The following is a 54,625-nucleotide window of genomic DNA, read 5'->3' as shown; positions in this document are numbered from 1 at the left end:
CGAACCGATCCGCGCCCTCACCGCTCCCCCGTCCCGGGCTCCTCGCGCCGCCGCACCGCCAGCACCCGGACGGCCGGGCGGCCCAGCAGCAGCCGGCGCAGCAGCGCGTCCGAGTGTGCGGCCGGGACAGCCAGCCGCACCGCCGTCCCGGCCAGCGCGGTGACCTCCGGCGCCCCCGGCAGCAGCGGCGGCAGCGGGGCGCCGTCCTCGACGTCCACCTCGACCTCCATCACCGGGCCCTCCCGCCCCTGCTCCCCCGCCCCGTCCTCGACGGGCCGCAGCGCGCCGTCCGTGCCGACCCGGTACGCGGCGCTGGTCAGCCCGGCCAGCCGGGCCGGGTCGTGGTCGACGAACAGCACCGTGCCGCCCGCCGCCGCCCGCTCGGCGGCGGCCTCGTCCAGCACCGCCCTGGCCTGAGGGTCCAGCCCGGTCCAGGCCTCGTCCAGCAGCAGCACCCGCGCCTCGGGCAGCAGCGCCTGGGCGACCGCGACCTTCTGGCAGGTGCCCTTCGACAGCCGGCTCAGCGGCGTGCCCGCCCGGTCCGCGACACCGAAGCGGTCCAGCCACTCCTGCGCCCGCCGCCGCGCCCGCTCCGCCGACAGCCCGTGCACCCGGCCGACCCGCAGCAGGTAGGAGACGGCGTCGAAGGGCAGCGCCGGCGGGAAGCGCTCGGGCACGTAGGCCGTCGGCCCCGGCCGCACCACCCGCCCCGTGCTCGGCCGCTCGATCCCGGCGACCAGCCGCAGCAGCGTCGACTTGCCGCTCCCGTTCCGCCCGGCGATCCGCACCAACTCGCCCGGCCCGACCGCCAGATCGACCCCGCGCAGGATCCACCGCTCCCGTCGCCCGTACCGCTTGCCAACCGCCGTCAGCTCCATCATGCCCCCGTCCCGGCCCGTTGTGTACGGAAGGCTATCCATCGGCGGTAAAGCCGGCGTGAGCTAATTCCCCATCCGTGCGCCGGAGTTCACGCTGCGGCTGGTCGAGGCACGATCGGGACTCGTTTCGCCATGACGAACTGATGATCCCTAGTATCGGCCGGGTGACTACCGGACGACGACCACAGACCAGGCTCGGCAGCCTACTGGCGGCCCTGGCGATAACGGGCGCCTCGCTGCTCCTCGGCCTGCCCGCCCACGCCGACGAACCATCAGCCGGGGCCGCTCCCAAGACCAAGGAGGCCCCCCGGGTCGACCTCGTCCTGGACGTCAGCGGCTCCATGCGGGAAGCGGACATCCAGGGCAAGAGCCGCATCGCGGTGGCCCAGCAGTCGCTGAACGAGGTGATCGACGCGCTGCCCGCGGAGACCGAGTTCGGCATCCGCACCCTGGGCGCGACCTACCCCGGCAACGACAAGGCCCTGGGCTGCCAGGACACCAAGCAGCTCTACCCGGTCGGCAAGACCGACAAGGTCGAGGCCAAGACCGCCGTCGCCACCCTGCGGCCCACCGGGTTCACCCCGATCGGGCTGGCCCTGCGCGGCGCCGCCCAGGACCTCGGCAAGGGCGAGACCACCCGCCGCGTGGTGCTGATCACCGACGGCGAGGACACCTGCACCCCGCCCGACCCCTGTGACGTCGCCCGCGAGCTCGCCTCCCAGGGCATCCACCTGGTGGTCGACACCCTGGGCCTCGCCCACGACGACAAGACCCGCCAGCAGCTGCTCTGCATCGCCAACGCGACCGGCGGCACCTACACCGACGTCCGCACCCAGGAGCAGCTCACCGACAAGGTGAAGCAGCTGGTCGACCGCTCCAACGACACCTACACCGTGACCCCGGTCAAGACCACCGGCACCGACAAGTGCGAGAACGCCCCGGTCCTCGCCCCGGGCGTCTACACCGACCGCGAGAAGTTCTCCGAGCACCGCGTCTACAAGGTCCCGGTCAAGTCCGGCCAGGAGCTGCGCGCCTCGGTCAGCGTCGCCTTGGACCGCCCGGTGGCCCGCGACTACGGGGTGCTGCTCCAGGCCACCAGCGCGACCGGCCAGGAGCTGGTCCGCGGCACCGACGCCGGCAGCTCCCGCACCGACGTGGTCTCCACCGGCCTGCGCTGGTCCACCGCCGACTCCAAGGGGTACGTCACCGCGAGCCCCACCGCCTCCAAGGACGCCAAGGACAAGCCGGAGACCACGGTCTGCCTGGTCGTGAGCAACTCGCTGGCCCCGCAGGCCGGCGTCCAGGCCGACCCGGGCATGCCGCTGGAGCTGACCGTCGACCTGGCCTCCGCCTCGCCCGCTCCCGAGGGCGCCGCGATGGGCCTCGGCCGCGGCTGGATCCTGCTGCTCACCCTCACCCTGGCCGGCCTGGCCTTCGGCCTGGTCTTCGGCTGGATCGCGCGCTGGCGGATCTCCGTCTGGAGGGAGAACTGACCATGCGTACGACGATCCGCGGCGCCCTCGCCGCCCTCGCCCTGCTGCCCGCCCTGGCCCTGAGCGCCCTGGGTGCACCGACCGCCTCGGCCGCCTCGCCGTCCCCCTCGGCCAGTGCGAGCGGCACCCCGGCCCCGGCCACCAAGGCCGGCACCTCCTTCCTGACCGCGGTCAACCTCTCCCCCGGCCAGGACGCCAACGTCGCCGTCTCCACCGGTGACTACCTGTACTGGGCGTTCGGCGCCTCCGAGGGCCAGACCCCGACGATCAGCCTGGCCGTCACCCTGGCCCCCACGGCCGACCGGCACGGCCCGCAGACCTGGTCCGTCGAGGTCTTCGACGGGCTGCGCCGCCGCCAGGCGTGCACCGCCGGCACCCAGAACGCCACCGCCGAGCAGGGCGCCGCCTCCCTGGCGCTGGACTGCACCCTGCGCGAGGTCCGCACCTGGGCCGAGCCGTGGTCCGGCGACCCGCTGCCCGGCACCTACTACGTGCGGCTGTCGGTCAGCGACGTCCCGCAGCCCGACCTCGGCCTGGCCTCCGCGGTCAAGCTGCACGTCGCGGCCGAGGGCGACGCCGACAACGCCCAGCCGGAGGGCGGCGAGCTGAAGGCCCCGCTGGTCCCGCCGGCGGGCGGCGGCGCCAGTACGGCCAAGGCGGCCGCCCCGGTGGCACAGGAGGAGCACTGGTACACCGGCTGGTTCTCCGGCTGGAACAGCCGCTGGTACTGGACGATCGGCGGCGGCTTCCTGGCCGCGCTGGCCGGCGTCCTCGGCTACAACCTGACCCGGCACCCGCACGGCCACCGGCCCGGCCGCTACGGCTCCGTCCCGGCCCAGGGCTCCCACCCGAGCGGCAGCTACACCGGCTCCGACCGCCCCTGAGGGGCACCCCGAGAGCCCGCGGAGGGCCGGCCGGACGTCGTTCCGGCCGGCCCTCCGGCGCGTTCGCGGGCATCGGTCAGCCGCGGAACAGGTTGTGCCCCACGTCGGACGGGACCTCGTCCTGGACCGGCTTGCTGTCCGGCCCCGGCACGTGCTCGCCGGGGATCGGCTCGTCGCCCTCCCGGTGCAGAAGCACGACCCCGTCCTCGGCCCACACCTGCCGGTAGCCGTGCGCCAGCAGCAGCCGGATCCGCTCGGCCTGCTCCTTGTCCGTCTTGAACGGGAAGGACCGCTTGTCGCCCCGGGTGAGCACGTACTCGCGCCCGCGCGGTGTGCCGTCGACCAGCACCACGTCCGTCCGGGCGGTCAGCCGCGGCGCGATCTGGTTGTCCGCCTCGACGAACGCCCCGTCCGGGATCAGCGCCGCCGCCCGCACCAGCGCCGCCTCGCTCGTCTTGGGCTCCCAGGAGGACGGTAGGGCCAGCGGCAGCAGCCCCATCGGCACCGCGGCCAGCAGGGCGATGCCGGCCGCGCCGAGGCCCAGCCGGCGGGCCCGCCGCACGCTCCGTTCCGGCCGCCCGACGGCGCTCAGCCGGCCCAGCACCTCGATCGCGGCGGTGAGCAGGACCGGCCACAGCAGCGAGTCGTAGTGCCGGGCGATCGACCAGTGGTTGGGGTTGCTGGACAGGATCCGCTCGGCCAGCAGCGGCAGCGCGCACAGCACGGTGGCCGAGCGCAGCGGCAGCAGCAGCGTGGTGCCGAACAGCCAGAGCAGCAGCAGCGGCTTGAGCGGCTGGTCGAAGGCGGCCTGCACCAGCAGGAACGGGTCGTGCAGCAGGTTGCGCAGCGCGTCGCCGCCATCCGTGCCGAGCGAGCCGTAGTTCCAGTAGTAGCCCGGCTCCCCGCCCATCGCCGGGATCAGCCAGGTGATGGCGACCACCGAGGCGACCGGCCCGCCCAGCAGCAGCCCGAGACCGGTGAGGCGGCCCGCCCGGTCGCCGGTGCGGCGGGTGCGCAGCAGCAGCACCAGGCCGTACGCCCCGGCCATCAGGCCGAGGTCCTCCTTGGTGCAGCACAGCAGCAGGGCGGCGAGCACCACGGTGCCGTACCGGCGGGCCAGGCCGCGCTCCAGCATCAGCAGGGTCAGCGGCACCGCGAAGGCGACCTCGTGGAAGCCCACCCGGGCAGCCACCAGCAGCGGCCAGCCGAGCGCGTAGACCAGGCCGGCCAGGTCGGCGGCCCGACGGGCGGTGCGCGGCTCGGCGGCGGCGAAGGCGTGCCCGGCGATCCGCCGGACCAGCGGCACCCCGGCCGCGAACAGCAGCGACTGCCCGATGATCAGCGAGCGCGGGTCGTCCCAGATCCAGTACAGCGGCGCGAGCAGCGCCAGCACCGGCGAGAAGTGGTCGCCCAGCAGCGAGAAGCCCGGCGGGAACTCGTGGTGGAAGCTCTTCAGCGTCGAGACGGGCAGCCCGAAGTGGGCGTAGCCGCGCACGCCCTGGTCGAAGATGCCGAGGTCGAAGCCGCCGAGCGACACGGACGTCCAGCCCTGCAGGCCGATGGCGCAGGTCACCGCGAAGCAGAGCGCGGTGAGCAGCGCGGTGCGCCGGGCCGGGCCGAGCAGGACGGCCTCGGCCAGTCGGCGGGCGGCCGGTCCGGCGGCGGCCGGCGGCGGGGGTGCGGTCTGGGTGGTCACGTCGGGTCCGATCCGTCCGGTCTGGGTCCGTGGGTCCGGTCCGTCAGGTCCGGTTCGTCAGGGCGGCTTCGCGGTCCGGCCTGGTGGCGAGTGGGGTCCCGGCGCCGTCCGCGGCCTGCCGCCGGGCGCGGTACAGCCGCACGCCCAGGGTGACCAGGACGGCGATCGCGATCGGCGGGTAGATCGCCCCGGGCAGCTGCCAGTACCAGGCGACGCCGCGGCCCCACCGATGCGGCACCGTCCACATCACGTGGGAGAGGAACACCAGCAGGGTCAGGCCGAACAGCACCTGCCGGCCCCTGGTCCTGGCCTCCACCGCCAGCAGGGCTAGCAGCGGGACGCACCAGACCCAGTGGTGGGTCCAGCTGATCGGCGAGACCAGCAGCGCGGTGAGCGCGGCACAGACCGCGCCCCAGGCGTCGGCCCGGCGCAGCATCCGCGTCGAGCGTCCGGCCAGCACCGCCACCCCGAGCCCGAGGGCGGCGACCAGCGCCGAGGCGACGAGCCCGACCGGGCCCGGGTCGTTGACGTCGAGCAGCCGGCAGACGGCGCCGCGCAGCGACTGGTTGTCCACCAGGACGGTCACGCCGACCCGGCTCGGGTCCCAGAGGTAGGTGGTCCAGAACCCCCGCGAGGCGTCCGGCAGCGCTGCCCAGCCGATCAGGCCCGCCGCCAGGAAGGTGCCGGCCGAGACCAGGGCGGCCCGGACCCTGCCGGTCAGGAACAGGTAGACGGCGAACAGGCCCGGGGTGATCTTGATGGCGGTGGCCAGGCCGATGCCCACGCCCTTGAGGCGGTGGCCGTCCGGGCGGGTTAGGTCCCACAGGACCAGGCAGAGGATGCCGAGGTTGACCTGGCCGTACTGGAAGGTCGTGAAGACCGGCTCCAGCCAGATGCCGAGGCCGGTCGCCAGGATCACCACGGCCGCGCGGTGCTGCTTCGGCCAGCCGGCCAGCTTGAGCGACAGGTGGACGGCCGCGGCGAGCAGCGCGTAGTTGAGGAGCATCACCAGGATGCGCAGGGTGCTCACGTCGAACCAGGTGCTCGGCACGAACAGCATCGCCGCGAACGGGGGGTAGGTGGCCGGCAGGTCCCAGCCGGGCAGCCGCATCGCGTACAGGTCCTCGCCGCGGACGACGGCCTCGCCCTCGGCCCGGTAGACCAGCATGTCGACCATGGTGGCCCCGTGGGTGTGCCGGAACCAGGCGAACACCGCCAGTGACACCGCCGCCACGCAGGCCGCCGGGAGGGTCCAGGAATTCGATCTTCCGGTTTCCGCTGCGCCGCCGGCCCGTTCCGGGCCCGTCTGCCGCCCCCACCGTTTCAGACCGAACTCGCGCACCGCGATGGCACCCCGTCGAGATAGACCAGATCGTTCCCTCGTCAGCGTCTGGGCCCACCCACCATAACCGACCCCTCCGAGCCCCAAACCGCGTCAGAAACGGGCCCGGAAGGGTGATGTGATCTCGCCCACAGCCACCCCGGAACCGGCCCCGGCCGCGGGCCCGAAGCCCAAAACGCGAAATCCCGCCGGGAGTTGCCTCCCGGCGGGATTTCGTCGACCGACCGGAGTCGATCTGCTGGGTGGAGCTGAGGGGATTCGAACCCCTGACCCCCTCGATGCGAACGAGGTGCGCTACCGGACTGCGCCACAGCCCCAACGAGAAGAAACTCTAGCACCTTTCGGAGGGGGTCCGTGACCACCCCCCGGGTCGCGGCGCCGACGGGGGGTGGCCCTGGTCATTCGTTGGCCGCGCGCGGGCGCGACTCGGGGGCCTGCGGCTCGGCGTACTGGTCGAACAGCGGGGTCTTGCGGGGCTCCGCGGGGCGGCCCGCCGTCCAGGTGCCGGGGGACGACAGGTCGAGGCCGCGGGAGACCCTGGGGGCGACCGGGGCGGTCACGTAGGTCGGCAGCGGGACGGGCACCGGCTCCCAGGAGTCCGGGCCGGCCGCACCGCGCTCGCGCATGCCGTCGACCCACTCCTCGTGCTCCGTCGCCTCGGCCACCGCGGAGGCGGAGGACACCGAGACGGTGGGCTGCTCCGGGTCCGCCGCCAGCCGCAGGTGCGCACGGCGCGCGGCCCGCTCCCCGACGGGCGGGGCCGGGGCCGGCTCCGCGGCGTCGGGGGCCTCGGCCGGGGCGTCGCCGGGCGCCGGGGCCGCGGCGCGCTGCTGCTCGCGCTTGCGCAGCCGCTCGGCCGCCTGGGCGGCCCGGACCCGGTCGAGCTTCACCTCGTACCGCTGGCGCTCCAGCTTGCGCAGGTGGCCGATGTACAGGGTGAGGAGGACCGCCGGGACGGCCGGGACCCAGAGGAAGGCCAGTCCGGCCACCGCGGCGACCACCGCGCCGAGCGCGAAGGAGAGGAAGAGGGCGGTGACCATCCGCCGCCGGCGGGCCAGCAGCCGCGCCCGGCGCTCGGTCCCGGCCATCGGCCCGGGCGCCGGCCGTTCGGCCGGGCGCTGCGCCGGGGGTTCCGGCTCCCGCGCGGGGTCGCCGGAGGCGGTCGCGTCCCGTTCGGGAGGACCGTCGTTGCTCTGCTCGTCGTCACGCGGTTCGTCGCCCAGGGCCCGGGCTGCCCGCCGCTCCAGCGCCGAACGCCCGGCCAGCAGGCGGATGGCGGTGCTGAAGCGTTCCGTCGGGCGCGCCTCGTTGAGTTCGTCCTGCCTGCGGAGCCACATCGGCACCAGATAGGCGGCCCAGGCCCCTACGATGACGGCGTAGATAAGGCCGCTACTGCTCACGATTCACACCGTACGGGCGCCGGGAAGGCCTGGCAGCAATTTGGCACGGCGTGTCGTGTGATCAAGCTGATTCTCCGACTATTTTGCCGCTATTTGTGGGGGTCCGGTGCCCCTCCGATGCCATATCGATATTTGTTTCGAACATATATTCAATTACCTGAGTCGCGCCCTGAACTGAGCGCCCGCCAGCGCTCCAGCATCCCCTCCGGGACCTCCTCGTCGGTCAACGCGTAGACGAGGTGGTCGCGCCAGTCGCCGTCGATGTGGAGATAGCGCGGACGGATTCCCTCCGAGCGGAAGCCGAGCTTTTCCACCACCCGTCGGCTCGGGGTGTTCTCCGGACGGATGCAGACCTCGATCCGGTGCAGCCCGAGCGTGCGGAAGCAGTGGTCCACCGAAAGCGCCACGGCGGTCGGGATGATGCCGCGGCCGGCCACCGCCTCGTCCACCCAGTACCCGATGTTGGCCGAGCACATCGACCCCCAGGTGATCCCGCCGACGGTCAACTGGCCGACCAGCTGGCCCTTGTAGACCACGACGAAGGGCAGCATCCGGCCGGCCGAGGCCTCGCCGCGCAGGAAGCGGACCATCTGCCGGTACGTCGGCCGGGGGCCGGCCGCCCGACCCGCCGGGCCTGGCGGCACGGTGGCCTCCCAGCGGCGCAGCCAGTCCCGGTTGCGGCGGCTGACCTCCTGCCACTCGCGCTGGTCGCGGGCCCGGATCGGGCGCAGCACGACCTCCCCCTCCCGGAGTTCTACCGGCCAACCGCCGTTCAGTGCGCTCTCCCGGGTGCTGGGGCGTCGGTCCGGGGGTGGTCCCCGCCGCCGAGCTGGTCGACGGCGTGGGCGAGCAGCGGCTCCAGGACGGCCAGGCCGTCCCTGACGCCGCCGGTCGAGCCCGGCAGGTTGACGATCAGGGTACGTCCGGCGAGCCCGGCGAGCCCGCGGGAGAGCGCCGAGGTCGGCACCTTCTCCCGGCCGTACGCGCGGACCGCCTCGGCGATGCCGGGGACCTGACGGTCGATCACCCGGGCGGTCATCTCGGGGGTGAGGTCCATCGGCGAGATGCCGGTGCCGCCGGTGGTCAGCACCACGTCGTAGCCGGCCGCGACGGCCTCGCGCAGCACGGCCTCCACCGGCTCGCCGTCCGGGACGACCCGGGGGCCGTCGGCGGTGAAGCCCATCGCGGTCAGGCCGGCCACCAGCAGCGGGCCGCCCCGGTCCTCGTAGACCCCGGCAGCGGCCCGGTTCGAAACGGTGACGGCCAGCGCCCTCCCGGCCGGGGCCGTCATGCGTCCACCTCCGGGGCGAACCAGTCGCCGCTCTTGCCGCCGGTCTTGCTCAGCACCCGGACGGACTCGATCGTGGCCGCCTTGTCCACCGCCTTGACCATGTCGACGACGGTCAGCCCGGCCACCGCGACGGCGGTCAGCGCCTCCATCTCGACGCCGGTGCGGTCGGCGGTCTTCACGGTGGCGGTGATCTCGACGGCGTCGTCCGCGACGGCGAGGTCGACCTTGACGCCGGAGACCGCGATCGGGTGGCAGAGCGGGATCAGGTCAGGGGTCTTCTTGGCGCCCATGATCCCGGCGATCCTGGCCACCGCGAGGGCGTCGCCCTTGGGCACGCCCTCGCCGCGCAGCAGCTCGACCACCTGCGGGGAGACCCGCACCCGGCCGGCCGCCACGGCGGTGCGCGCGGTGGTGGCCTTCTCGGAGACGTCGACCATCCGGGCCGCGCCCTGGTCGTCGACGTGGGTGAGGCGGTCGCCGGGGGGAGGTGTCGTCACGGGGAACTCCAGGGGCGCGCAGGTCGAATACCGCGCTACCGTACCGTTCCCGGGTCCTGGTGGCCGATCAGGAGTCCAGCAACACCACGTCGACCTCGCTGCCGGCGGGCAGTTCGGTGGTCTCCTCGGGGACGGTGATCAGGCAGTTCGCCCGGGCCAGCGCGCCGACCAGGTGCGATCCGGCGCCGCCCACCGACTCGACCGTGCCGTCCGCCGCCGAGTGACGGCCGCGCAGGAACTGCCGGCGGCCGGCCGGGGAGCGCAGCGCCGTCGGACACACCGCGCGGACGACCGGGCGGTGCACGTCGGCGGCGCCGAGCATGGTGCGGATGACCGGGCGGACGAAGAGCTCGAAGGAGATGTAGGCGCTCACCGGGTTGCCGGGCAGGGCGAGCAGCGGCACCCCGGCCGCGCCGCCGATCCGGCCGAAGCCCTGCGGCTTGCCCGGCTGCATCCGCAGCCGCCGGAAGTCGACGCCGCCGTAGGACTCGAAGACCTCCTTGACCACGTCGTACGCGCCGACGCTGACCCCGCCGCTGGTGACGATCAGGTCGGCCCGGCCGAGCTGGTCCTCCAGGACGGCGCGCAGCCGGTCGGCGTCGTCCGGGACGGCGCCGACCCGGTAGGCGATGGCGCCGGCCTCCTGGGCGGCCGCGGTGAGCGTGAAGCTGTTGGAGTCGGCGATCTGCCCGGGGCCGACCGGCTCGCCGGGCTGGACCAGCTCGCTGCCGGTGGACAGCACCACGACCCGGGGACGCGGGCGGACCTTCACGGTGGGCCGGCCGATCGCGGCGAGCAGGCCGAGCTGGGCGGGGCCGAGCCTGGTGCCGCCCTCCAGCACCCGGGTGCCGGCCGCGACGTCGCCGCCGCGGCGGCGGATGTGCGCGCCCGCGGCGACCGGGCGCAGCACCCGGACCTCCTCGTCGGGGACGGGCGCGGTCATCGCGGCGGCGGCGACCCCGGTGCCGGTGCCGCCGTCGGTCCACTCGACCGGGGCGACGGCCTGGGCGCCGGGCGGCAGCGGGGCGCCGGTCATGATCCGGGCGGCCTGACCGGGGCCGACCTTCGGCAGCTCGGCGGCGCCGGCGGCGATGTCGCCGACCACCGAGAGCACCGACGGGTAGGCGTCGGTGGCGCCCTCGGTGTCGGCGGTGCGGACCGCGTAGCCGTCCATCGAGCTGTTGTCGAAGGGCGGCAGGTCGCCGTCGGCGACCACGTCCTCGTCGAGCCGGCAGCCCTGGGCGTCGAGCAGTCGGAGCTCGATCGCGGGCAGCGGGCCGACCGCGGCCAGCACGTCGGCGAGGTGCTCGTCCACCGTCCAGAGCCGCGGGGCCGCCGGGGCCGGGTCCGTTCCGGTGTCGCAGCAGGCGCTGGGCATGGTGCTGTGCTCGGTGGACCCGGTCATCGGCGGCTCGCTCTCGGTCGTGGTCGTTCCTGCGTCAGTCCTGCATCTCGGTGTCGACGAACTCCCGCAGCCAGGAGCGGAACTCCGGGCCCAGGTCCTCGCGTTCGGCGGCCAGACGGACGATAGCGCGCAGGTAGTCGGCGCGGTCGCCGGTGTCGTAGCGGCGGCCCTTGAAGAGCACGCCGTGCACCTGGCCGCCGTCCGCGGCCTCGCGGTTGGTCAGCTCGCGCAGGGCGTCGGTCAGCTGGATCTCGCCGCCGCGGCCGGGCGGGGTCTCCCGCAGCACCTCGAAGACCAGCGGGTCGAGGACGTAGCGGCCGATCACGGCGTAGGCCGACGGGGCCTCGCCGGGCTCGGGCTTCTCGACCAGGTCGGTCACCTGGAAGACGTCCTCGCCGAAGCCGTTCGCCTTGACGGCGGCGCAGCCGTAGAGGTGGATCTGGGAGGGGTCGACCTCCATCAGCGCGACGACGGAGCCGCCGAGCTGCTGCTGGACCTCGATCATCCGGGAGAGCAGCGGGTCGCGCGGGTCGATCAGGTCGTCGCCGAGCAGGACGGCGAAGGGCTGGCCGGCGACGTGCTGCTCGGCGACGGAGACGGCGTGGCCCAGGCCCTTCGGGTCGCCCTGGCGGACGTAGTGCATGTTGGCCAGCTCGACGGACTCCCGGACCCTGGCCAGGCGCTGCTCGTCGCCCTTGCGGACCAGCAGCTCCTCCAGCTCGTAGGCGCGGTCGAAGTGGTCCTCCAGCGCGCGCTTGTTGCGGCCGGTGACCATCAGTATGTCGGACAGGCCTGCGGCGGAGGCCTCCTCGACGACGTACTGGATCGCCGGCTTGTCGACGACCGGGAGCATCTCCTTCGGGGTGGCCTTGGTCGCCGGGAGGAAGCGGGTGCCCAGTCCGGCCGCGGGAACCACGGCCTTGGTTACCGGCACTCGGGAGTTGGTCGTCGTCATGCGTTTACCTTACTCAGGCACGTTTTCGCCCGGCCGAGCGCAGTCGGACGGCTGGGACAGCGCGTCGCGGGGCCCGGCCACGGTGGTTGGTGTATGGGTCACGACCGGCTGGGAGAGCAGGTCCCCGCCGACACAGGCCGACAGACTACCCGCCTTTTCCGAACGGTCACCTTCACCCTCCGCTCCGTGACCGGGCGGGCAAGTGGCCTGCTCGGGGCGGTCGCCGCCGGGCCTGCCGGGTTCCTCTGGCGGCCGGGTCGACAGCCGCCAGCAGTCGCCGCCGGCCGCCTTGGCCGCGGCGAGCGCGGCGTCGGCGGCGCGCAGCAGGACGGCCGCGTGGGTGCCGTCCTCGGGCAGTACGGCGATGCCGGCGGCGGCGGTCAGGCCGTTGCCGGCGGCGGGGCGGGCCTCGCGCGGGCCGGAGGACCAGTCCAGCAGCAGGTGCCGGCGCACCGACCAGACCAGCCGCTCGGCGACCTGCGCGGCGCCCTCGGCGCCGGTGTCCGGCAGCACCACCAGGAACTCCTCGCCGCCGTAGCGGCCGAGGGTGTCGGCCCGGCGGATCTCCATCGCGAGCCGCTGGGCGAGGTCGCGCAGCACCGCGCCCGCCCGGCCCCGGCCGTGCTCGGCGACGACCGCGTCGAAGCCGGTGATGGCCAGCATCAGCACGGCGAGCGGGCGCGGCCCTTCGGCCTGCTCGGTGTGCTCGGCCCGGCGGGCCCGTTCGATCTCGCGGTCCAGGGTGAGCTGGAGGTGGCGGTAGTTCCACACACCGGTGAGCGGGTCGCAGGAGGCGGTGCGCTCCAGTTCGGCGCAGCGCTCCTCCAGTTCGGCGATCCGCGCGCGCAGCCGCTGCGCCCCGGCGGCGGCCCCGGCCCGTTCCCGCCGCCCGCGCAGTCCGAGGGCGGTGGCGCCGGCCAGTGCGGGGACGCTCAGTGCGGCCAGGGCCTGGACCAGCAGCGGGGTGGTCAATGGGGGCGCCCCTTCGCGTGTCAGGCTCTGCGCGTCGACGGTGCGCAGGCCAGGAGGATCGGATGAACGAGGATCGGATGCCCAACGAGAAGAGCGGCCTGAGGACACGGCTGTTGGCGCGGCGGCGTGAACTGGCCGCCCGGGAACGCTCGGCGGCGGCCGACGCGCTGGCCCGGCACGCCGGTGAGCTGGCCGCCGCGGGCGACACGGTGGCCGCCTACGTCTCGGTGGGCTCCGAACCCGGGACGGGGCCGCTGCTGGACGCGCTGCGGGCGCGCGGGGTGCGGGTGCTGCTGCCGGTGCTACTGGCCGACAACGACCTGGACTGGGCCGAGTACGCGGGCCCCGACGCGCTGGCCCCGGCCGGGCGCGGGCTGCTGGAGCCGGTCGGCCCGCGGCTCGGCCCGCAGGCGGTGACGGAGGCCGCGGTGGTGCTGCTGCCGGGCCTGGCGGTGGACCGCTCCGGGCTGCGGCTGGGCCGGGGCGGCGGCAGTTACGACCGGGTGCTGGCCCGGCTGGAGCGGGCCGGGGCGCGGCCGGTGCTGGCGGTGCTGCTGTACGAGCACGAGCTGCTGGAGCGGGTGCCGGCCGAGCCGCACGACCGGCCGGTGGACCTGGCGGTGCTGCCCTCGGGGGTGCGCGGGCTCGGCTGAGGCCGACGGCCGCGGGCGGGAACGGCGGCGGCCCCGCTCCCTCGGGGGGAGCGGGGCCGCCGGTGGCCGGGCCGTACGGGCTGTACCGGCCGTACGGGCTCCACGGCCGTCAGCCGGTGGTCAGCACCAGCTTGTGCTTGGTGGCCTTCTCGACCGCGTCCGGCGAGGAGGCCCAGGTCAGCAGCTTGCCCTTGAGCCAGAGGTCGGTCTGGTCGTTGTAGTTGTCGTGGAAGGCGTGGCCGGAGGCGCCGCCGACGTTGATCCAGCGCGAGGCGTCCAGGTCGTTCAGGTCGACCACCATGCGCATCGACGGGATCCAGTCCACCTGGTAGCCGGCCGCCGCGTTCCAGCCGGCCGCGTCGACCGCCGCCGAGCCGCCGGAGAGCCGGTACGGGCCGCGGTTGAGCAGCTTGTGCACCGCGCCGGAGGCGATCGAGGAGTCGTCGGTGCCGAGGGTCTGCTCGCGCAGCTCCAGCTTGTGCAGGCGGCCCCAGCTCCAGGTGGAGACGTCCTTGCTGAGCAGCGAGGTCAGCTCCTGGCGGGCGTTCTTCATCGCCTCCTGGAGCAGGTTGTCCAGGCCCTTCTGCTCCTTGTGCTGGTCGTCGATGTACGTCCACCACGAGCTGTCGGGCTTCTCCAGCTGCTGGCGCACGACCTCGGTCCAGCGGTCGCCGCCGTCCGGCTGGGCCTTGCCCGGCTCGCGGGTGCCGCACTCGGTGACGATCTTGGTGGAGCTGTCCGGCTTGGTGGGGTCGTCCTGCTGGCGGACCAGCAGGCAGTTGTCCTTGGCACGCAGGTCGGCCGGGAACTTCTGCCCGAAGGCCAGGATCAGCAGCTGGCGCCAGACGCCGTTGTAGTAGGCGGCGGCCGCCGAGTCGGCGTCCTGGTGGAAGTTCCAGTCCTTCAGCAGGTCCTGGGCCTCGCGCACGTACGGGTCGCTGACCGGCTGCTTGAGCAGCAGCGGGACCAGCGTCTTGGCCATCACGCTGGTGTTGTCCAGTTGGAGGGTCTGCATGTCGTCCGGCGAGATCTTGCCGTTGTTCTTGAGCAGGCCCTCGATCTGGTCGGTGATCTCCTTGGCGCGGGTGCCGTACTCCCAGTCCTTGGTCAGGTTGTACTTGTAGCTCGGGTCCACCACGGCCTGGTTGGCGGTGACGATGTAGCCGGCCGAGGGGTTGAGGCTCCAGGGCAGCGCGGTGAAGGGGATCGGGTCCTTCCACTGGTACGTGGAGTCCCAGCCCGGCGCGGGGTAGGTGCCGTCACCCTTGCCGCGGACCGGGATGGTGCCCGGGGCCTGGTAGCCGATGTTCTTGGCGTCGGCGTAGATCAGGTTCTGCGCGGGGACGGTGAAGTCCTTGGCGGCGGCGCGGAACTCGTCCCAGTTCTTCGCCTTGTCCAGCTCGAAGACGGCGTCCATGGTCTTGCCGGGGCTGAGCGCCGTCCACTGCAGGGCGACGCCGTAGCCGCCGGTGCCGCGGTCGGGGGCGGACGGGCCGTTGGGGGCGTACTTGCCGACGTTCTGCTGCTCGCTGCTCTGGTCGGAGATCAGCGGGGCGCCGGTCTGGGTGGTGCGGACGGTGATGGTGCGGTCCTCCCCGCCGGCGACCTTGATGGTCTCCTTGCGGAGGTCGAACTTCACGTCCTTGCCGTCCACCTGGTACGTCTCCGGACCGGTGACCTTCTCCAGGTAGAGGTCGGTGACGTCGGCGCCGAGGTTGGTGAAGCCCCAGGCGATGTCCTTGTTGTGGCCGATCACCACGCCGGGCATGCCCGCGAAGGTGAAGCCGGAGACGTCGAACTGGCAGGCCGGGGAACTGGTCCGGCAGTGCAGGCCCATCTGGTACCAGACCGAGGGCAGGCCGGGGCCGAGGTGCGGGTCGTTGGCCAGCAGCGGCTTGCCGGTGGTGGTGTGCGAGCCGGCGACCACCCAGGAGTTGGAGCCGATGCCCTGGCCGGGGCGGCCGAGCAGCTGCGGCATCGCGTCGATCCGGTCGGTCAGGCCCTGCAGCAGCGCCTTGGTGGTGGCCGCGCCCTGGGCGGTGGCGGTGCCGGGGGCCGCGCCGGACTGCGGGGAGCCGTCGGCGGGGCGGTAGTTGTCGCCGGTCACCGTGCCGGTCTTCACGATCGTGCCGTTGCGGGCGTACGGGTAGTCCGGGTACAGCTCGGCGATCTTGTCCGGGCCGAAGTCCTGGGCCAGCAGCGAGCGGTCGATCTCCTCCTGGAGGTTCCCGGAGAGGTTCCAGGCCATCGCCTTGAGCCAGGCCACCGAGTCGACCGGGGTCCACTGCTCGGGCTGGTAGCCGCTGTTGACGACGCCGAGCAGGCTGTACTCCAGCGAGGCCTTCGCGCCGCCGGGGTGCTCCGCGAGCCAGGCGTTCACGCCGTCCGAGTAGGCCTGGAGGTACTTCTTGGTCTCCGGCGACAGCTTGGTGTCGAACTCCTTCTGCGCCACCTGCCGCCAGCCCATGGTGCGGATGAAGGCGTCGGTGTCGACCTGGCCGTCCCCGAACATCTCGGAGAGCCGGCCGGCCGTGACGTGCCGACGGACGTCCATCTCCCAGAAACGGTCCTGCGCCTGGACGTAGCCCTGGGCGCGGAACAGGTCCTCGTTGGTGTCGGCGTACAGCTGCGGGATGCCGTTGGCGTCCCGCTTGACGTCGACGGGCGCGCTCAGGCCGGCCACCTTGACGCTGCCGTCGACCTCCGGGAAGGAGGCGCGGACCGCGGAGACCCCGCGGTAGCCGCCGTAGCCGGCGCCGGCCACCAGCAGCACGACCAGCACGATCACGATCAGACGGGCGCGCCGGAACTTCTTCGAGCGGGGCATCTGGGTCCTTGCGGTCCTGACTTCGGGGCGGGCGGGCGTGTCCAGGGCCTGCGGCCGTGACAGGGCACCACATTAGGCCGAGAGGGCCGGGCACCGTGAACGGGGGACCAAGCTAAAGATATGGCAAAATGTTAGACTGCGTAACGATCCACAAGGGGAGTATTGACGACTTCTTAACGCGTCGACCCCACAGCACCGCCAGACACCCCGTCCGCCCCTGCCTGCCCGAGGTGCCCCTGCGTGAACGTCTCCCACCTGAACCAGCTCCTGCTTGAGTCCTCCGTGATCCTGCTGTTCGCGGTGGGCGCCGTACGCCTCTCGACCCGATCAGGGCTGCCCAGCCTGCTGATCTACCTGGGGATCGGTGTGGCGCTGGGCCAGAACGGGATCGGTGTCACCTTCAACAACGCCGAGCTCACCCAGGTGCTCGGCTACGCGGCACTCGTGGTGATCCTCGCCGAGGGCGGCCTCAAGACCAGCTGGCGCGAGATCAAGCCGGTGATGCCGGCCGCGACCGTGCTCGCCACCGTCGGCGTCGGCGTCAGCGTCTTCGCCACCGCGGCCGGCGCCCACTGGCTGGTCGGCCTGGACTGGCGGACCTCGCTGCTGCTGGGCGCCATCGTCTCCTCGACCGACGCGGCCGCCGTCTTCTCGGTGCTGCGGATGGTCCCGCTGCCGCACCGGCTCACCGGCCTGCTGGAGGCCGAGTCCGGCTTCAACGACGCGCCCGTGGTCATCCTGGTCGTCGCCTTCGCCACCACCGGGGAGCTGGACCCCTGGTACGTCCTGATCGGCACGATCATCGCCGAGCTGGCGATCGGCGCCGCGATAGGCCTCGCCGTCGGCAAGTTGGGCGCCTACGGGCTCAAGCACGTCGCGCTGCCCTCCTCGGGCCTCTACCCGATCGCCGTGATGGCGCTCACCGTGCTGGCGTACGCCGGCGGCGCGCTGCTGCACGGCTCCGGCTTCCTCGCCGTCTACGTCAGCGCGGTGATCCTCGGGAACTCCAAGCTGCCGCACGGCCCGGCCGTCCGGGGCTTCGCCGACGGACTGGCCTGGATCGGGCAGATCGGCATGTTCGTGCTGCTCGGCCTGCTCGTCACGCCCGAGTCCATGGGCGACGCGGTGGTGCCCGCGCTGGTGATCGGCGCCGTGCTGGTCTTCCTGGCCCGGCCGCTGTCGGTGATGCTCTCGCTGACCCCCTTCAAGGTGCCGGCCCGCGAGCAGGCGCTGCTCAGCTGGGCCGGACTGCGCGGGGCGGTGCCCATCGTGCTCGCCACCATCCCGGTGGTGTCCGGCGCGCACCAGGCCGAGGACGTCTTCAACATCGTCTTCATCCTGGTCGTCGTCTTCACCCTGCTCCAGGGGCCGACCCTGCCGTGGGTGGCCAAGCGGCTGCGGATCGGCGAGGGCGCCATGGGCCAGGACCTGGGCATCGAATCCGCGCCGCTGGAGAAGCTGCACGGGCACCTGCTGTCGGTCGCGCTCTCCCCCGCCTCGAAGATGTCGGGCGTGGAGATCAGCGAGCTGCGGCTGCCCAAGGGGGCGGCGGTCACCCTGGTCGTGCGGGAGGGGAACTCCTTCGTGCCGGACAAGGCGACGGTGCTGCGCGGTGGGGACGAGCTGCTGGTGGTCACCACGGACGAGGTCGGCGAGGCGGCGGAGCGGCGACTGCGGGCCGTGGACAAGGGCGGCAAGCTCGCGGGGTGGCTGAGCGGGCGGTGAGCCCCGGCCGCCCCCGGCTCCCGGGCCCCGCCCCCGGCTTCCGGGCCTTACGCCCAGGAGCCGGGGGGCGGGGGCGGGGTGGGTGGCGGTGTCTACGCGCGTAACTGTATGCTGGCCCGACCAGCCGTATAACCATCGTTAGACCACCCCCAGCATCTGCCTGACGCAGAGTTGGCGCGACCGCTCGGCGGCCGCGGTCCGGTCCCCGGCCACCAGGCCGGCCCGACCCGGTATCTACCCCGGTCGACGCGCGAGAGGACGACTCTCGGCGCCGTCGGGGCTCCACCATGCCCTGCCGCGCTACCAGGCAGCAGGAAGGACCGACCGTGACGGCGCGCCGAACGGTCGACACCGCCGCGGACCACGCGGCCACCACCCCCGCAGCTCCGGCCCCCGCCCGTGTCGGGTACGGCGAGCTGCTGCGCACCCCCGGGGCCTGGACGTTCCTGTTCCCCGCCCTCGTCGCGCGGCTGCCGTACGCGATGCTCAGCATGGGCATCCTGCTGCTCGTCACCCGGACCCACGGTTCGTACGGCACCGCCGGTACGGTCACCGCGGTCGCCGCCGTCGCCCAGGCCCTGATCGGGCCGCAGACCGGGCGGCTCGCGGACCGCTACGGCCAGGCCGCGGTGCTCGTGCCGACCGTCCTGGTGCACGCGGTCTCGGTCGGCGTGCTGATCGCGCTGGCGCTCGGCCACGCGCCCGCCTGGAGCCTGTTCCTGGCCGCCGTCCCGGCCGGTGCGAGCGTGCCGCAGGTCGGCGCGATGGTCCGGGCCCGCTGGGTCGCCAGGTTCACCGCGGACGGCGCCTCCGAGTCCTCCGCGGCCCGGGTGAGCACCGCGTTCGCGTTCGAGTCCGTGACGGACGAGTTCACCTTCGTGATCGGCCCGATCCTGGCCTCCGGCATCGCCGCCCTCGCCAACCCGGCCACCGCCCTGGTCGCCGAAGCCGGGCTGACCCTCGTCGGCGGCCTGGCCTTCGCCGCCCAGCGGCGTACCGCCCCGGCCCGGATCGTGCCCCAGCCCGGCACCAAGCACGCCTCGGCGCTCGCCTCCCCCGGCGTCCGGCTGCTGGCCGGGTCGATCCTCGGGGTCGGCGCGGTGTTCGGCGGCATGCAGGTGTCGGTGAACGCCTTCGCCGACTCGGTCGGACAGCACGACGCCGGCGGCACCGTGTACGGGATCTTCGCCGGCGGCTCGATGCTGGCCGGTGTGCTGTACGGCGTCGTCGCCTGGCGGCGACCGGTGCAGCAGCGGATGCTGATCAGCTACGCGCTGCTGGTGCTGGGCTGCTCGGTGCTGTGGGCGATGCCGAACCTGGTCGCGCTGACCGTCGCCGGGCTGGTCTGCGGGCTGGCCATCGCGCCGACCCTGATCAGCGGCTACACCCTGGTCGAGACGCTGGTCGCGGACGGGGCCAAGACGGAGGCCTTCACCTGGCTGACCGGCGCCATCGGGCTCGGCCTGGCCGTCGGCTCGATGGCGGCGGGCCGGCTGATCGACGGGCACGGGCCCTCGACCGGGTTCCTGGTGCCGGTGATCGGGGCGGGGCTGGGGCTGGTCGCGCTGTTCTCGCTGCGGCACCTGCTGGTGGCGCCGGGGGGCGTTCCGGCCGACGGTTCTGGCTCCGACTCGGACCCCCGATCGGACTCCGGCTCGGGCTCCGGCTCGACGGAGCGCGGTGGTGCCGGGCGGCTGGTGGGCGCGGCCAAGGGCTGAGCGGGCGGCGGTCCGGCGGCCGGACCCGGCCCATCTCACACCGGAGTCGCTGGACTGATCCCGCGGAATACCGCATCATTGACCATCGTTAGCACTCATCAGGCGAGAGTGCCAGGAGGAAGACAAGTGCCCACGTACCAGTACCAGTGCACCGAGTGCGGCAGCGGCCTGGAGGCGGTGCAGAAGTTCACCGACGAGGCGCTGACCACGTGCCCCGACTGCCAGGGACGGCTCCGCAAGGTCTTCTCGGCCGTGGGCGTCGTGTTCAAGGGCTCCGGCTTCTACCGGACCGACAGCCGCTCCTCCTCCAGCAGCTCGGTGGGCGCCGGGTCGTCGTCGACCTCTTCGGCGTCGTCCAGCACGTCCACGACCTCCGCTTCGTCGTCGTCGAGCTCCGGCTCCTCGACCTCGTCCAGCCCGGCTCCGGCCGCGAGCTGACCTCGGCGCCGGGCACCGGCCCGGACGGCCCGCAGTCCTCGGCAAGGCCCGTCGACCCCGCTTCCGCGCGGGGTGGCGGGCCTTTCCGCATGCCTCCGCCCGGGCGTCCGGTCAAGCCGGACCGGCCCGCATCACTCTCGTGAGTGGACGAACTCGTCCACAGGGCCGGGTTGTCCACAGGGCTGGGGAAAGGACTTCCGGAGTTCGACGGAAACGCCCATCGTGTGGCTCGTCCGGTCCGCGAGGGGCCGGCCCGCCGACACCCGGAGGTGCGTCGATGACGACCGTGAGCTTCTCCCTTCCGCTGCCCGCCCCCGCCGTACCGCCCCGCCAGGAGCTGCCGAGCTTCCCGCCGATCCGGCGCGGGTGCGGCGGGTGGCACCGCTGGCGCAGCGCGGTGCGACGCCGGGCCGGGGTGCCCGCGCTGGCGCTGCTCGCGACGGCGGCGGCGCTGGCGCTGGGGCCCGGGCGGGCCGGTCTGCCGCCGCCGCACGGGGGCCCGCTGGGCCGGACGGGTTGTCAATCCGAGACTCTGGAAGATCACCCGTAACCGGAATGCGACTTCGTCGTTCGAGGCGGCATGAAGGGCTTCAAGGAATTCCTGCTGCGTGGAAATGTCGTCGAACTCGCCGTGGCCGTGGTCATCGGCGCGGCCTTCACCGCCATCATCAGCGCCTTCGTCAAAGGCGTGATCAATCCGATCGTCGGCGTCTTCGGAACGAAGGACCTCGCGTCCTACAGTTCCTGCCTCAAGGGGCCCTGCGAGGTGAGCCCGACCGGCGAGGTCACGTCCGGGGTCCTCATCCTGTGGGGATCCGTGCTCAGCGCCGCGCTCCAGTTCCTGATCACCGCGACGGTCGTCTACTTCGTTCTGATCCTGCCCATGAACAAGCTGGCGGCCCACCGCAAGTCCGCCGCCGAGAAGGCGGAGGAGGCCGAACTCAAGGAGGTCCAGCTACTGACCGAGATCCGCGACGCGCTGGTCACGCCGCTGCGCTGACCGGTGGGCGCGCGTCGCCCACGGTCCCGCTCCCCCGTCCCCCGATCCTCAGTCCCGCTCCTCAGTCCCCGTGGTGCGGCGGGCGCTGGCTCAGGTACCAGTCCAGCCCCCGCCCACCACTCTCCCGGGCCCCGGGGCGGTCGCCCCAGCCCGTGTCGGTGTCGTCCCCGGACTGCTGGTCGAACGGGTCCCGGAAGACCAGCCTGGCCTTGGCGGCCGAGGCCTTCCGAGCCTCCAGCGCCTGGTCCTGGCGCCCGCCCGTTTCCTGTCCCTGTCCCTGCTCGCTCACGCCGTCCACTCCATCCGCTCGTCCCTCCCCTCCAGACTAAGAGCCCCGTGGCACGCCTCGGGCCCCGGTGCGGAGCGCTCCGCGCCAGGGCCCGGGTGAGGGGCTCGGCCCGTGGGGCCGGCTGGACCGTCAGGCGGCTTCGAAGCCCGCGTGGTCCGCGATCTTCTTCAGCTCGGCCAGGGCGTGCTTCTCGATCTGGCGGATCCGCTCACGGGTGAGGCCGTGCTGCTTGCCCACCTCGGTCAGGGTGCGCTCGCGGCCGTCCTCCATCCCGTAGCGGGAGCGGATGATCGAGGCGGTGCGGTCGTCCAACCGCCCGATCAGGTCGTCCAGTTCCTCGCGGCGGAGCATGACCATCACGGCGTCCTCGGGGGACGTCGCCCCGGTGTCCTCGACGAGGTCGCCGAACTGGGTCTCGCCCTCGTCGTCGACGGACATGTTGAGGCTGACCGGGTCGCGCGCCCAGTCCAGCACGTCCTTGATCCGGGCCTCGGTGGTGTCCAGCTCGGCCGCGATCTCGGCCGGCTCCGCCTCGCGGCCCAGTTCCTTGGACTTCTCCCGCTGGACGCGCCGGATCCGCCCCAGCTCCTCCACCAGGTGCACGGGCAGCCGGATGGTGCGGGACTGGTCGGCGATGGACCGGGTGATCGCCTGCCGGATCCACCACGTCGCGTACGTGGAGAACTTGAAGCCCTTGGCGTAGTCGAACTTCTCGACGGCGCGCACCAGGCCCGCGTTGCCCTCCTGGATGAGGTCCAGCAGCGGCAGGCCGCTGCGCGGGTAGCGCCGGGCGACGGCGACCACGAGCCGGAGGTTGGAGCGGATGAAGACGTCCTTGGCCCGCTCGGCGTCGGCGGCTATCGCCTCCAACTCCTCACGCGTGACGCCGTCGGGGAGTCCGCCCTCCTCCAACAGGTGCTGGGCGTACACACCGGCCTCGATCCGCAGCGAGAGCTCGACCTCCTCGGCGGCATCGAGCAGGGGTGTCCTGGCGATCTCGTCGAGGTACATGCCGACCAGGTCGCGGTCGGCCTCGAGGTTGGTCGGGCGGGCCGCGCGACTCCGGTCGGCCCTGTCGCGAACGACGGCACGGGTGGCCATGCTTGCTCCCTTTGCTGGTGTTGCCGAGATCTGCCTGCCTGCCTCGTGAGGGCAAGATGTGCGGCCCCTGGGGGCTCACACGTAACGATCCAACGAACAGATTCCGGACAACATTCCCAAGTCGCTCAGATTCTTCCCGGCGATGCAGTATCCTGCCGGTTTTCACCCCGACTCCGAACCCTGGGTGACCAGTCGGGCACTACCCGTGCCATCGGACGACCGTTGCGGGATCGATTTCTTCACTCGACCCACACCCCGTCGCCGCCTACCCGTGTGAACCCGCGAGGAACGGCCGACGTTCCCGGTGCGCCCCCTTTTCCGCCCGCGCCCGCACCCCGGCGCACGCAGGTCCTCCGCACAAACGATGCCGAATCGCTATCACTCCGGCTCTTGCTCGGCGCAGGACACTGGGAAGGTGTCAACCATGCACCTGACCAACAGCACGACCCTCCTCACCGCGCGTAACCGCAGTCTCCTTCGGGACACCGCGCTCGCGCTGGGCTGTGCCGCGCTGTTCGGCCTGCTGGCGGTCCTGGTCACCGGCCAATGGCGCCCACTGGTCCGCTTCGACCAGGAGTGGATCGGCGAACTGCACGCCTACGCCCGGGAACACCGGATCTGGACCGCCTCGGTGCAGACCCTCTCGGACATCGGCGGGACCGTCACGATGCGTACGCTGCTCGGGATCGTCGCCGGGTGGCTCTGGCTGATCGGCGCCCGGGTGCTGGCCGGCTGGGTCGCCGCCCAGACCCTGGTCGGCTGGGGCGCCCTGTGGGCCCTGAAGCTGGCCTTCGGCCGTAGCCGACCCACCTTCACCGACCCGGTCTCGCACGCCGGCGGCCCCGGCTTCCCCTCCGGACACGCCATGGCCTCGGCGATCACCTGTGCCGTTCTGGTCGGCCTGCTCTGGTACCGGGTCCACCGTCGCGGCCGGACCGCCGCCTGCGTGGTGGCGGCCGCGACAGTGCTGACCATCGGCTGGACCAGGGTCGCGCTCGGGGTGCACTGGCCCAGCGACGTGCTGGCCGGCTGGCTGGCCGCCGGGATCGTGCTGGGCTCCGTGACCGCGGTGATCCAGGTCTGGCGCCCCGGCGCACTGGCCCGGGACGTACGTCGGGTCAACTGGCGCACCAGGCCCCGGGTCCAGCGAGTCACCGTGTCCGCCGGGCGGCCTTCGCGCACCGCCGGCGCACCGGACGAGGACGGGCCCCACGACCTGCGGGCGTAGGCCCCGGGCGGATCGGACGGGCCGGACGGGCCGCTGACCCGCCGTCAACCCCTGCCCGCTGCCGGCCGCCACGCCAGCGTGCCGGCCATGTCCGACACCTCCGCTCCCGCCTCCCCCACCGCGCCCACCGGCCACTCCGAGCAGCCGCTGCGGATCGCCACCTCCAGGCCCGGGCCGTGACCGGTGACATACCCGCCAACGTCGCCCAGGCCGCCGACCTGATCCGCGAGGCGGCCCGGGCCGGTGCCCGGCTGGTGCTGTTCGCGGAGAAGTTCCTCTCCGGGTACGAGCCCGAGCTGATCCGCACCGACCCCGGCAAGTACGCGGTCGGCCTCGGCGATCCGCGTCTCGCGCCGATCGCCGAGGCCTGCCGCGAGACCGGGACCGCCGCGATCGTCGGAGCCGCCGTACAGGACGGCGCCGACCTGCGCATCTCCGCCCTCGTCCTCGGGCCGGGCGGTGGCTTCGTCACCCGCTACGACAAGCAGCACCTGTTCAAGAGCGAACGCGAGCACTACCGCCCGGGGACGGCCGGCTGCACCGTGGAACCGGACGGCTGGCACACCTGCGGCGGCAGCGCGGTCTGGGCCCTCGGCGGCCGACTGGTCGCCGAGGCGAGCGAGGACCGGCGCGAACTCGTCGTCGCCGACCTCGACCCGGTCGTCCTGCGCACCACCCGCGAGACCGAGACCCTCCTCGCCGACCTCGCCCTCGACACCGGTCGGCCGCCCGCGCCCGGACCCGGGTCATCCTGGCCTGAGCGCCCGACTCCCGGCTCCCGACTCCCGACTCCCGGCTCCCGGCGCACCGGCCGCCACCGCGACCGCGACCGCGGTCAGGAGGCCCGCATGGCGGCCACCGCGCTCATGCGGCCGACGCGGCGGGCCGGGAGCACGGCGGCGGCCAGGCCGACCAGCACGGTCAGGGCCAGGGCGGCCAGCACCGGCAGGACGGGCGGGGTGCCGACCGTGCCCACGGTCGAGGTGACCGAGCGCGCGGCAGCCCACCCGTAGCCGACGCCCAGCGCGGTCCCGACCAGGGCGCCGGCCAGGGAGAGGAGCAGGGCCTCCAGGGTGAGCATCCGGCGCAGCTGCTCGCGGGACATGCCGATCGCCCTCAGCATGCCGATCTCGCGGGAGCGTTCGCTGATGCTGAGCATCAGGGTGGCCGCGACGCCGAGGCCGGCGATGGCGACGGAGAAGGAGAGCAGGGCCATGCTGACGGTCTTCAGCCGGTCCAGCAGGGAGCGCAGGGTGTCGGCCTGGGCGGCCGTGTCGGCGACGGTCACCTGCGGGTGGTCGGCGAGGGCGCGGTCCAGGGCTCGGCGGGCGGTCGGCCGGTCGTCGCCCGTGACCGGGCTGATCCAGGCCGTGGTGACGGGCGCGCCGGGGGCGAGGCGGTCCAGGGTCGCGGGCGTCACCAGCAGGGTGGCGCCGCTCTGCAGGGTGAACGGCAGGCTGCTGCGGCCGGGTCGCAGGCGCAGCTCGACGTCGCCGACCCGGCGCGTCCCGGTCTCGCCGAGCCCGCTCAGCGCGTCGCCCCCGGTGAGCCCGCGGGCCCGGTCCACGTCGTCCGTCGAGGAGTTGAGCCGGGTGGCGTCGACGGCGGCGACCACGGTGGGCCGGCCGTCGAGGTCGACGGTGGCCGAGCGGACCGGGGTGACGGTCAGCCCGTGCTCGGCGCCGAGCGCGCCGAGCGCCCCGGCGGGCAGGGCGCCGCCGGTGGCCGTCGCCGAGAAGGCCCCGGGCTGGCGCGCCGACACCACGGGCACCAGCGACTGCGAGGTGATGTCCAGCGCGGTGACGGCGCCGACCATCACGGTCACGCCGAGCAGCAGTGCCGAGCCGGTGGCTCCGGTGCGGCCCGGGTTGAGCCGCAGCTGCTGGGTGGCGAGCCGCCCGGCCGTACCACCGAGCCTTCGGGCGGGCCGGCCCAGTACGGCGACGACCGCGGGCAGCACCCGGTGGGAGAGCCGCAGCACCCCGAAGAAGCTGGCGATGGCGCCGACGGTGACGGCGAGCAGCGACAGCGGCGGCGGGGTCATCGCCCCGACCACCAGCAGCGCCGTGCCGACGAGCAGCAGCCCGGAGGTCCACACCGCGGCCCGCATCCTGGCCGCCCCGCCGGTCGGCGCGGGGGTGCCGCCGAGCGCGGCGATCGGCGGCACGGCCGCGGCGGCCTTCGCCGGGCCGCGGACGGCCAGCAGGGTCAGCAACACGCCGAACAGCCCTGCCAGCAGGCAGGTCAGCGGGGAGGGCATCAGCGACAGGTGCACCGGCCCGAGGTCGAGCCCGCCGACCACGGCGGTGCCGAGCGCGCCGAGGGCGATCCCCAGCAGCACGCCCACCGCCGAGGCGCCCAGCCCGAGCAGCAGGCCCTGGCGGCGGATCAGTCGGCGCAGCTGCTGCCGGTCGGCGCCCACGCAGCGCAGCAGGGCGAGCTGGCGGGTCCGCTGGGCGAGTACCACCGTGAAGGTGTTGCCGACCACCATCCGCGCCACCGCGAGCGCGATCAGGACGAAGGACAGCGCGGCGACCAGCACCACGCCGTACATCGTGCTGCTCTGCCGGGTCGCCTCGGTGACCGAGGCCTCGCGGGTGTGCACCTCGACGCCGGTGCCGAGGGCGGTGCGCAGGGCTTCGACGGTCGTGGTCCGGGAGGTGTCGGGGGTGACCCTGACGTCGAGCCGGTCGGTGGTGACGCCGGTCGCGTAGTCGGCGACCGCGTTCGCCGGGACTCCGATGATCGGGACTCCGGCGAGGCTCGGTGCGCCCCGCTCGTCCAGGGTGCCCACCAGCCGGGCGGTGGCGGCGGTGCCGTCGGCCCGGGTCAGGTGCACCTCGGCGCCCACGGCGGCGTCCAGCCGGTGCGCGGTCCCGGTGTCGAGCAGCACCTCGCCGGGGCCGGCGGGCCAGCGGCCGTCCTTGAGCAGCTGCCATCGCAGCGCCGGGTCCTCGGCGACGGCGCTGACCGCGGCGGTGTGGTCGAGCGGTCGCCCGTCGGCGGCCAGCACGCCGCCCTTGCCGGTCAGCCGGGGGGCCACCGCCGCCACCCCGGCGGTCTGCCGCACCCGCTCCGCGGCGGCCGCGTCCAGCCCGCCCGTCCTGACCGCCCGGGTCACCTGGATGTCGCCGGGCCCGACCTCGGCGGCCGCGGTCTGGCTGTAGGAGTCCACCAGTGCCCCGCTGCCGGCGACGGAGGCGATCAGGAAGGCCACCCCCAGCGCGATCGCGGCGCCGCTCAGGATGAGTTGGCGCAGTTGGCCGCGCAGCTCGGCCACGGTGTATCGGTACGTCGTCATGGGTCCCCGGCTCGTCCGCCCTGACCGGCAACGGTGCTCCGGCAGGGATCTCGACGAGCCTAGGAACGCGGCGGCCGCGCATCGTCAGCACGAGGTCTGCTTCATGATCACTCCGTGGGCGGACGGCCGCCCACCGCCGCCTCCTCCCGGAGGGGTACGCCGCCCCCGAGACGGGCACCCGGACATGGCGACGAGGGCCCGGGAACGCCGCAGGCCCTCCTGCCCGGTGTGGGCAGGAGGGCCTGCGACCTGCGTGTTCGCTGTGCCCCAGACAGGAATCGAACCTGCGACACCGGCTTTAGGAGAGCCGTGCTCTATCCCCTGAGCTACTGAGGCGCGGCCCGGATGCCACCAGGCCGCTCACAGCGTACCGGATCGGGGGTCGGTCGCGGGGTGACGGAGGGGGTACGGGGGGACCGACGGGGCGTCAGGGCTGGTCCAGTAGCCTGCCCGGCATGGTGGGACGCGCCCGGCGCACCGCGTTGAAGGAGACGAAGGACTCGATGAGACCTGCTGTGCACCCGGTCGGTCGGCTGCTGGGGCAGGTGTGGGTGTGGCCCGCGCTCGTCATGCTGGCGGTGGGCGGGTACCGGCTGGGGACGCCGGACCTGTGGCGGGACGAGATCGCGACCTGGACGGCGGCCACCCGCTCGCCGGGCGACCTGCTCCGGCTGCTGCAGCACATCGACGCCAGCAACGGCGCGTACTACGTGCTGATGCACGGCTGGACCGCGGTGTTCGGCGACTCGACGATCGCCCTGCGAGTACCCTCCGTGCTGGCGATGGCCGGGGCGGCGGCGCTGGTGTCGCTCACCGCCCAGCGGCTGTTCGGCAACCGGGTGGCGGCGGTCGGTGCCGGGCTGCTGCTCGCGGTGCCCTCGGAGATCTCCCGGTACGCCCAGGAGGCGCGCTCCTACGCCCTGGTGACCTGCGCGATCGCGGCGGCCTCGCTCTTCCTGCTGCGGGCGCTGGACCGGCCGTCCTGGCGGCGCTGGGCGCCGTACTGCCTGGCCATGGCGCTGAGCGGCGCCGGGCACCTGATCTCCTTCAGCACGGTCGCCGGGCAGGTGGCGCTGGTGGCGCTGCACCTGTGGCGGACCCGTTCGGCGGTGGAGTGGCGGCTGCTGGAGCAGTACCCGCTGGCGGTCGTGGTGGCGGCGCTGCCGGTGCTGCCGGTGCTGCTGCTGGGAAGCCGGCAGTCGGACCGGCAGCTGGGCTGGATACCGACCCCCTCCCCGGAGGACCTCACCTACTTCGGTGAGGTGCTGTTCGGCTCGGAGGACGTGTTCCACGCCTTCCTCCTGCTGGCGCTGCTGGCGCTGCTGCTGCCCGGCCGGCGGATCCAGGCCTGGCAGCTGCTGCTGCTCGCGGTGCTGCCGGTGGTGGCCGTCTGGCTGGTGTCCTGGTCGGGCGAGACCTCGTACTTCCTCGGGCGGTACCTGCTGTTCACGGTGCCCGCCTGGGCGGCGCTGGCCGGCGGCGGCGTCGGGGCGGTGTACGGCGCGGTGACGGGCCTGGCCCGCCGGCTCGGCCGGGCGCCCCGGGGGGCCACCGCGGTGGCCGGGCTGCTGGCCGCCGGGCTGCTCGCGGTGCCGGCCGTGAAGGCCCTGCCGGAGCAGCAGTCGGTGCGGTACGTGGGGTCGCACAACCGCTCGGTGGAGCCGTTCAAGGCGGCGGCCCGGGAGATCTCGGCCGGCTACCGCGCCGGGGACGGGATGGCGGCCCCGCTGGGTGTCCAGGCCTGGGCGATGGCCTGGCCGGGCGTCAGCTACTACCTGCCCTCGGACGTGCGCCCCTACCCGGTCTTCGTCGCGCGGAGCGCCGAGGACGCCGAGGACCTCTCGCCGGCGCCCTGCCCGCAGCCGGAGGCCTGCCTGGGCGAGGTGTCCCGGATCTGGCTGATCGTCCTCGACGACACCGAGGACCCGCTCGGCGCGATGCCGCCGGACCAGGCGCAGGTGCTCCGCGCCCGGTTCGGCGTCCCGGACCGGGTGACGCCGCTCGGCGGGCTCACGCTCGCGCTGTTCGACCGGGACGTCTAGGACACGAGAGGGAGAAGGGGAGCCGGTGGACCGGCTCCCCTTCTCCCTTTCCTCGTCTCGCCGCGTTCGACGGCTCGGCGGGCTCAGCGGCTCGCCGGGCTCAGCGCCTCACAGCGTGCGCAGCAGCCGGGACTGGATGGACGGCGGGTTGAGGTCGCTCTGGAGGGCCACCGGGACCTCCGAGCCGTCGTCGCCGGTGCCGACCCGCAGCACGCCGACCTCCTTGCCGGCCGGCTCACTGTGTCCGATCTTCAGGGGGTCCAGGGTGATCGTGCCGGAGATGCCGGGGAAGCCCGCCACCACCAGGTCCTTGGTCGCGACGACCGCGACCTTGTGGCCGAGCCCGTCCTCCACCGAACCGACGACGTCGCCCTTCTTCACCACGGTCTGCCCGGTGACGCCGTTCTGGGCGGCCTGGATCTGCTTGCCGCTGACCCTCAGCACGGTGGGCAGGATCCCGCCGTCCGGGCCGGAGGAGGTGGCCGGCTGGCCCAGCGTGACACCGAGGATCAGCCGCTTCACGCCGCCGATCTCCTTGTAGGCGGCCCACATCAGGCAGCCGCCGGCCGGGGTGCTGGAGCCGGTCTTGACGCCGATGACGCCGGTCTTCGCGTTGATCAGGTTGTTGGTGTTGGGGATCTTCGCGTTGTTGAAGTTGGTCTCCGGGGTGGAGACGATCTGCCGGAAGATCTCGTCCTGCATGACCTGCTCGGCCAGCTTCAGCTGGTCCTTGGCCGTGGACTTGGTGTCCGCGTTGAAGCCCGCCGGGTCGGCGTAGATGGTGTTGGCCATGCCGAACTTGGCCGCGGTGTCGTTCATCAGCTTGACGAACTCGGCCTCGGAGCCGGAGTGGAAGCGGGCGAGCAGCCGGGCCACGTTGTTGGCGGAGGGCAGCATCAGCAGTTCCAGCGCCTGGTACTCGGTGAGCACCTGGCCCTCGGTGAGCGTCACCTTGGACTCGTCGACGTTGCCGGACTCCTGCGCGGCCTGCTTGTCGACGGTGATCTTCGGTCCGCTCTCCCCCTTCTTCAGCGGGAACTTCTGGAGGATCAGGTAGGCGTTCATCACCTTGGTGACGCTGGCGATCGAGGCCGGCGTCTCCGGGCCCGAGCTGCCGAGGCTGCCGATGCCGACCACCTCGGCGGCGGACTGGCCCTTGGCCGGCCAGGCGAGGTCGAGCGCGTCGCCGGAGAAGCTGTAGCTGCCCGCGGCGGTCATCTTCAGCTTGGGGTCCGGCAGCGGGCGCAGCAGCTGGGCGACCGCGAGCGCACCGAGCACCACGGCGAGGAAGACCGTCCAGATGGTCACCCGCTTGAGGGCGCGCCGCAGCGGCGAGACCGGGCGGGCGTTGAGGGAGGCCAGGACCTCCATCGCCTCGGCGGTGTTCTCCGGCGACGGCAGCGGCTCGGGCTTGGGCAGCGGCGGGACCGGCGGCACCGGCCGCGGGTCGGGCTGCGGCAGCGGCTTCGGGGCCGGCCCGGGCGCGGGCACGGGGGTCGGCTTCGGCAGCGGCGCCGGAGCGGGGGTCGGCTCGGGCTCGGGGACGGGCCTGGGCTCCGGACGCGGCTCGGGCTTGGGCGCGGGCGCGGGCTCGGGCTTCGGCTCCGGGGCGGTGCCGGCCGCGGAGGCGCGCAGCGGCGCGGGCTTCTCCAGCTTCTCGGCCGGACCCGACGGCTGACCAGGCTGCCCGGTCTTGGTCAGCGCGAGGGTCACGTCGCCGTGGGTGGGGGTGTCCTCGGCGCCGGTGGCCTCGGCCTCGCCGGTGCCCTCCGGGTCGTCCTCGGTCCCCGCGCCGTCGGCCTTCTCCGGCTTCTCCGACTCGTCGGCCTTGTCGGACTTGCCGGACTTGTCAGCCGCGCCGTCAGCAGCCCCGTCCGGTACGGCCGTCGGCTCGGCATCGCCCTCGGCGCCGGTGGCATCGCCCTCGGCGCCGGTCTCGGCACCGGTCTTCCCCGCCGGCTCGGCCGCCTTCCCCGCGACCTTCCCCGCCGCCGCGACACCCGTCCGCATGGTGAGACGCGGGTCGGCGGTGACCGGACGCCCGGCGGGCTCGGCCGCCTCCGCGGTTTCCGGCGAGGACTCCCCCTTCTCCCCCTCGCCTTCGGAACTCGCCTTGCCGGCGGCCTTCACCAGCTCCTCGGGCAGCCGCAGCGCGGTGGTCTTGTTGTCCACCGGCAGCCGCAGCATCGTCGTCTCGCTGTCCACATCGTGGACGCGGAGCTGTACGGTCGAGCCGCCCTTGGGGGCCGTCGCCGGAGCGTCGGCGGACGCCTTCGGGGCCGTCTCGCCGGAGGTCTCCGCGGGGCCGTCCGAGGAGGTGTCCGAGGAGGCCTCGGCGGAGGTCTCGGCAGAGGCCTCGGCGGCGGCCGTGCCTGACGCCCCGTCGACCGCCGGGCCGGAGCCGCCCGCGGCCGGCTCGGAGCCGCCCGCCGCCGTACCGGTCCGTTCGCGCTCGCGGTCCCGCCGCCGCTCGTCGCCGTCCCTCAGCACCCTGTCGGGGGACTCGCCCACGTATCCCAGCCTCCTCAACGCCCGGCGGGGCACCGGCGAACCCGTTTTCGGGAAGCCGACGCCCCGCCCCGTGTACCTGTACAGTCTCCGCCACCGGCGGTCGTTCCGGCCGTGCACACCCCGCCCGACCGGCGCTTATTGTCGTCGCCCGGTCGCGCCACGGCCTGTTCACCGGTCAGACGCCAGGCCCGCCGCCGCCGGTTCCGCACCTTCACCGCAAGGTCACGATTCGGAGGCGTACTCGACAAGCCCGTGTGAGAGGCGTCACCCTGTCTCTCATCCACGCGGGGAGGCTTGGATGGGCAAGAGCCGCAGAACTGTTCCCGAGGAACTCTTGCTGCTCGCTTTGGACCCGACCACGGGTACCACGGCGCAGCCGCAGACCCTCGACCTCGGACTCGCCGGGGCGCAGCTCGTCGAGCTGTCCCTGGCCGGACGGATCGTACCGGAGGGAGACCGGATCGCCGTCGTGCTCGCACGGCCGACCGGCGACCCGACCCTTGACCACGCACTGGAACTGCTGCGCCGACGCGGCAGTCCGGTCCGCGCGGCGCACTGGATCGGCGGGCCCCGGCTGGGGCTGCGGCAGACCTATCTGGCGCACCTGGAGCGCTGCGGCATGGTCACGGCCGTGCCGGGCCAGGTGTGCGGGGTGCTGCCGACGACCCGGTACCAGGCGTCCGACGACTGCACCAACGCCGCGATCAAGCAGCGGTTGGACACCGCGATCCGCACCGGTGTCCCGCCGGACCCGAGGACGGCCGCGCTGGCCGCGCTGGCCCACTCGGTCGGGCTGGGCAAGCACCTGTACCCGGGCAACGAGGGACGGTCCTCGCGGTCGCGGCTGCGCGACCTGATCCGGTACGACCCGCTGGGCGGGATGGTCGCGCACGCCGTGATGGACGTGCAGAACGGCCTTCCGGCACAGCAGAACCGTTCTTCCCAGGGGTCCGGGGCCGCCGCCGGCCGTCCCGGTGCCCGTGCGGCGGGCCGGGGTTCGGGCGGGCGGGTTCCCGCCTCCCGGGTCGGCGCACGCTGAGCACGACGGTCGACCGAGCACCACGACGCACTGAGCATCACTGTCCACTGAGCACCACGGTCGACCGAGCACCACGACGCACTGAGCAACACGGTCCGCGCGGCCCGGCGGGCAGCCCTCACGGCGCCCGACACCACCGACCGCGCACCCGGCGGCGCAGGCCCCTCCGCTCGCACCGCCCGAGGGCGCCGAGCGACCCGACGCACGACCGGTGCCACCGGCGCCAGGAGTACGACGAGCGCCGGACGCACCGCACGCACCACCGGCACCACCACCAGCACCGAGGGGCGGTCGCCCCGCGACGCGAGTCGCCCGGCGACCGCCCCTTCGCCGTCCCCGGACGCCCGGCGAGCCGCCCGCCCCCGCACGTGCGTGGGCCGGGGCAGGTGCCGGCCGGTCCGGGGGCGGTCTGCGCAGCATCTGTCCGAACCACCGAGCCGCACTACCACCTGGGGGCTTTCGCTGTCTCGCGGAAGCACTTTTCCGATGATCTGTTCTACCGCGCTGCGGTGAATCCCCGGCGCCGACCTGGCCCAAGGTGACATGCTGCTCCGAGTCAGGGGGGTTGGTCCCAATGTCCGAAGTGTTCCGAGGACTGCCGTTCCAACGAGCACCAGAGGTCCGGCCGGAGGTCGAAGTGTCCGCCAACGTCAATCCCACCGTGCGCCGTCGTCGCCTCGGTTCGGAGCTGCGCAAGCTCCGCGAGGGCCTGGGCATGACGGCGGAGGAGGTCGCAGGCCGCCTGATGGTCTCCCAGTCGAAGATCAGCCGACTGGAGAACGGCCGCCGCAGCATCAGCCAGCGCGACGTGCGCGACCTCTGCGACGTCTACAAGGTGCCCGACGACCAGTTGCGCGCCAGCCTGATGGAGATGGCCAAGGAGTCCCGTCAGCGCGGCTGGTGGCACGACTTCAACGACATGCCGACCCCGTACAGCGTCTACATCGGACTGGAGGCCGAGGCCTCCTCGATCCGCGCGTACGAGTCCTCCTTCGTCCCCGGGCTGCTGCAGACCGAGCACTACGCCCAGGCCGTGGTCGAGGGCACCCAGCCGGACACCGACGCGGTCGCCGTGCAGCGCCGGGTGCAGGTCCGGATGAAGCGCCAGGAGCGCATCCACGGCGAGAACCAGCTGGGCAGCCTGTGGACCGTCATAGACGAGGCGGTACTGCGCCGGGAGGTCGGAAGCAAGCAGGTGATGGCCCAGCAGCTGCGGCAGATGCTGGAGCTCAGCCAGCGATCGAACATCACCATCCAGGTGATCCCGTTCTCGCACGGCGCCCATCCCGGCATGACCGGGACATTCTCGCTGCTGGAGTTCCCCGAGTCAGCCGATTCCACGGTTGTCTACTTCGAAGGTGTGACGAGTGATCTCTACCTGGAGAAGGAGGCGGACGTGCGCCGCTATACCGGTCTGTACGACTACCTGAGAGCGGCCGCGCTCGGTGTCGCGGAGAGCCGGTCGCTGATAGCCGACATCGAGAAGGAATTCCACGAATGATCACCCCGTCCGAGCACGGAGCCCGTTGGCGCAAGAGCAGTCACAGCGGAGGCCAGGGCGCCTGCGTGGAGATCGCCGTCCCAGGAGCGGGGGAGGTGGCCGTCCGGGACTCGAAGGACCCCCGGGGCCCCCAGCTGCGCTTCTCGGCCGAGGCCTGGAACGCCTTCGCCTCGGCCGCCGCGGGCGGCCTCTTCGGTGAGCTCCCGGGCTGACCCGCCCACCCGGTTCCGCACTCGGACCAGTTGCCCGTATCGGTGTCCGTCGCCCCTCGGCGGCGGCGGCGCCACGGGCAACTCCCGTTTCGGGGGCCCGGTTTCCGGGAGTCCCGGTTCAACTCACCACCGGGTAGCGGCTGGTCCAGTTGACCCCCTCCGGGGTCCGTCGGTCGTGCAGTTCGGTGCCGTGCACCAGCTCCAGCACGAAGTCGTCGGCGAGTTCGAGGATCGCCCCGCGCCCTTCGAGCCCGGCCAGCAGGCCCGGCGGCAGCGCGGTGTCCCCGTGCAGCGCCCCGAGCAGGTTGCCGCAGACGGCGCCGGTGGAGTCGCTGTCCCCGGAGTGGTTGACGGCGAGCAGCAGGCCCGACCGCACGTCGTGCGCGACCAGGGCGCAGTAGACCCCGATCGCCAGCGCCTCCTCGGCCACCCAGCCCTCCCCGAGCGCCTCGACCCGCTCGGCGGACGGCTCGCCAGCCCGCACCGCGTCCAGGGCGGCCCGCAGCGCGGCGGTGGTCTCCTCGTGCGCCGGCCGCTCGGAGAGCAGCGCGAGCGCGAGGTGCACGCCCTCCTCCAGGGTGCCGCCGCGGGCGACGGACTGGACGATCACCGCGAGCGCGCCCGCCGCGAGGTAGCCGGTGGGGTGGCCGTGGGTGAGCACCGAGCACTCCACCGCGAGCTGGAACACCAGGCCCGGCTCCCAGGTGGTGAGCAGCCCGAAGGGCGCCGCCCGCACCACCGTGCCGCAGCCCTTGGAGTGCGGGTTCTTGGGGGCCGCCAGGGTGCCGAGCCGCTCCGCCTCGGCCCCGCTGAGGCCGGACAGGCAGCCCTGGCCGGGGGCGCGCTGGGCGTACAGCCACTCCTCGCGGCCGAGCCAGCCGAGGTCGGGGCGGCGCTCGTCCGGGCCCCAGTCGCGCTGGGTGGCGGCCCAGCGCAGGTAGGCCAGGTGCAGGTCGGTGGGCGGGTGCCAGCTGCCGGTGTCGCGCCGGATGTGGGCGCGGATCAGGCCGTCGACGGTGAACAGGCTGAGCTGGGTGTCGTCGGTGACGGCACCCGTGCGGCCGTACGCGGGGAGGTAGCCGGTGACGCCCTGCGGGCCGTGCTGGGCCCGGATCTTCTCCAGCGACTCGAACTCGACGCCGGCTCCGAGCGCGTCGCCGATGGCACCGCCGAGCAGACAGCCCCGCACCCGGCTGCGGTAGTCCTGCTGCTGGGCGCGTGACCACAGTGGCATCACGACGGGGCGCCTTTCCTCGGGTGTGGGGGCCGCGCGACGGTCGGCCGGCCGCGCGCCCTGGCACTGTATTCGAAGAGCCGATCGGATCGGCCCCTCCCCCGGCGTCCGGTGCCCCGTCCCGGCCGCCCGTGCGGGGCGGCCGGGACGGCACGGTGTCAGTCCACCACCGGCAGCAGCTGCGGCAGGTGCCCGTCGGAGGCCAGCGCCGCGGCCCGCCGCTCGGCCGGCACCTCGCCGTAGGTGGTGGTGCGCTGGCGGTGGGGGCGGCCCGCCGCCTCGGCGATCGCCTGGAGGTCGCGCACCGACTTGTAGCTCCCGTACGCCGAGCCGGCCATCCGCGAGATGGTCTCCTCCATCAGCGTGCCGCCGAGGTCGTTGGCGCCGGAGCGGAGCATCTCGGCCGCGCCCTCGGCGCCCAGCTTGACCCAGCTGGTCTGGATGTTGGGGATGTGCGGGTGCAGCAGCAGCCGGGCCATGGCGACCACGGCACGGTTGTCCCGGGCGGTCGGGCCGGGCCGGGCGATGCCGGCCAGGTAGACCGGGGCGTTGGTGTGGATGAACGGCAGGGTCACGAACTCGGTGAAGCCGCCCGTCCGTTGCTGGATCCGGGCGAGCAGCCGCAGGTGGCCCAGCCAGTGCGCCGGGGTGTCCACGTGCCCGTACATCATCGTGGACGAGGAGCGCAGGCCCAGCTCGTGCGCGGTGGTGACCACCTCGACCCAGGTGGCGGCCGGCAGCTTGCCCTTGGTGAGCACCCAGCGGACCTCGTCGTCCAGGATCTCGGCGGCGGTGCCCGGGATGCTGTCCAGGCCCGACTCCTTGGCCCGCTGCAGCCAGTCCCGGATCGACAGCCCGGTGCGGGTCGCGCCGTTGACCACCTCCATCGGGGAGAAGGCGTGCACGTGGATGCCGGGCACCCGCTCCTTCACCGCGCGGGCGATGTCGAAGTAGGCGGTGCCGGGCAGGTCCGGGTGGATGCCGCCCTGCATGCAGACCTCGGTGGCGCCCACCTCCCAGGCCTGCGCGGCCCGGTCGGCGACCTGCTCCAGGGAGAGGGTGTAGGCGTCCGCGTCGGTGCGGCGCTGGGCAAAGGCGCAGAAGCGGCAGCCGGTGTAGCAGACGTTGGTGAAGTTGATGTTCCGGGTGACGCAGTAGGTGACGTCCTCCCCGACCGCGTCGCGGCGCACGTCGTCGGCGATCCGGCAGAGCGCGTCCAGGGCCGGGCCGTCCGCGTGGAACAGGGCCAGCGCCTGCTCGTCGGTCAGCCGCGTCGGGTCGTCCGCGGCCACCGCCAGGGCCTCCCGCAGGTCCCCGGCGAGGCGCTCGGGGGCGCCCTGCGCGAGCACCTGCTCGCGCAGCACCTCCCAGTCGCCGTACACGTCCTCGAAGTCGGCCCGGCGGTCGCCGGTGCGGCCCTCGGTGTCGATGGTGGCGTGCAGGTCGGTGCGGCCGTACGACTCCGGCAGGTCCTCGGGTTCCTGCCAGGGCAGGCCGCGGACCACCGCGTCCGGGTCCGCCAGGCCGGTGGCCGGGTCGGCGAGGGCGCGGACGTGCGGCAGCACCCGCGGGTCCAGCCAGGGCTCGCCGCGGCGCACGTACTCGGGGTAGACGGCGAGGCGCTCGCGCAGCTCGAAGCCGGCCGCCGCGGACCGCTCGGCCAGCCGCTCGATCTGCGGCCAGGGGCGCTCGGGGTTGACGTGGTCCGGGGTCAGCGGGGAGACCCCGCCCCAGTCGTCGATGCCGGCCGCGATCAGCCGCCCGTACTCGCCGTCCACGAGGTTCGGCGGGGCCTGGAGGCAGGCGGCGGGGCCCATCAGGTGCCGGGCCACCGCCACCGTGGCCACCAGCTCGTCCAGTTCGGCGTCCGGCATGCCGCGCATCGCGGTGTCCGGCTTGGCCCGGAAGTTCTGCAGGATCAACTCCTGGACGCCGTGGTACGCCCGGGAGACCCTGCGCAGCGCGAACAGCGACTCGGCGCGCTCCTGGTACGTCTCGCCGATGCCGATCAGCAGGCCGCTGGTGAACGGGACGGAGCTGCGCCCGGCGTCCTCCAGCACCCGCAGCCGGACGGCCGGCTCCTTGTCCGGGGAGCCGAAGTGCGGGCCGCCGGGCTCGCTCCACAGCCGGGTGGCGGTGGTCTCCAGCATCATGCCCATGGAGGCGGAGACCGGCTTGAGGCGCTGGAAGTCCGTCCAGCCCAGCACCCCGGGGTTGAGGTGCGGCAGCAGGCCGGTCTCCTCCAGGATCCGGATCGACATCGCGCGCACGTAGGCGATGGTGTCGTCGTAGCCGTGCGCGTCCAGCCACTCGCGGGCCTCGGGCCAGCGGTCCTCGGGCTTGTCGCCGAGCGTGATCAGGGCTTCCTTGCAGCCGAGTTCGGCGCCCCGGCGGGCCACCTCCAGCACCTCGTCCGGGGACATGAACATCCCCTGCCCCTCCCGGCGCAGCTTGCCGGGGACGGTGGCGAAGGTGCAGTAGTGGCACTTGTCGCGGCAGAGCCGGGTGAGCGGGATGAAGACGCTCTTGGAGTAGGTGATGACGCCGGGGCGGCCGGCCGCTTCGAGGCCCGCGTCCCGGACCCGGGCGGCGCTCGTACAGAGGTCCAGCAGGTCGTCGCCTCTGGCCTGGAGCAGCACGGCGGCCTCGGTCACGTCGAGGGCGACGCCGTCCCGGGCGCGGCGCAGGGCGCGGCGCATCGCGTTCTCGGTCGGCGGGGTGCTGGAGTCCGTGGCGGTTCCGTCCATGGCGCGAGCCTATGCCAGGGGTGGTACCGCGGATGGACGGAACCCTGAGGCCGTCTCAGGGTCGGCGTACCCAAGAAGGCCACCCCGATCTGACCCCACAGGGCGATGACGGCGGCGGTGCGGCGGCCTCTAATGGGAGGGCAGGGCCAATCACACGTGTTCGCGGAGGAGTTGAGGACGCCATGACCAATGAGAAGGCGGCGGGGGCCGATCCGGACGGCGGAGCGCCGTACCGCACCCGGCGGCGCGTCCTGATGCGCGCCGGGGTGCCGGTGGCGGTCGTCGCGGTGATCGCCGCAGGGGTGGGGCTGGTCCCGGCGCTGGCCGCCGACGGCGCGCCCGACCTGCCGGCGGTGTCGGCGGAGCAGCTGGTCGCCAAGGTGCTCGGCTCGGAGACGCAGACGCTCTCCGGGACGGTCTCGATCGCCACCGACCTCGGGGTGCCCGGCCAGCTGCTGGGCGCGGCCGGCGGTCTCGGCGGGGCGGTCGGCGGGCACGGCGGCGGCAGCGGCCAGGGCTCCGCCGCGGACCCGCAGGCCAAGCTGATGGGCCTGCTCGGCGGGGACCAGACGCTGCGGGTCGCGGTGGACGGTCCGGAGCGCCAGCGGGTGGACGTGCTGGAGAAGATGTCCGGCTACACCCTGGTCCACAACGGCGACCAGACCTGGGCCTGGGACAGCTCCTCCAACAGCGCGGTGCACACGACCGGGCGGGCCGCCGAGGGCCGGCACACCGGGGCGCCGCTGTCCGAGCTGCCGACCACCCCGCAGGAGGCCGCCAGGCAGTTCCTGGCCGCGAGCGCCGGCACCACCTCGGTGACGGTCGCCGGGACGGCCAAGGTGGCCGGGCAGAACGCCTACCAGCTGAGCGTGAAGCCCACCCAGTCCGGCTCGACGCTGTCCGAGGTCCGGATCGCGGTGGACGCCGACAACGGGGTGCCGCTGGCGGTGACGGTGACGTCCGTCGACGGCAGCACCGTGCTGAAGGTCCGCTTCACCGAGGTGTCCTTCGCCAAGCCGGACGCCAAGACCTTCGAGTTCACCGCCCCCAAGGGCGCCAAGGTGACGGACCGGAAGGCGGACGCGGCGGCCGAGGGCGCGCCGGACGGCGCCGGGGCGCGCCCGGGCGCCGAGGGGCACCAGGGCGTGAACGTGATCGGCGAGGGCTGGACGACGGTCGTCTCCGCCCAGGTGCCCGGCACCGTGGACGCGGCGCCCGGCGGAGACGGCAAGGGCGAGGGCAAGGGCGGCAAGCACGGCGGCCGCGGGGGCGACGCGGCCCGGTCGATGAACCCGCAGGCGCTGGTGAAGTCGCTCGGCAAGCCGGTCGACGGCGGCACCCTGGTGAGCACCAAGGTGCTCAACGTCCTGCTCACCGACGACGGCCGGGTCTTCGCCGGCGCGGTGACCCTGCCGGTCCTCCAGCACGCCGCCGGGGTGAACTGACGGATGACCAAGACTCCCGTAACGGGGGACGTTACGGAGTCGGCCGGGGGTACGGGCGCCGCACCGCGCCCGGCCCCCGCTCCCGTCCCATCCGCTTCCCCCGCCGCCCCCGACACCTCCTCGGCCGGCTCCGACGACGTCATCCGGACCCGCGGCCTGACCAAGCGCTTCCGCGGCGGCCAGCTCGCCGTGGACGGCCTGGACCTCGCCGTACCGCGCGGCTCCGTCTTCGGCTTCCTGGGCCCCAACGGCTCCGGCAAGACCACCACCATCCGGATGCTGATGGGCCTGATCGCCCCCACCTCGGGCGTGGCCGCCGTCCTCGGCGAGCCGATGCCGCAGTCCGTCGCCACCGTGCTGCCCCGGTTGGGCGCGCTGATCGAGGGCCCCGCCCTGTACGGCTTCCTCTCCGGACGGGACAACCTGGTGCGCTTCGACGCCGCCGACCCGACCGCCGACCCGCGCACCCGTCGGCAGCGGGTGGACGCGGCGCTGGAGCGGGTCGGCCTGGCCGCCGCGGCGGGCAAGAAGGCCCGCGCGTACTCGCTGGGCATGAAGCAGCGCCTCGGCCTGGCCTCCGCGCTGCTGCAGCCGCGCGAGCTGCTGGTGCTGGACGAGCCGACCAACGGGCTGGACCCGCAGGGCATGCGGGAGATCCGGACGCTGGTCCGGGAGGTCGCGGCGGAGGGCACCACGGTGTTCCTCTCCTCGCACCTGCTGGACGAGATCGAGCAGGTCTGCACCCATGCCGCGGTGATGTCCCGGGGCCGGCTGGTGGTGCAGGGCACCGTCGCCGAGCTGGCCGCCCGGGCCCAGGGCCGGCTGGTGGTCCGCACCCCGGACGTGGCGCGGGCCACCGAGGTGCTGGCGGCCAACCGGGTCACCGCGCTGGTGCCCGGCGAGGACCGGGTGGACGGCGAGCCGGGCGTCCTGGACGAGGAGGCGCTGCCCAGGCTGTGCGCGGCGCTGGTCGGGGCCGGGGTGCGGGTGCACGGTTTCGGGCTGGAGCGGGGCACGTTGGAGGACGCCTTCGTGGCGCTGACCGGGGAGGGTTTCGATGTCGCGGGCTGAGTCGCTGCCGGCCGGGTCGCCGCCGCAGGCCGAGGCGCTCGCGCCGGTGGCGGGCCGGCGGCCGCGGACGGCGGCCGGGTTCCTGGCGCTGTTCCGCAGCGAGCTGCACCTGACCTTCCGCCGGCTGCGCACCAAGGTGCTGCTGGCCATCCTGGCGGTGCTGCCGATCCTGATCGGGGTGGTGGTCAAGCTCAACACGGACGGTCCGCACGAGGGCGGCGGCGGTCCGAGCTTCATCGCGCAGACCACGCAGAACGGGCTGTTCCTGGTCTTCACGGCGCTCGCGGTGGCGCTGCCGGTCTTCCTGCCGATGACGGTCGGCGTGGTCGCCGGGGACGCGGTGGCGGGCGAGGCGGCCGCCGGGACGCTGCGCTACCTGCTGGTCGCCCCGGCCGGGCGGACCAGGCTGCTGGCCGCCAAGTTCACCGCCGGGCTGGTGTTCTGCGCGGCCGCCACGGCGGCGGTGGCGGTGACGGCGCTCGCCGCGGGCGCCGCGCTGTTCCCGCTGGGCCCGGTCACGCTGATCTCCGGGGACACCATCGGCCTCGGCGACGCGCTGCTGCGCGCGCTGCTGGTGGCCCTGGTGGTCGCGGCCTCGCTGGCCGGGTTGGTGGCGATCGGGCTGTTCGTCTCCACCCTCACCGGCAGCGGCATCGCGGCGATGGCAGCCACGGTCGGGCTGGTGGTCACCGTCCAGATCCTGGACGCCTTCCCGCAGCTGGACGCCGTCAGCCCGTTCCTGTTCTCCCACTACTGGCTGAGCTTCGCGGACCTGCTGCGGGCGCCGATGTACTGGGACGGCGTGCTGAAGGACCTCGGTCTCCAGGCCGCCTACGTCGCCGTGTTCGGCTCGGCGGCCTGGTCCCGCTTCACCAGCCGGGACATCAGCGCGTGACGGCCTCGGAGGCGGCTTCCGGGAGGGACCCCGGGGCGGCCGCCGCCACCGGTGCGGGCTGCGGCACGGCCGCGGCCCGCACCGCGCGGTCGGCCCGCACCTGGCGCAGCGCGTCCCAGGTGAGCAGCGCGAGCGCGGCCCAGACCAGGGCGAAGCCGGCCCAGCGGGCGGGCGGCATGGACTCGTGGAACACCGCGACACCGATCAGGAACTGGAACACCGGCGCCAGGTACTGCAGCAGGCCGAGCACGGTCAGCGGCACCCTGACGGCGGCCGCGCCGAAGAACAGCAGCGGGACGGCCGTGATCACCCCGCTGAGCATCAGCAGCCCGGAGTGCCCCCAGCCGTACGAGCCGGCCACCGTGTGCCCGAAGGTGCCGCGCCCGCTGACCTCCAGGTAGACCAGGTAGCCGAGGGCGAACGGGAACATGAAGGCGCTCTCGGCCGCCAGGCTCTCCAGCCCGCTCAGCCCGACCTGCTTCTTCAGCAGGCCGTAGGTGGCGAAGGAGAGCGCCAGGGTGAGCGCGATCCAGGGCAACTGCCCGTAGGCGACGGTCAGCACCACGACGGCGGCGGCGCCGATGCCCACCGCCGTCCACTGCGCGGTGCGCAGTCGCTCCTTGAGCACCAGGACGCCGAAGCCGATGGTGACCAGGGGGTTGATGAAGTAGCCGAGGCTGGTCTCGACCACGTGCCCGGCGTTGACGGCCCAGATGTAGACGCCCCAGTTGACCGAGATCACGGTGGCGGCGCCGGCCAGCATGGCGAGCCGGCGGGGCTGGCGCAGCAGCGGGCGTATCCAGCCCCAGTGCCGCTGGGCTATCAGCAGCAGGACGACCGCGACCAGGGACCAGACCATCCGGTTGGCCAGGATGTCGTCGGCGGCTCCCGGTTCCAGCAGCGGCCAGAACAGGGGGAACAGGCCCCAGATGCCGTACGCGGCGACGCCGTACCAGAGGCCCCGGCCGTTGTCCTGCTGGTCTGTTCCCGCCATGGCCGAGTGCCCTCCCGCGCGCGTGTGTCGAGGTGACCGTAGCGGGCGGGAGGGGCGACTGTCATCTCCGTTTCCGGATTTTGGTCATGACATTGCCTGGATGCCGGACGGTCCCGCCGTTCCGGGGCCCTGAGCTGCGGCGCTTCAGGCGCCCAGGGCCGCGCGGACGGACTCGGCGAGCGGGGTGGTCGGGCGGCCGATCAGCCGGGCCAGGTCGCCCGTGGTGCCGGCCAGCTCACCGCGCGCGATGCCCGCGTCGACGTCCACCAGGGCCTCGGCGAAGCCCTGCGGCAGGCCGGCGCCGACCAGCGCGTCCAGGTGCTCGGCCGGGGTCACGTCCCGGTACTCGACCGGCTCGCCGGAGGCCTTCGCCAGCTCGGCGGCCAGCTCGGGCAGGCTCCAGGCGACGTCGCCGCTCAGCTCGTACACCCCGCCCTCGTGGCCCTCGCCGACCAGGACGGCGACCGCGGCGTCCGCGTAGTCCCGGCGCGCGGCGGTGGCGATCCGGCCCTCCCCGGCGCTGCCGAGCACCACGCCGCGGGCCACCGTGCCGGCCGCGTCGCCCAGGTAGTTCTCGGTGTACCAGCCGTTGCGCAGGAACGCGTACGGCAGCCCGGAGGCGAGGATCAGCTCCTCGGTCGCCTTGTGCTCGTCGGCCAGCCGGAAGGTGGCCGCCCCCAGGATGCCGGTGTAGGCGAGCAGCGCGACCCCGGCGGTCCTGGCGGCCTCCACCACGGCCCGGTGCTGCGGGATCCGGCGGCCGACCTCGCTGCCCGAGATCAGCAGCACCCGGTCGCCCTCGGCGAAGGCGCCGTCCAGGGTCTGCGGCTGGTCGTAGTCGACGACGCGGACGGTCACGCCGCGCTCGGCCAGGTCCGCGGCCTTCTCGGCGGAGCGGACGGCGACGGCCACCTCGCTCGCGGGGACCTCGGCCAGCAGGCGCTCGACGACGAGACGGCCGAGCTGGCCGGTGGCACCGGTGACGACGTACATGGTGTGCTCCTCAGGGTTGCTGCGCGGGGACCGCCAGGGGGATTGCCGTGCGGGCCCGACCTCGAAACTCACCCTAGGCCCTGCACTAACCTTTCGAAAGTACGCACTTCAAAGTACGGTACTGACATGAAGGTGAGCGAGATGAAGGCCGGCGGGCCGCCCCCCGCCGACGTCTTCGACCGGATGTGTCCCTCCCGGGGCGTGCTGGAGCACGTCACCAGCCGCTGGGGCGTGCTGGTGCTGGGAGCGCTGCACGCCCGCGGCTACCGGTTCAGCGAACTGCGCCGCAAGGTCTCCGGGGTCAGCGAGAAGATGCTCGCCCAGACCCTCCAGACGCTGGAGCGGGACGGCTTCGTGCTGCGCGAGGCGCACCCGGTGATCCCGCCGCGGGTCGACTACAGCCTCACCCCGCTGGGACGGGAGGCGGCGGAACTGGTCGCGGCCCTGGCCCACTGGTCGGAGCGGCGGGTGCCGGAGGTCGAGGCGGCGCGCGGGGAGTACGACGGGCGGGGCGCCGCACGGTGAGCTTGCGCCCCGCGCGCCGCGGAGGGCACGCCGGCCCGGCTACCGCCCCGCGATGAGGGCGTCGAGCCCGTCGAGCAGCCGGGCCAGCCCGAACTCGTAGGCGTGGTCCGGGCTGTACGCGCCGCCGTGCGCCTCACCGGCAGCGGCCCCGACCCGGGCGGCGACCGGGTAGCGCTCGGGGTCGAAGACCCGGGCCAGCAGCTCGGCGTTGGCGGCCCACCACTGCTCGTCGGTCATCGCGCTGTCCTGCCGGGCGGCGCGCTCGTCGGCGGCCATCCGGGCGCAGGTCAGGACGAAGCCGAGCAGGTGGGTCAGCGCCGCGTCCAGGTCGACGTCGGGCAGCCCGGTGCCCTCCAGGGCGCGCAGCTCGTACTCGTACTTGGCCATCAGGCCGGGACCGAGCGGCGGACGGCTGGTGGAGACGGCGGCGACCCACGGGTGGGCGCGGTGCAGCGCCCGGTTGTCGTCCGCGACGGCGGTGACCCGGGCGCGCCAGCCCTCGTCGGCGGGGGCGGTGCGGGGCATCGTGGCGTAGACGGTGTCCAGCATCAGGTCGAGCAGCTCGGCCTTGCCCGGCACGTAGGTGTAGAGCGCCATCGGGGAGAGCCCCAGCTCCTGGGCGACCCGGCGCATGGTGACGGCGTCCACGCCCTCGGCGTCGGCGAGGGCGATCGCGGCGGCGGCGATCTCACCGGTCGAACGCGCCTGGCGCGGCCCGCGCCGGCCGGGCTTCTCCTCGGCGGTGAGCCCCCAGAGCAGGGCGAGGGTGCGTGCCGGGTCTCCTGCGCTGCTGCGGTCGGTGGCCATGGGGCCATCGTTTCACGCACCGGCGGCGGCCCGGACGGAGCGGGCGGCTACCGTCTCAGCATGACCAGCCCGACCAATCCCGCCGGCGCGATCGGCGCGTCCGGTCCGACCGGCCCCGAACCGCTCCCCGGGACGGACACCGCGCAGACCCTCCGCGCGCGGGTGACCTGCCGCCGCTGCCACCGGCCGCTGCACGACCCGGAGTCGCGGATGCTGCGACTGGGCCCGGAGTGCCGGGACCCGGCGGAACGGGTCGCCCGGTTCGACGTCGACCAGGAGCCACTGCCCGGGGTCTAGGACGGGTCCAGGCCGGGGTCTAGGACCTGCCCTGCCCCCGGCCGAAGAGGCGGCGCAGCCGGCCGGGGCGGGGCTCCTCCTCCGGGGCCCGCGCCGTCTCCTTCGGCTGCTCCCGCGCCTGCTCCCGTTCCGCCGCCCGTTCCGGTTCGGCCCCCGCGTCGGCGGCGTCCTCCCGGGCCGTCAGGTGCCGGGCGAGCGCCCGGTCCTCGTCGGACGTCCAGGGCGCGGCGAGCACCAGCGCGCAGAGCGAGCGCAGGATCGTCACCACCCGGGTGCGGCGGGCCCGGGCGCCGTGGTGCAGCCGCTGCCGGAGCAGCTCGGCGACGTCGGCCCGGGTCTGCGGTTCGGTCCAGCCGATCGCGACCAGCGCGAAGCCGGCCGCCTCGACCACCCAGTCCTCCGGACCGAGCAGCAGGTCGCGCAGCACCCGGCGGCGCTCGGAGCCCTCCCAGGGCTGGTCGGTGCGGTGGTGGGCGATGCCCAGGCAGGCGAAGACCTGGACGGCCCGCACCCAGAGTTCGGGCTGGTGGGCGAGCAGGGCGCGGCCGAGTTCGTCCTCGCGCGGCATCGGCGGGTGGACCAGGACGCCGAGCAGGTCGTCCAGCGGCAGGCCGGCGAGCCGGACGGCGTGGTCGTAGGCGGCGGGGACGGTCGGCCAGAAGATCTCGGCGGTGGCGCGGACGAGTTCGGCGCTCTGCGGGGCGGGCGGGGCGACGGCCGGGCGCGGGTCGGTGCCGTCCCAGGCCCAGATCCGGGTGGTCGGCTCGGTCACCGGCAGCCGGGGGTCGGGCTCGCCCACGGCCTGGTAGCCGACGGTGGAGCGCGGCAGCGCGAGCCGGACGGCCAGCACCGAGCTGGGCGGCTCCAGGGCGGAGGCGGTGCAGTCGATCTCGGTGTCGCGGTCGGTGTCGGGGGCGGAGAGCACCTGGTGCAGCACGTTGACGGTGGCCTCGGTGGCGCCGGAGACCAGGCCGAGCCAGGGCTCCCGGTGGCTCAGCCGCTCCAGCAGCTCCAGGGCGTACTCGTGCTCGGGGTGGGCGCGGTGGTGGTCGGCCAGGGCGAGCAGGTGGACCGGATCGCCGTCGAGGGCGTGGCGCAGCCCGTGCCGGGCCGGGCCCGCCTTGGGGTGGTCGGGCTCGGCGGCGAGCACCTTGTCCAGCCAGGGCAGGCCCTCGGCGGGGCGGCCGAGGGCGCCGTACAGTTCGGCGACGTCGACGGCGAGGTAGCTGCTGGAGTCGTCGCGGCCGGGTGCCGTCCTCGCCAGCTCGGCCTCCCAGACGGCGAGCGCCTGCTCCGGGCGGCCGGCCGAGCGCAGGGCGTTGCCGAGCATCACGGCGGGCAGGTAGCCGGGAGCCAACCGATGGGCGCGGTCGGCGAGTTCGACGGCGCGGGCGGTGTCGCCGAGCCGGCGGGTCAGGCCGGAGACCATCGCCAGCAGCAGCACGTGGTCGGGGTGGCGGGCCAGCACGGCCCGCACGAAGTCGTGGAACGGCTTTACGGCGTCCGCCGGTTCGGCCGGGAGCGGGTCGGGCAGCGCGCCGGCGGCGCGGGCCACCGCCTGGGCGACGGCGTCCGGGTCGACCAGGCCGGGTAGGTCCTCGCGGGCGAGCCAGGCGGCGTGCGCCCAGGGCCGGGCCGGTTCGTACTGGACGGCGGAGGCGAGCAGGCCGATGGCGGTGTCCCAGTCCCCGGCGGCGGCCTCCACGTGGGCCCGGCAGACCACGGTGCCGAGGTACACCTGGCCCTCCAGCGGGAACAGCTCGCGGGCCGCCGCCGGGCCGCCCGCCGCGGCGCACAACTCGGCGAGGGCCTCGTGCAGTTCGGGCAGCTGGGGGTCGGCGAGGATCGCGTCGCCGAGGTGCTCGGCGGCGTGCGTCAGGTCACCGGAGTCGATCGCCAGCCGGGCGACCGCGACCTCGCCCTCGGCGGCCAGGCGCTCGGCGCCCTCGTCGTCGGTGTGACCGCTCATTCGCCCCTGCTCCCCCGCTGGCCTCGCCCTGTTCCGTCCCGCTCCGGAGGAGGCTATCCGGTGCCACCGACAGCGCGATGATCACCCCGGTGGCGGCGCCGTCCACCCTTCGGATCGGATACGACTCGTACGGGTGGTTTAGACCTCCGAGGGCTTCAGTCGATCACCGGCGCCCACCACGATGGCCGGGGTTCTTCGCAAGCGAAGTGCCAATCCTGCCAATGAGATCGAGGAGACCAATGAAGCTCTCTCGCACCGTGTCCCTGGCCGCCTCCGCCGCCGTGCTGAGCACCCTCGCCATCGCCGGCCAGAGCGCCCCGGCCTCCGCCGCCGGCTCCTTCGTGGTCAGCGAGGCCCAGTTCGACAAGATGTTCCCGAGCCGGAACCCCTTCTACAGTTACAAGGGCCTGACGGAGGCCCTGAGCGCCTTCCCGAAGTTCGCCAACACCGGCAACGACGCCACCCGCAGGCGCGAGGCGGCGGCCTTCCTCGCCAACGTCAGCCACGAGACCGGCGGCCTGCGGTACGTGGTCGAGCAGAACACCGCCAACTACCCGCACTACTGCGACACCTCGCAGGCGTACGGGTGTCCGGCCGGGAAGTCCGCCTACTACGGGCGCGGGCCGCTCCAGCTGAGCTGGAACTTCAACTACAAGGCGGCCGGCGACGCCCTGCACATCGACCTGCTGCACGACCCGTACCAGGTCGAGAAGAACCCGGCGACTTCCTGGAAGACGGCCCTCTGGTTCTGGAACACCCAGAGCGGCGCCGGGAGGATGACCCCGCACGACGCCGTCGTCAACAACAAGGGCTTCGGCGAGACCATCCGCAGCATCAACGGCGCGCTGGAGTGCGACGGCAAGAACCCCGACCAGCGCAACAGCCGCATCAACCTCTACAAGCAGTTCGTCGGCGTCCTGGGCACCGACGTGGGCGGCGGCAACATCTCCTGCTGACCGGTCCCCGGCGGTGAGTGGGAAGTCGGCCGGTCCGACTTCCCACTCACCGTCAGTGCCGCGTGCGTCACCGCCGAGGCGCCGGCCCGTCCGATCTGCTGCCGCCGGCCGAGGAGTTGATCGCCCTCGCCCGGCGGGCGCGGGCGGTCGGCGAGCAGCCGTGCTGCTGGAGCCGCCCGGAACGGGCGCGCTCAGCGGAGCACCGGGGCGGCGCCGGTCGCGGCGAGGGACAGCTCCCACAACCGGGCGGCCGCGTCGGGGTCGACGGCGTACGGGCGGACGCCGCCGTCGTCCATCGGGGTGTCCGGGCCGCAGACCGGGGCCGCCTCGCAGTCCTCCAGGTAGAGCCCGCCTCGGCCGTCGAGCAGCGGCGAGGTGGCCGCCCACAGCCCGGTGGCGGCGCCCTGGGAGGCCGTCTTGAAGCCCGCGCCGATCACCCGGCCCTGCGCGTCCACCCAGCCGCGGTCGACCTGCTCCTGCCGGGTCATCTCCCGCTGGAGCCCGGTGATGATCCTGCCCGGGTGGAGCGAGAACGCCCGGACGCCGTCGCCCCGCCCGAGCACGTCGAGGTGCACGGCGAACAGCGCGTTGGCGGTCTTGGACTGGCCGTACGCCAGCCACTTGTCGTAGCCGGTGCGGAAGTGCGGGTCGTCCCGGCGGATGTCGGTCAGGGCGTGCCCGGCGGAGCTGTTGACGACGACGCGGGCACCGTCGGGGGCGGCGGCCAGCAGCGGGTACAGCTCGCAGGCGAGGAGGAAGTGCCCGAGGTGGTTGATGGCCAACTGCCCCTCCCAGCCAGGACCGACGCGCCGCTCCGGGGTGGCCATGACGCCGGCGACGGCCAGCAGCAGGTCGAGGCGGTCCGTGGCCTCGCGGATCAGCCCGGCGGCGGCGCGCACGCTCCCGGGGTCGGCGAGGTCCATCGGGAGGACCCGGCTCCCGGTTCCGTGGAGCGCGGCGCGGGCGACGTCCGGGCGGCGGGCCGGGACGATCACGCCGGCGCCGGCGGCGGTCAGTGCCAGGGTGGTCGCCAGGCCGAGGCCCGAGTAGCCGCCGGTCACGACGGCGGTGCGGCCGGAGAGGTCGAGGCCCGCCAGGACCTCCTCGGCGGTGCTGGCGGCGGAGAAGGGCGAGCCGGTCGGCCGCTGCCGGTCGGCGACGGCCGTGCTGCTGCTGGTGCTGGTGGTCATGGCGACGACGGTAGGAAGTGGAGTGCGGTCTAGATCAAGTCCCGTACCCACCGGTTCTCCTAGGCTCTGACGACATGACGGAACTCAGCATCGGCGAGGTGGCCGAGCGCACCGGGCTCAGCGTGCACGCCCTGCGCTTCTACGAGCGCGAGGGGCTGCTGGTCGGCCCGGTGCGGCGCACAGCGGGCGGGCGCCGCCGGTACGCCGCGCTCGACGTGCAGTGGGTGGAGATCTGCGTCAGGCTGCGCGAGTCCGGGATGCCGCTCGCCGACCTCCGCCGGTTCGCCGAACTGGTGCGGCAGGGCCCGGGCAACGAGGCCGAGCGGCTGCGGCTGCTGGACGCCCACCAGCGGCGGGTCGACGAGCGGATCCGGGAACTGGAGGAGTGCCGCTCGCTGATCGCCTGGAAGGCCGCGGTCTACGCCGACCACCTGGCGCGCGGCGAGGCCGGCGGACTCTGGGACCCGACGGTGGAAGACCGGTCGCCGGGGGCGTGATCCGCCTGGCACCATGCCCGGCGCCTCAGGCCTCCTACCCGCCCTCGTCCTGGAACTGATCTCGGCCTCCAGCGCGACCGCCTCCGCCACCGGAAGGCGGACATCCGCCGGCTGTCTCCGAGCGGGGCGTCGGCCTCGTCGCATAGCCTGCCCCGGTGAATCTCGACGATCTCGCGCGGCAGCGGCAGTTCGACGGCGGAATCGACCTTCCCATGGCGGAGTACCTGCTCAAGCAGGGGCAGTTGGAGCTGGTGATCGAGACCGCCCGGGACCGCGGGGAGTGGTTCCAGGACCGTCAGGGCCCGCTCGAACTCCCCGGGGGATGAGCGCGGACGCCGGCACCAGCCGTCGGAGGTACTGTGCCGGAGGAGTAGGGACCGCCGGGCAGGAAGTCGGACGGGCCGCCTTCCTGCGCAGCCGACTCCCCCACCCGTCCGACTTCCTACGCGCCCGAACTCCCGCGCGTCCGGCTTCCCCTGTGTCCGATGCCTGGACGCGGCCGCACCCCGTGCTGAACACTTGCCGAGCGCAACGACCAGACGTCAGGGGGGAGTTGTTCCGTGAGCGGCGTACAGCCAGACCCGCACCGACAGGGCCCCGGCCCGGAGGCACCGGGCAACGGTGCGCAACGTCAGCGCCCGCTCGGTGAGATCGCCGCGCTGATCTCCGCCGGCACCGGCCTGCTGGGGCTCCTGCTCGGCTACTTCGGCCTGCCCGCCGTCGTCAGTCCGCCGACCGCGACGCAGGCCACCGCGATCCAGACCGTGCCGGGGCCGACCGTCACCCTCCCGGCCGCGACGGTCACCGTCACGGCGAACGCCTCGGGCTCCGCCGCCCCGGCAGCCGCCGAAGCCGGGCCGGACACCCAGCGGCTCAGCCTGATGACCTACGTCGACACGACCGGCACGCCGCTGCGCCCGGTCACGGGCACGCTGAACGCGAAGCAGTACGACGACGCGCTCGGGATGTCGACCTGCCCCCGCAGGGGGTGGGTGGGCTACAACCTCGGCCGGAACTGGAAGCGCTTCACCGCCTCCGCCGTCGGCATCGACGACAACTCGCCCTACAACGCGATCACCATCGAGGTGTTCGTCGACGACAGGAAGCTCGCGTCCTTCCCCGTCGGTGTGGGCAACCCGCAGACCATCGACCTCGACATCACCGGCGGCATCCGCCTCGGGATCGCCTACATCACCGACAGTGACTGCAACCCGTCGAAGGCCGCCCGGCTGGTGATCGCGGAACCGCTGCTGAAGCGCTGACCCGCGTGAGCAGGAAGTCGGCCGGGCCGACTTCACGTGTGCTCCCTATGCCGTCTCGCCCAGGACGGAGTCGAGGCGGTCGAGGACGTGGGGCCAGCCCCTGCCCATGCCGTCGTACGCCTGCCGGCCCATCGGGGAGTCGAGGTCGAAGCCCGCGTGGACGAGGACGAGGCGGGTGCCCGTACCCTCCGGGTGGAGCGTCCAGGTGATGGTGGTGTCGAGCGAGCCCTCGGCGAACCGGTAGGCCAGCAGCCGCTGGTCGTCCACCTCGGTCACCTCGCAGGGCTGGCTGCCGAAGTTGCCCATGTCGAGGGTGAAGCGGTGCCCGACGACGGGCTTGATGTCCCCGGCGGCCCACCAGCGGGCGTGCGATTCCGGGTCGGTGAGGGCCTTCCACACCGCCGCCGACGGGTGGGGCAGGAACTTCTCGCAGGTGATCGTGTTGTTCTCGGTCATGTCCCGTTGTCCTCGTCCAGGAGGTCGGACAGCGCGTCCAGGCGCTGCTTCCAGTAGTGCTCGAACGGATGAAGCCACTCGCTCACCTCGGCCAGTCGGGCCGGTTCGAGGTGGTGGAAGCGGTGCCGGCCGCGCGGCTCCTCGCGCACCAGCCCGACGGAACGGAGCACCGCCAGGTGCTCGGAGACCGCGGGCCTCCCGAGCTCGAACATCGAGGCCAGTTCGCCTGTGGAGCGGGGGCCTTCCCGCAGGCTTTCGAGCAGTCTGCGCCGCACCGGGTTGGCCAGCGCGCCGAACACGTCCGTTGGCATGAGGCCAGTATGCGTCGGAGACTTCCGACGCGTCAAGAATCTCCGACGCGTTCCGGCGGCTAGTGGGGGCGCGGACTGAGGCGGGCGGCCGACCAGGGGGAGTTGCGGCCGGCGGCCTCGCGGTAGGCGATGCGCTGGACGGCGAAGAGCAGGCGGTAGAGGTTGAGGGCGGTGTCGGAGTCGTCGGCGGCGAAGCCCAGGTGGTGGACGAAGGCGTCGAGCTTCGGCCAGTCGAAGTCGTCGGGGACGGGCGGGGCGACGGCGACGCCGAAGAGGGCGTTGAAGGCGGCGGCAACGGCATAGTTGGCCGCGGCGAGGGCGTTGGCGACGCCGGGGTCGTCGGCCGGGTCGGGGGTGGGGGTGGGGCCGGGCATGTCAGGACTCCTCTTCGTCGGGCCTTGCAAGGTTGAGCGTGGTGATGACGCCCAGGACGACGGTGGCGATAGCGAGAGCGAGCAGGGTGAGGAAGGCCGCGGCGATCAGGAACCGCACGAGCGCCCGCGGTCGGCGTCGAGGAGGAGGGTGAGGAGGTTCAGAAGGGTCGACGCCGGGGCCATGCCGAAGCGGACGACGAGGCGACCGTCGACGGTCTTGTCCGTGCAGGCGGAGGGGAAGAGGAGGCCGTACTTGCGGCCGCGCTCGTGGAGTTCGCTGAGGAGGATGAGGATGTCCTCCTCGGCGTAGGAGCGGATGCGGGGGTCGCCGGGCTTCATCGGCTGACGCTTCACGCGGCGGCTTCCTTCAGCAGCTCGAACCAGACGACCTTGCCGTGCTTACGGGCCTCGGCGCCGAACCGGTGGGTGAGGGCCCGGACGAGGAAGAGGCCGCGGCCGGAGACGGCGAGCGGGTCGACGGGGAGGTGGACGTCCTCGGGGATGACCGGGCTGTTGTCGGCGACCGAGACCCGGAGCCGGTGGCCGGCGAGGGCCAGGACGACCATGGGCGCAAGGGTGCCCCCGTGCCGCCAGGCATTGAAGAAGACTTCATGGAGGGCGAGTTCGGCGTCCGAGATGACGGACGGTCGCCACCCGTCCGCGGCGAGGAGGTCGGAGAGCTCGGCCCGAGCGGTGGACCAGTCAGGAGGGTTGCAGGCACGCATGAGAGACCCCAAGAGGGAGGAGGGGAATCGACGAAGCAGACACTCCGTCATGTGATCAGTGCAACACTGAGAGTAGGGCGATAGGTGTTACGCGTGCAACCAGATCCCCGAGATACCCCGCCCAACTTGGCTAAGCTCACTCGTGTGGGTGGAGACTGGCCCGACACGGAAGGAACCCCCCTTGGCACTCAGGACCCAAATCAGCGAGCGACAGCGGCGGTTCGGCGCTGAGCTGAGGAGGTTGCGCGAGGCAGCGGGCCTGGCCGTCAAGGACGCCGGCGCCCTCATCGGCATCGCGGGCCCACAGCTGAGCCACATCGAGGCGGCTCGAACGGCGCTCGACCCGGAGCGACTCTCGGTCTTGCTCGAAGGCTACGGGTGCACGGATGAGACCTATGTCAGGCTGCTACACGCTCTCGGAGCCAGCAACGGCAAGGGCTGGTGGAGCAAGTACAAGGGTCAGGTGCCCGACCTGTCGCTCGACCTGGCCGAGCTCGAAGACCGAAGTGCCCGTCTGGACAACTTCGAGACTCTGTACATTCCCGGGCTGCTCCAACTACCTGAATACGCTGAAGCCATCTACAAGGATGCCTACCGCAACGGGCACTGGGACCTGGCGACGGCCATCCAGTTCCGCATAGACCGTCAGCGCGTCCTGCAAGACAAGGAGAGGCAGTTTCAGTTCGTCATCCACGAAGCAGCCTTGCGGATGCTCTTCCCTGGTGTGGAAGTCATGAGGGCTCAGTTGGACCACCTGCTGAACATGGCCGAACGCCCCAACATCACTCTCCAAGTCCTCCCCTTCACAGCTACGAGGAAGCCTCCTCAGTCAGGCCCCTTCGTCCTGTGCGACCCCGGATGTGTTGACCTGGCAACCATCCTGCTGGATGTGCCCGGGCGCGCCGAGCATCAGGGCGACCCTGAGACCATTACGGCGTACGGATGGAAGTTCCAACAGTTGAGCGAGATCGCACTGCCGGCCGTCGATGCAACGGCTCCGACCAACTCGCGAAACTCCTGGGGACTTCTTCAACACCTCCTCTACACCCTACAAACCTGAGAGGCGTCTCAGATGGCTGGATTCTCCTGGCAGAAGTCATCGTTCAGTGGCGGCGATGCCGGCAATTCCTGTCTGGAACTGGCCCACGGCACCAACGAGCTCCGCCACATTCGCGAATCCGACGATCCCTCCGTCATCCTCACCACCTCGGCCACCCAGCTCCGCGCCTTCCTCCTGGGCGCCAAGGCCGGCGAGTTCGACCACCTCATCTGAATCACTCTCCGCCCGCTCGCCGCACCAGCGAGCGGGCGGGCGACTCCTTCCCGTTCCCATGGGCAAACGCGAAGAACCCCTGATCCGAGTGGATCAGGGGTTCTTCTGAAAAATTGTTCGGCGGCGTCCTACTCTCCCACAGGGTCCCCCCTGCAGTACCATCGGCGCTGTGAGGCTTAGCTTCCGGGTTCGGAATGTAACCGGGC

52 protein-coding genes, 2 tRNA genes, 1 rRNA gene and 1 pseudogene (1 of these 56 cut by a window edge) are annotated in these 54,625 nt (G+C 73.4%); 25 read left to right on the top strand and 31 right to left on the bottom strand.

Translation table 11 applies throughout. The features are described 5' to 3' along the window. Nucleotides 1–21 carry the start of an ABC transporter gene (locus ACWDBE_RS29015; RefSeq protein WP_449809505.1) on the bottom strand. The gene continues 666 nt to the left of window position 1, outside the view, so the window shows 21 of its 687 coding nt (coding positions 1–21); its start codon is at nucleotides 19–21; the stop codon falls past the left edge of the window. Next, the gene (locus ACWDBE_RS29010) at nucleotides 18–881 is read right to left on the bottom strand and encodes an ABC transporter ATP-binding protein (protein ID WP_449809504.1); all 864 of its coding nucleotides are present in this window, start codon (nucleotides 879–881) and stop codon (nucleotides 18–20) included. Before ACWDBE_RS29010 ends, ACWDBE_RS29015 begins: the two co-directional genes overlap by 4 nt. Before the next feature lie 161 nt (nucleotides 882–1,042). On the opposite strand from ACWDBE_RS29010, the gene ACWDBE_RS29005 reads away from it, so the two are divergent. Further along, a complete protein-coding gene (locus ACWDBE_RS29005; RefSeq protein WP_449790393.1) occupies nucleotides 1,043–2,371 on the top strand; it encodes a VWA domain-containing protein in 1,329 nt (442 codons plus the stop codon). Between the two features lie 2 nt (nucleotides 2,372–2,373). Further along, nucleotides 2,374–3,255 (top strand): peptidase, encoded by an 882-nt coding sequence (locus ACWDBE_RS29000; RefSeq protein WP_449790392.1) that lies wholly within the window; start codon nucleotides 2,374–2,376, stop codon nucleotides 3,253–3,255. A 76-nt stretch (nucleotides 3,256–3,331) separates the two neighbouring features. Here ACWDBE_RS29000 and ACWDBE_RS28995 read toward each other — a convergent pair whose 3' ends face one another. The 10 genes from ACWDBE_RS28995 to ACWDBE_RS28950 form a co-directional block, all read right to left on the bottom strand. Then, a complete protein-coding gene (locus ACWDBE_RS28995; protein WP_449790391.1) occupies nucleotides 3,332–4,951 on the bottom strand; it encodes a DUF2079 domain-containing protein in 1,620 nt (539 codons plus the stop codon). Between the two features lie 43 nt (nucleotides 4,952–4,994). Further along, entirely contained in the window at nucleotides 4,995–6,185 is a 1,191-nt protein-coding gene (locus tag ACWDBE_RS28990) for a glycosyltransferase 87 family protein (RefSeq protein WP_449790390.1), read from the bottom strand. A 351-nt stretch (nucleotides 6,186–6,536) separates the two neighbouring features. Then, a tRNA-Ala gene (locus ACWDBE_RS28985) sits at nucleotides 6,537–6,610 on the bottom strand. Nucleotides 6,611–6,691: 81 nt separating this feature from the next. Further along, a complete protein-coding gene (gene sepX / locus ACWDBE_RS28980; protein WP_449809503.1) occupies nucleotides 6,692–7,693 on the bottom strand; it encodes a divisome protein SepX/GlpR in 1,002 nt (333 codons plus the stop codon). Nucleotides 7,694–7,842: 149 nt separating this feature from the next. Beyond that, nucleotides 7,843–8,427 carry a GNAT family N-acetyltransferase gene (locus ACWDBE_RS28975; RefSeq protein ID WP_449790383.1) on the bottom strand — a complete coding sequence of 195 codons (585 nt, stop codon included), beginning with the start codon at nucleotides 8,425–8,427 and terminating at the stop codon, nucleotides 7,843–7,845. Between the two features lie 38 nt (nucleotides 8,428–8,465). Beyond that, the gene (locus tag ACWDBE_RS28970) at nucleotides 8,466–8,984 is read right to left on the bottom strand and encodes a MogA/MoaB family molybdenum cofactor biosynthesis protein (RefSeq protein ID WP_402409924.1); all 519 of its coding nucleotides are present in this window, start codon (nucleotides 8,982–8,984) and stop codon (nucleotides 8,466–8,468) included. After that, a complete protein-coding gene (moaC, locus tag ACWDBE_RS28965) occupies nucleotides 8,981–9,421 on the bottom strand; it encodes a cyclic pyranopterin monophosphate synthase MoaC (protein WP_392874286.1) in 441 nt (146 codons plus the stop codon). The genes ACWDBE_RS28970 and moaC overlap by 4 nt, the downstream gene beginning before the upstream one ends. Before the next feature lie 127 nt (nucleotides 9,422–9,548). Next, nucleotides 9,549–10,886 carry a molybdotransferase-like divisome protein Glp gene (gene glp, locus ACWDBE_RS28960; RefSeq protein WP_449790382.1) on the bottom strand — a complete coding sequence of 446 codons (1,338 nt, stop codon included), beginning with the start codon at nucleotides 10,884–10,886 and terminating at the stop codon, nucleotides 9,549–9,551. A gap of 34 nt (nucleotides 10,887–10,920) precedes the next feature. Continuing rightward, entirely contained in the window at nucleotides 10,921–11,841 is a 921-nt protein-coding gene (galU, locus tag ACWDBE_RS28955) for a UTP--glucose-1-phosphate uridylyltransferase GalU (RefSeq protein ID WP_392874068.1), read from the bottom strand. 9 nt (nucleotides 11,842–11,850) lie between these two features. After that, entirely contained in the window at nucleotides 11,851–12,813 is a 963-nt protein-coding gene (locus tag ACWDBE_RS28950) for a GGDEF domain-containing protein (RefSeq protein WP_449809502.1), read from the bottom strand. A gap of 62 nt (nucleotides 12,814–12,875) precedes the next feature. On the opposite strand from ACWDBE_RS28950, the gene ACWDBE_RS28945 reads away from it, so the two are divergent. Next, entirely contained in the window at nucleotides 12,876–13,466 is a 591-nt protein-coding gene (locus tag ACWDBE_RS28945; RefSeq protein WP_449790380.1) for a 5-formyltetrahydrofolate cyclo-ligase, read from the top strand. 109 nt (nucleotides 13,467–13,575) lie between these two features. Here ACWDBE_RS28945 and ACWDBE_RS28940 read toward each other — a convergent pair whose 3' ends face one another. Beyond that, complete coding sequence (locus tag ACWDBE_RS28940; protein WP_449790379.1) at nucleotides 13,576–16,293, bottom strand: penicillin acylase family protein; 2,718 nt, start codon at nucleotides 16,291–16,293, stop codon at nucleotides 13,576–13,578. A gap of 240 nt (nucleotides 16,294–16,533) precedes the next feature. Between ACWDBE_RS28940 and ACWDBE_RS28935 the strand changes: the two genes are divergently transcribed. The 5 genes from ACWDBE_RS28935 (at nucleotide 16,534) to mscL (ending at nucleotide 21,174) form a co-directional block, all read left to right on the top strand. Beyond that, nucleotides 16,534–18,018, top strand: a complete 1,485-nt coding sequence (locus ACWDBE_RS28935) for a potassium/proton antiporter (protein WP_449790378.1) — start codon at nucleotides 16,534–16,536, stop codon at nucleotides 18,016–18,018. Between the two features lie 326 nt (nucleotides 18,019–18,344). Continuing rightward, nucleotides 18,345–19,736, top strand: a complete 1,392-nt coding sequence (locus ACWDBE_RS28930; protein ID WP_449809501.1) for an MFS transporter — start codon at nucleotides 18,345–18,347, stop codon at nucleotides 19,734–19,736. A 126-nt stretch (nucleotides 19,737–19,862) separates the two neighbouring features. Further along, on the top strand, nucleotides 19,863–20,174 hold the full coding sequence (locus ACWDBE_RS28925) for an FmdB family zinc ribbon protein (protein ID WP_449809500.1): 312 nt from the start codon (nucleotides 19,863–19,865) through the stop codon (nucleotides 20,172–20,174). Nucleotides 20,175–20,451: 277 nt separating this feature from the next. After that, nucleotides 20,452–20,724, top strand: coding sequence for a hypothetical protein (locus ACWDBE_RS28920; RefSeq protein WP_449790375.1), 273 nt, complete (start codon nucleotides 20,452–20,454; stop codon nucleotides 20,722–20,724). Nucleotides 20,725–20,754: 30 nt separating this feature from the next. Continuing rightward, nucleotides 20,755–21,174, top strand: a complete 420-nt coding sequence (mscL, locus tag ACWDBE_RS28915) for a large conductance mechanosensitive channel protein MscL (RefSeq protein WP_449790374.1) — start codon at nucleotides 20,755–20,757, stop codon at nucleotides 21,172–21,174. Between the two features lie 61 nt (nucleotides 21,175–21,235). Here mscL and ACWDBE_RS28910 read toward each other — a convergent pair whose 3' ends face one another. Beyond that, complete coding sequence (locus ACWDBE_RS28910; protein WP_449809499.1) at nucleotides 21,236–21,463, bottom strand: hypothetical protein; 228 nt, start codon at nucleotides 21,461–21,463, stop codon at nucleotides 21,236–21,238. A gap of 129 nt (nucleotides 21,464–21,592) precedes the next feature. After that, the gene (locus ACWDBE_RS28905) at nucleotides 21,593–22,564 is read right to left on the bottom strand and encodes a sigma-70 family RNA polymerase sigma factor (protein WP_392874095.1); all 972 of its coding nucleotides are present in this window, start codon (nucleotides 22,562–22,564) and stop codon (nucleotides 21,593–21,595) included. 424 nt (nucleotides 22,565–22,988) lie between these two features. Here ACWDBE_RS28905 and ACWDBE_RS28900 point away from each other — a divergent pair, with 424 nt between their 5' ends. Together ACWDBE_RS28900 and ACWDBE_RS28895 are read left to right on the top strand one after the other, a co-directional pair. Beyond that, nucleotides 22,989–23,792 carry a phosphatase PAP2 family protein gene (locus tag ACWDBE_RS28900; protein ID WP_449809498.1) on the top strand — a complete coding sequence of 268 codons (804 nt, stop codon included), beginning with the start codon at nucleotides 22,989–22,991 and terminating at the stop codon, nucleotides 23,790–23,792. A gap of 176 nt (nucleotides 23,793–23,968) precedes the next feature. Further along, nucleotides 23,969–24,259, top strand: a pseudogene (locus ACWDBE_RS28895) (carbon-nitrogen hydrolase family protein); the annotation flags it as partial. 368 nt (nucleotides 24,260–24,627) lie between these two features. On the opposite strand, the gene ACWDBE_RS28890 reads toward ACWDBE_RS28895, so the two are convergent. Both ACWDBE_RS28890 and ACWDBE_RS28885 read right to left on the bottom strand, forming a co-directional pair. Beyond that, a complete protein-coding gene (locus ACWDBE_RS28890) occupies nucleotides 24,628–27,093 on the bottom strand; it encodes an ABC transporter permease (RefSeq protein ID WP_449809497.1) in 2,466 nt (821 codons plus the stop codon). 263 nt (nucleotides 27,094–27,356) lie between these two features. Continuing rightward, nucleotides 27,357–27,429: transfer RNA gene (locus ACWDBE_RS28885), tRNA-Arg, on the bottom strand. Nucleotides 27,430–27,548: 119 nt separating this feature from the next. On the opposite strand from ACWDBE_RS28885, the gene ACWDBE_RS28880 reads away from it, so the two are divergent. Further along, nucleotides 27,549–29,135 (top strand): glycosyltransferase family 39 protein, encoded by a 1,587-nt coding sequence (locus ACWDBE_RS28880; protein WP_449790370.1) that lies wholly within the window; start codon nucleotides 27,549–27,551, stop codon nucleotides 29,133–29,135. A gap of 108 nt (nucleotides 29,136–29,243) precedes the next feature. On the opposite strand, the gene ACWDBE_RS28875 is transcribed toward ACWDBE_RS28880, so the two are convergent. Beyond that, entirely contained in the window at nucleotides 29,244–31,646 is a 2,403-nt protein-coding gene (locus ACWDBE_RS28875) for a hypothetical protein (RefSeq protein WP_449809496.1), read from the bottom strand. A 298-nt stretch (nucleotides 31,647–31,944) separates the two neighbouring features. Between ACWDBE_RS28875 and ACWDBE_RS28870 the strand changes: the two genes are divergently transcribed. The 3 genes from ACWDBE_RS28870 to ACWDBE_RS28860 all read left to right on the top strand — a co-directional run bounded on the left by ACWDBE_RS28870 (nucleotide 31,945) and on the right by ACWDBE_RS28860 (nucleotide 34,398). Next, nucleotides 31,945–32,685, top strand: a complete 741-nt coding sequence (locus ACWDBE_RS28870) for a GOLPH3/VPS74 family protein (protein WP_392914763.1) — start codon at nucleotides 31,945–31,947, stop codon at nucleotides 32,683–32,685. Between the two features lie 637 nt (nucleotides 32,686–33,322). Next, nucleotides 33,323–34,186 carry a helix-turn-helix domain-containing protein gene (locus tag ACWDBE_RS28865; RefSeq protein WP_449790368.1) on the top strand — a complete coding sequence of 288 codons (864 nt, stop codon included), beginning with the start codon at nucleotides 33,323–33,325 and terminating at the stop codon, nucleotides 34,184–34,186. After that, nucleotides 34,183–34,398 (top strand): DUF397 domain-containing protein, encoded by a 216-nt coding sequence (locus ACWDBE_RS28860; RefSeq protein WP_449809495.1) that lies wholly within the window; start codon nucleotides 34,183–34,185, stop codon nucleotides 34,396–34,398. Before ACWDBE_RS28865 ends, ACWDBE_RS28860 begins: the two co-directional genes overlap by 4 nt. Nucleotides 34,399–34,516: 118 nt before the next feature. On the opposite strand, the gene ACWDBE_RS28855 is transcribed toward ACWDBE_RS28860, so the two are convergent. Both ACWDBE_RS28855 and ACWDBE_RS28850 read right to left on the bottom strand, forming a co-directional pair. Further along, on the bottom strand, nucleotides 34,517–35,632 hold the full coding sequence (locus ACWDBE_RS28855; protein ID WP_392874121.1) for an ADP-ribosylglycohydrolase family protein: 1,116 nt from the start codon (nucleotides 35,630–35,632) through the stop codon (nucleotides 34,517–34,519). A 158-nt stretch (nucleotides 35,633–35,790) separates the two neighbouring features. Next, nucleotides 35,791–38,379, bottom strand: coding sequence for a bifunctional FO biosynthesis protein CofGH (locus ACWDBE_RS28850; RefSeq protein ID WP_449809494.1), 2,589 nt, complete (start codon nucleotides 38,377–38,379; stop codon nucleotides 35,791–35,793). Between the two features lie 182 nt (nucleotides 38,380–38,561). Between ACWDBE_RS28850 and ACWDBE_RS28845 the strand changes: the two genes are divergently transcribed. The 3 genes from ACWDBE_RS28845 to ACWDBE_RS28835 are packed head-to-tail and all read left to right on the top strand — an operon-like array spanning nucleotide 38,562 to nucleotide 41,790. Continuing rightward, complete coding sequence (locus tag ACWDBE_RS28845) at nucleotides 38,562–39,824, top strand: LolA family protein (protein ID WP_449809493.1); 1,263 nt, start codon at nucleotides 38,562–38,564, stop codon at nucleotides 39,822–39,824. A 3-nt stretch (nucleotides 39,825–39,827) separates the two neighbouring features. Next, nucleotides 39,828–40,895 carry an ABC transporter ATP-binding protein gene (locus tag ACWDBE_RS28840; RefSeq protein ID WP_449809492.1) on the top strand — a complete coding sequence of 356 codons (1,068 nt, stop codon included), beginning with the start codon at nucleotides 39,828–39,830 and terminating at the stop codon, nucleotides 40,893–40,895. After that, the gene (locus tag ACWDBE_RS28835; protein WP_449790363.1) at nucleotides 40,882–41,790 is read left to right on the top strand and encodes an ABC transporter permease; all 909 of its coding nucleotides are present in this window, start codon (nucleotides 40,882–40,884) and stop codon (nucleotides 41,788–41,790) included. The genes ACWDBE_RS28840 and ACWDBE_RS28835 overlap by 14 nt, the downstream gene beginning before the upstream one ends. On the opposite strand, the gene rarD is transcribed toward ACWDBE_RS28835, so the two are convergent. Together rarD and ACWDBE_RS28825 are read right to left on the bottom strand one after the other, a co-directional pair. Continuing rightward, on the bottom strand, nucleotides 41,780–42,784 hold the full coding sequence (rarD, locus tag ACWDBE_RS28830) for an EamA family transporter RarD (RefSeq protein ID WP_449790362.1): 1,005 nt from the start codon (nucleotides 42,782–42,784) through the stop codon (nucleotides 41,780–41,782). The genes ACWDBE_RS28835 and rarD overlap by 11 nt on opposite strands. A gap of 144 nt (nucleotides 42,785–42,928) precedes the next feature. Then, nucleotides 42,929–43,777, bottom strand: coding sequence for an SDR family oxidoreductase (locus ACWDBE_RS28825; RefSeq protein ID WP_449809491.1), 849 nt, complete (start codon nucleotides 43,775–43,777; stop codon nucleotides 42,929–42,931). A 126-nt stretch (nucleotides 43,778–43,903) separates the two neighbouring features. On the opposite strand from ACWDBE_RS28825, the gene ACWDBE_RS28820 reads away from it, so the two are divergent. Continuing rightward, on the top strand, nucleotides 43,904–44,302 hold the full coding sequence (locus ACWDBE_RS28820) for a winged helix-turn-helix transcriptional regulator (RefSeq protein WP_449790360.1): 399 nt from the start codon (nucleotides 43,904–43,906) through the stop codon (nucleotides 44,300–44,302). 39 nt (nucleotides 44,303–44,341) lie between these two features. Here ACWDBE_RS28820 and ACWDBE_RS28815 read toward each other — a convergent pair whose 3' ends face one another. Then, entirely contained in the window at nucleotides 44,342–45,109 is a 768-nt protein-coding gene (locus tag ACWDBE_RS28815) for a TetR/AcrR family transcriptional regulator (RefSeq protein ID WP_449809490.1), read from the bottom strand. 60 nt (nucleotides 45,110–45,169) lie between these two features. Between ACWDBE_RS28815 and ACWDBE_RS28810 the strand changes: the two genes are divergently transcribed. Then, nucleotides 45,170–45,406 carry a DUF6011 domain-containing protein gene (locus tag ACWDBE_RS28810; protein WP_449790358.1) on the top strand — a complete coding sequence of 79 codons (237 nt, stop codon included), beginning with the start codon at nucleotides 45,170–45,172 and terminating at the stop codon, nucleotides 45,404–45,406. A gap of 19 nt (nucleotides 45,407–45,425) precedes the next feature. Here ACWDBE_RS28810 and ACWDBE_RS28805 read toward each other — a convergent pair whose 3' ends face one another. After that, nucleotides 45,426–47,375, bottom strand: coding sequence for a hypothetical protein (locus ACWDBE_RS28805; RefSeq protein ID WP_449809489.1), 1,950 nt, complete (start codon nucleotides 47,373–47,375; stop codon nucleotides 45,426–45,428). Nucleotides 47,376–47,614: 239 nt separating this feature from the next. Here ACWDBE_RS28805 and ACWDBE_RS28800 point away from each other — a divergent pair, with 239 nt between their 5' ends. After that, the gene (locus ACWDBE_RS28800) at nucleotides 47,615–48,331 is read left to right on the top strand and encodes a chitinase (protein ID WP_449809488.1); all 717 of its coding nucleotides are present in this window, start codon (nucleotides 47,615–47,617) and stop codon (nucleotides 48,329–48,331) included. 191 nt (nucleotides 48,332–48,522) lie between these two features. Here the strand turns inward: ACWDBE_RS28800 and ACWDBE_RS28795 are convergent, their stop codons facing one another. Beyond that, complete coding sequence (locus ACWDBE_RS28795) at nucleotides 48,523–49,521, bottom strand: oxidoreductase (RefSeq protein ID WP_449790355.1); 999 nt, start codon at nucleotides 49,519–49,521, stop codon at nucleotides 48,523–48,525. 74 nt (nucleotides 49,522–49,595) lie between these two features. On the opposite strand from ACWDBE_RS28795, the gene ACWDBE_RS28790 reads away from it, so the two are divergent. The 3 genes from ACWDBE_RS28790 (at nucleotide 49,596) to ACWDBE_RS28780 (ending at nucleotide 51,280) form a co-directional block, all read left to right on the top strand. Continuing rightward, on the top strand, nucleotides 49,596–50,018 hold the full coding sequence (locus ACWDBE_RS28790; RefSeq protein WP_449790354.1) for a MerR family transcriptional regulator: 423 nt from the start codon (nucleotides 49,596–49,598) through the stop codon (nucleotides 50,016–50,018). Between the two features lie 155 nt (nucleotides 50,019–50,173). Next, complete coding sequence (locus ACWDBE_RS28785; RefSeq protein ID WP_449790353.1) at nucleotides 50,174–50,344, top strand: hypothetical protein; 171 nt, start codon at nucleotides 50,174–50,176, stop codon at nucleotides 50,342–50,344. Nucleotides 50,345–50,578: 234 nt separating this feature from the next. Further along, nucleotides 50,579–51,280: an NPCBM/NEW2 domain-containing protein gene (locus tag ACWDBE_RS28780; protein ID WP_449809487.1), complete on the top strand. Its 702-nt coding sequence runs from the start codon at nucleotides 50,579–50,581 to the stop codon at nucleotides 51,278–51,280. 45 nt (nucleotides 51,281–51,325) lie between these two features. Here the strand turns inward: ACWDBE_RS28780 and ACWDBE_RS28775 are convergent, their stop codons facing one another. The 5 genes from ACWDBE_RS28775 to ACWDBE_RS28755 all read right to left on the bottom strand — a co-directional run bounded on the left by ACWDBE_RS28775 (nucleotide 51,326) and on the right by ACWDBE_RS28755 (nucleotide 53,146). Beyond that, on the bottom strand, nucleotides 51,326–51,736 hold the full coding sequence (locus ACWDBE_RS28775; protein ID WP_449809486.1) for an SRPBCC family protein: 411 nt from the start codon (nucleotides 51,734–51,736) through the stop codon (nucleotides 51,326–51,328). Continuing rightward, the gene (locus ACWDBE_RS28770) at nucleotides 51,733–52,047 is read right to left on the bottom strand and encodes an ArsR/SmtB family transcription factor (RefSeq protein ID WP_449790350.1); all 315 of its coding nucleotides are present in this window, start codon (nucleotides 52,045–52,047) and stop codon (nucleotides 51,733–51,735) included. The genes ACWDBE_RS28775 and ACWDBE_RS28770 overlap by 4 nt, the downstream gene beginning before the upstream one ends. 59 nt (nucleotides 52,048–52,106) lie before the next feature. Then, nucleotides 52,107–52,421 carry a hypothetical protein gene (locus ACWDBE_RS28765; protein ID WP_449809485.1) on the bottom strand — a complete coding sequence of 105 codons (315 nt, stop codon included), beginning with the start codon at nucleotides 52,419–52,421 and terminating at the stop codon, nucleotides 52,107–52,109. Between the two features lie 105 nt (nucleotides 52,422–52,526). Continuing rightward, a complete protein-coding gene (locus ACWDBE_RS28760) occupies nucleotides 52,527–52,775 on the bottom strand; it encodes a hypothetical protein (protein ID WP_449809484.1) in 249 nt (82 codons plus the stop codon). Further along, complete coding sequence (locus ACWDBE_RS28755; protein WP_449790347.1) at nucleotides 52,772–53,146, bottom strand: ATP-binding protein; 375 nt, start codon at nucleotides 53,144–53,146, stop codon at nucleotides 52,772–52,774. Before ACWDBE_RS28755 ends, ACWDBE_RS28760 begins: the two co-directional genes overlap by 4 nt. 181 nt (nucleotides 53,147–53,327) lie before the next feature. On the opposite strand from ACWDBE_RS28755, the gene ACWDBE_RS28750 reads away from it, so the two are divergent. Together ACWDBE_RS28750 and ACWDBE_RS28745 are read left to right on the top strand one after the other, a co-directional pair. Beyond that, nucleotides 53,328–54,206, top strand: coding sequence for a helix-turn-helix domain-containing protein (locus ACWDBE_RS28750; RefSeq protein WP_449790346.1), 879 nt, complete (start codon nucleotides 53,328–53,330; stop codon nucleotides 54,204–54,206). A gap of 12 nt (nucleotides 54,207–54,218) precedes the next feature. Then, complete coding sequence (locus ACWDBE_RS28745; protein WP_449790345.1) at nucleotides 54,219–54,419, top strand: DUF397 domain-containing protein; 201 nt, start codon at nucleotides 54,219–54,221, stop codon at nucleotides 54,417–54,419. Nucleotides 54,420–54,534: 115 nt separating this feature from the next. Here ACWDBE_RS28745 and rrf read toward each other — a convergent pair. Then, nucleotides 54,535–54,625, bottom strand: a 5S ribosomal RNA gene (gene rrf / locus ACWDBE_RS28740); the annotation flags it as partial.

The organism is Kitasatospora sp. NPDC001132, assembly GCF_053598415.1.
Note: the sequence above shows the minus strand (reverse complement) of the source record. Positions and strands in the feature narration are given on the sequence as shown.

Excerpts from the sequence above, each read along its gene's own strand:
- ACWDBE_RS28805 (WP_449809489.1), bottom strand. The coding sequence starts at position 47,375 with ATGAGCGGTCACACCGACGACGAGGGCGCCGAGCGCCTGGCCGCCGAG.
- ACWDBE_RS28845 (WP_449809493.1), top strand. The coding sequence starts at position 38,562 with ATGACCAATGAGAAGGCGGCGGGGGCCGATCCGGACGGCGGAGCGCCG.
- ACWDBE_RS28745 (WP_449790345.1), top strand. The coding sequence starts at position 54,219 with ATGGCTGGATTCTCCTGGCAGAAGTCATCGTTCAGTGGCGGCGATGCC.
- ACWDBE_RS28765 (WP_449809485.1), bottom strand. The coding sequence starts at position 52,421 with ATGCCCGGCCCCACCCCCACCCCCGACCCGGCCGACGACCCCGGCGTC.
- ACWDBE_RS28755 (WP_449790347.1), bottom strand. The coding sequence starts at position 53,146 with ATGCGTGCCTGCAACCCTCCTGACTGGTCCACCGCTCGGGCCGAGCTC.
- ACWDBE_RS28945 (WP_449790380.1), top strand. The coding sequence starts at position 12,876 with ATGAACGAGGATCGGATGCCCAACGAGAAGAGCGGCCTGAGGACACGG.
- ACWDBE_RS28840 (WP_449809492.1), top strand. The coding sequence starts at position 39,828 with ATGACCAAGACTCCCGTAACGGGGGACGTTACGGAGTCGGCCGGGGGT.
- ACWDBE_RS28850 (WP_449809494.1), bottom strand. The coding sequence starts at position 38,379 with ATGGACGGAACCGCCACGGACTCCAGCACCCCGCCGACCGAGAACGCG.
- ACWDBE_RS28790 (WP_449790354.1), top strand. The coding sequence starts at position 49,596 with ATGACGGAACTCAGCATCGGCGAGGTGGCCGAGCGCACCGGGCTCAGC.
- ACWDBE_RS28940 (WP_449790379.1), bottom strand. The coding sequence starts at position 16,293 with ATGCCCCGCTCGAAGAAGTTCCGGCGCGCCCGTCTGATCGTGATCGTG.
- ACWDBE_RS28800 (WP_449809488.1), top strand. The coding sequence starts at position 47,615 with ATGAAGCTCTCTCGCACCGTGTCCCTGGCCGCCTCCGCCGCCGTGCTG.
- ACWDBE_RS28820 (WP_449790360.1), top strand. The coding sequence starts at position 43,904 with ATGAAGGTGAGCGAGATGAAGGCCGGCGGGCCGCCCCCCGCCGACGTC.
- ACWDBE_RS28825 (WP_449809491.1), bottom strand. The coding sequence starts at position 43,777 with ATGTACGTCGTCACCGGTGCCACCGGCCAGCTCGGCCGTCTCGTCGTC.
- ACWDBE_RS28835 (WP_449790363.1), top strand. The coding sequence starts at position 40,882 with ATGTCGCGGGCTGAGTCGCTGCCGGCCGGGTCGCCGCCGCAGGCCGAG.
- ACWDBE_RS28880 (WP_449790370.1), top strand. The coding sequence starts at position 27,549 with ATGGTGGGACGCGCCCGGCGCACCGCGTTGAAGGAGACGAAGGACTCG.
- galU (WP_392874068.1), bottom strand. The coding sequence starts at position 11,841 with ATGACGACGACCAACTCCCGAGTGCCGGTAACCAAGGCCGTGGTTCCC.
- ACWDBE_RS29010 (WP_449809504.1), bottom strand. The coding sequence starts at position 881 with ATGATGGAGCTGACGGCGGTTGGCAAGCGGTACGGGCGACGGGAGCGG.
- ACWDBE_RS28855 (WP_392874121.1), bottom strand. The coding sequence starts at position 35,632 with ATGCCACTGTGGTCACGCGCCCAGCAGCAGGACTACCGCAGCCGGGTG.
- ACWDBE_RS28795 (WP_449790355.1), bottom strand. The coding sequence starts at position 49,521 with ATGACCACCAGCACCAGCAGCAGCACGGCCGTCGCCGACCGGCAGCGG.
- ACWDBE_RS28815 (WP_449809490.1), bottom strand. The coding sequence starts at position 45,109 with ATGGCCACCGACCGCAGCAGCGCAGGAGACCCGGCACGCACCCTCGCC.
- ACWDBE_RS28920 (WP_449790375.1), top strand. The coding sequence starts at position 20,452 with ATGACGACCGTGAGCTTCTCCCTTCCGCTGCCCGCCCCCGCCGTACCG.
- ACWDBE_RS29000 (WP_449790392.1), top strand. The coding sequence starts at position 2,374 with ATGCGTACGACGATCCGCGGCGCCCTCGCCGCCCTCGCCCTGCTGCCC.
- ACWDBE_RS28870 (WP_392914763.1), top strand. The coding sequence starts at position 31,945 with ATGGGCAAGAGCCGCAGAACTGTTCCCGAGGAACTCTTGCTGCTCGCT.
- mscL (WP_449790374.1), top strand. The coding sequence starts at position 20,755 with ATGAAGGGCTTCAAGGAATTCCTGCTGCGTGGAAATGTCGTCGAACTC.
- ACWDBE_RS28860 (WP_449809495.1), top strand. The coding sequence starts at position 34,183 with ATGATCACCCCGTCCGAGCACGGAGCCCGTTGGCGCAAGAGCAGTCAC.
- ACWDBE_RS28770 (WP_449790350.1), bottom strand. The coding sequence starts at position 52,047 with ATGCCAACGGACGTGTTCGGCGCGCTGGCCAACCCGGTGCGGCGCAGA.
- glp (WP_449790382.1), bottom strand. The coding sequence starts at position 10,886 with ATGACCGGGTCCACCGAGCACAGCACCATGCCCAGCGCCTGCTGCGAC.
- ACWDBE_RS28905 (WP_392874095.1), bottom strand. The coding sequence starts at position 22,564 with ATGGCCACCCGTGCCGTCGTTCGCGACAGGGCCGACCGGAGTCGCGCG.
- ACWDBE_RS28970 (WP_402409924.1), bottom strand. The coding sequence starts at position 8,984 with ATGACGGCCCCGGCCGGGAGGGCGCTGGCCGTCACCGTTTCGAACCGG.
- moaC (WP_392874286.1), bottom strand. The coding sequence starts at position 9,421 with ATGGTCGACGTCTCCGAGAAGGCCACCACCGCGCGCACCGCCGTGGCG.
- rarD (WP_449790362.1), bottom strand. The coding sequence starts at position 42,784 with ATGGCGGGAACAGACCAGCAGGACAACGGCCGGGGCCTCTGGTACGGC.
- ACWDBE_RS28775 (WP_449809486.1), bottom strand. The coding sequence starts at position 51,736 with ATGACCGAGAACAACACGATCACCTGCGAGAAGTTCCTGCCCCACCCG.
- ACWDBE_RS28890 (WP_449809497.1), bottom strand. The coding sequence starts at position 27,093 with ATGACGACGTACCGATACACCGTGGCCGAGCTGCGCGGCCAACTGCGC.
- ACWDBE_RS28810 (WP_449790358.1), top strand. The coding sequence starts at position 45,170 with ATGACCAGCCCGACCAATCCCGCCGGCGCGATCGGCGCGTCCGGTCCG.
- ACWDBE_RS28900 (WP_449809498.1), top strand. The coding sequence starts at position 22,989 with ATGCACCTGACCAACAGCACGACCCTCCTCACCGCGCGTAACCGCAGT.